General features: G+C 69.7%; 52 protein-coding genes, 1 tRNA gene and 1 pseudogene (2 of these 54 running past the window's edge). 23 read left to right on the top strand and 31 right to left on the bottom strand.

Annotated features, from left to right (window positions below):
• From glf to WJM96_RS14175, 3 genes are all read right to left on the bottom strand, one after another.
• Positions 1-813 carry the start of a UDP-galactopyranose mutase gene (gene glf, locus WJM96_RS14165; RefSeq protein ID WP_424813165.1) on the bottom strand. 1,455 nt of this gene lie to the left of the window's left edge, so the window shows 813 of its 2,268 coding nt (coding positions 1-813); its start codon is at positions 811-813; its stop codon lies beyond the left edge, outside the window.
• Between the two features lie 52 nt (positions 814-865).
• Positions 866-1,372: a DUF4142 domain-containing protein gene (locus WJM96_RS14170; RefSeq protein WP_424813166.1), complete on the bottom strand. Its 507-nt coding sequence runs from the start codon at positions 1,370-1,372 to the stop codon at positions 866-868.
• 186 nt (positions 1,373-1,558) lie between these two features.
• On the bottom strand, positions 1,559-2,152 hold the full coding sequence (locus WJM96_RS14175) for a hypothetical protein (protein ID WP_424813167.1): 594 nt from the start codon (positions 2,150-2,152) through the stop codon (positions 1,559-1,561).
• Between the two features lie 249 nt (positions 2,153-2,401).
• Here WJM96_RS14175 and WJM96_RS14180 point away from each other — a divergent pair, with 249 nt between their 5' ends.
• Genes WJM96_RS14180 through WJM96_RS14190 form a run of 3 tightly spaced genes read left to right on the top strand, consistent with a single transcriptional unit; the run spans position 2,402 to position 4,442 of the window.
• A complete protein-coding gene (locus WJM96_RS14180; protein WP_424813168.1) occupies positions 2,402-3,139 on the top strand; it encodes a hypothetical protein in 738 nt (245 codons plus the stop codon).
• Complete coding sequence (locus WJM96_RS14185; protein ID WP_424813169.1) at positions 3,136-3,531, top strand: phage holin family protein; 396 nt, start codon at positions 3,136-3,138, stop codon at positions 3,529-3,531. The genes WJM96_RS14180 and WJM96_RS14185 overlap by 4 nt, the downstream gene beginning before the upstream one ends.
• On the top strand, positions 3,528-4,442 hold the full coding sequence (locus WJM96_RS14190) for a DUF3618 domain-containing protein (protein WP_424813170.1): 915 nt from the start codon (positions 3,528-3,530) through the stop codon (positions 4,440-4,442). Before WJM96_RS14185 ends, WJM96_RS14190 begins: the two co-directional genes overlap by 4 nt.
• A 13-nt stretch (positions 4,443-4,455) precedes the next feature.
• Here WJM96_RS14190 and WJM96_RS14195 read toward each other — a convergent pair whose 3' ends face one another.
• Complete coding sequence (locus WJM96_RS14195) at positions 4,456-5,112, bottom strand: Crp/Fnr family transcriptional regulator (protein WP_424813171.1); 657 nt, start codon at positions 5,110-5,112, stop codon at positions 4,456-4,458.
• Positions 5,113-5,251: 139 nt separating this feature from the next.
• Between WJM96_RS14195 and WJM96_RS14200 the strand changes: the two genes are divergently transcribed.
• Positions 5,252-6,193: an NAD(P)/FAD-dependent oxidoreductase gene (locus WJM96_RS14200; protein WP_424813172.1), complete on the top strand. Its 942-nt coding sequence runs from the start codon at positions 5,252-5,254 to the stop codon at positions 6,191-6,193.
• Positions 6,194-6,218: 25 nt separating this feature from the next.
• On the opposite strand, the gene WJM96_RS14205 is transcribed toward WJM96_RS14200, so the two are convergent.
• Complete coding sequence (locus WJM96_RS14205; protein ID WP_424813173.1) at positions 6,219-7,187, bottom strand: HWE histidine kinase domain-containing protein; 969 nt, start codon at positions 7,185-7,187, stop codon at positions 6,219-6,221.
• Positions 7,174-7,917 (bottom strand): Crp/Fnr family transcriptional regulator, encoded by a 744-nt coding sequence (locus WJM96_RS14210; RefSeq protein ID WP_424813174.1) that lies wholly within the window; start codon positions 7,915-7,917, stop codon positions 7,174-7,176. Before WJM96_RS14210 ends, WJM96_RS14205 begins: the two co-directional genes overlap by 14 nt.
• An 89-nt stretch (positions 7,918-8,006) precedes the next feature.
• Here WJM96_RS14210 and WJM96_RS14215 point away from each other — a divergent pair, with 89 nt between their 5' ends.
• Positions 8,007-8,459 carry a response regulator gene (locus WJM96_RS14215; RefSeq protein ID WP_424813175.1) on the top strand — a complete coding sequence of 151 codons (453 nt, stop codon included), beginning with the start codon at positions 8,007-8,009 and terminating at the stop codon, positions 8,457-8,459.
• Here WJM96_RS14215 and WJM96_RS14220 read toward each other — a convergent pair.
• The 3 genes from WJM96_RS14220 to WJM96_RS14230 are packed head-to-tail and all read right to left on the bottom strand — an operon-like array spanning position 8,444 to position 13,434.
• Positions 8,444-8,836, bottom strand: coding sequence for a response regulator (locus tag WJM96_RS14220; RefSeq protein WP_424813176.1), 393 nt, complete (start codon positions 8,834-8,836; stop codon positions 8,444-8,446). The two genes, WJM96_RS14215 and WJM96_RS14220, sit on opposite strands and share 16 nt — an antisense overlap.
• The gene (locus WJM96_RS14225; RefSeq protein ID WP_424813177.1) at positions 8,833-12,369 is read right to left on the bottom strand and encodes a CheR family methyltransferase; all 3,537 of its coding nucleotides are present in this window, start codon (positions 12,367-12,369) and stop codon (positions 8,833-8,835) included. Before WJM96_RS14225 ends, WJM96_RS14220 begins: the two co-directional genes overlap by 4 nt.
• A gap of 51 nt (positions 12,370-12,420) precedes the next feature.
• Positions 12,421-13,434, bottom strand: a complete 1,014-nt coding sequence (locus WJM96_RS14230; protein WP_424813178.1) for a chemotaxis protein CheB — start codon at positions 13,432-13,434, stop codon at positions 12,421-12,423.
• A 152-nt stretch (positions 13,435-13,586) separates the two neighbouring features.
• On the opposite strand from WJM96_RS14230, the gene WJM96_RS14235 reads away from it, so the two are divergent.
• The gene (locus WJM96_RS14235; RefSeq protein WP_424813179.1) at positions 13,587-16,541 is read left to right on the top strand and encodes a response regulator; all 2,955 of its coding nucleotides are present in this window, start codon (positions 13,587-13,589) and stop codon (positions 16,539-16,541) included.
• 222 nt (positions 16,542-16,763) lie between these two features.
• Here WJM96_RS14235 and WJM96_RS14240 read toward each other — a convergent pair whose 3' ends face one another.
• The gene (locus tag WJM96_RS14240; protein WP_424813180.1) at positions 16,764-17,732 is read right to left on the bottom strand and encodes a Bug family tripartite tricarboxylate transporter substrate binding protein; all 969 of its coding nucleotides are present in this window, start codon (positions 17,730-17,732) and stop codon (positions 16,764-16,766) included.
• Positions 17,733-17,921: 189 nt separating this feature from the next.
• Here WJM96_RS14240 and WJM96_RS14245 point away from each other — a divergent pair, with 189 nt between their 5' ends.
• Positions 17,922-18,746, top strand: coding sequence for a sulfurtransferase (locus tag WJM96_RS14245; RefSeq protein WP_424813181.1), 825 nt, complete (start codon positions 17,922-17,924; stop codon positions 18,744-18,746).
• Between the two features lie 34 nt (positions 18,747-18,780).
• Here the strand turns inward: WJM96_RS14245 and WJM96_RS14250 are convergent, their stop codons facing one another.
• The 12 genes from WJM96_RS14250 to WJM96_RS14305 all read right to left on the bottom strand — a co-directional run bounded on the left by WJM96_RS14250 (position 18,781) and on the right by WJM96_RS14305 (position 30,693).
• Positions 18,781-19,704 carry a TauD/TfdA dioxygenase family protein gene (locus tag WJM96_RS14250; RefSeq protein ID WP_424813182.1) on the bottom strand — a complete coding sequence of 308 codons (924 nt, stop codon included), beginning with the start codon at positions 19,702-19,704 and terminating at the stop codon, positions 18,781-18,783.
• 34 nt (positions 19,705-19,738) lie between these two features.
• Positions 19,739-21,145, bottom strand: a complete 1,407-nt coding sequence (locus WJM96_RS14255; protein ID WP_424813183.1) for an MFS transporter — start codon at positions 21,143-21,145, stop codon at positions 19,739-19,741.
• Complete coding sequence (locus WJM96_RS14260) at positions 21,142-22,482, bottom strand: LLM class flavin-dependent oxidoreductase (protein ID WP_424813184.1); 1,341 nt, start codon at positions 22,480-22,482, stop codon at positions 21,142-21,144. The genes WJM96_RS14255 and WJM96_RS14260 overlap by 4 nt, the downstream gene beginning before the upstream one ends.
• Positions 22,479-23,462: a Bug family tripartite tricarboxylate transporter substrate binding protein gene (locus tag WJM96_RS14265; RefSeq protein WP_424813185.1), complete on the bottom strand. Its 984-nt coding sequence runs from the start codon at positions 23,460-23,462 to the stop codon at positions 22,479-22,481. The genes WJM96_RS14260 and WJM96_RS14265 overlap by 4 nt, the downstream gene beginning before the upstream one ends.
• 8 nt (positions 23,463-23,470) lie before the next feature.
• Positions 23,471-24,457 carry an ABC transporter substrate-binding protein gene (locus tag WJM96_RS14270; protein WP_424813186.1) on the bottom strand — a complete coding sequence of 329 codons (987 nt, stop codon included), beginning with the start codon at positions 24,455-24,457 and terminating at the stop codon, positions 23,471-23,473.
• A gap of 20 nt (positions 24,458-24,477) precedes the next feature.
• Positions 24,478-25,200 (bottom strand): ABC transporter ATP-binding protein, encoded by a 723-nt coding sequence (locus WJM96_RS14275; RefSeq protein ID WP_424813187.1) that lies wholly within the window; start codon positions 25,198-25,200, stop codon positions 24,478-24,480.
• Entirely contained in the window at positions 25,197-26,033 is an 837-nt protein-coding gene (locus tag WJM96_RS14280; protein WP_424813188.1) for an ABC transporter permease, read from the bottom strand. Before WJM96_RS14280 ends, WJM96_RS14275 begins: the two co-directional genes overlap by 4 nt.
• Positions 26,034-26,064: 31 nt before the next feature.
• On the bottom strand, positions 26,065-27,072 hold the full coding sequence (locus tag WJM96_RS14285) for an ABC transporter substrate-binding protein (RefSeq protein ID WP_424813189.1): 1,008 nt from the start codon (positions 27,070-27,072) through the stop codon (positions 26,065-26,067).
• The gene (locus WJM96_RS14290) at positions 27,050-27,922 is read right to left on the bottom strand and encodes an ABC transporter substrate-binding protein (RefSeq protein ID WP_424813190.1); all 873 of its coding nucleotides are present in this window, start codon (positions 27,920-27,922) and stop codon (positions 27,050-27,052) included. The genes WJM96_RS14285 and WJM96_RS14290 overlap by 23 nt, the downstream gene beginning before the upstream one ends.
• Positions 27,923-28,086: 164 nt before the next feature.
• The gene (locus WJM96_RS14295; RefSeq protein WP_424813191.1) at positions 28,087-28,236 is read right to left on the bottom strand and encodes a hypothetical protein; all 150 of its coding nucleotides are present in this window, start codon (positions 28,234-28,236) and stop codon (positions 28,087-28,089) included.
• Between the two features lie 10 nt (positions 28,237-28,246).
• The gene (locus WJM96_RS14300) at positions 28,247-29,032 is read right to left on the bottom strand and encodes a crotonase/enoyl-CoA hydratase family protein (protein WP_424813192.1); all 786 of its coding nucleotides are present in this window, start codon (positions 29,030-29,032) and stop codon (positions 28,247-28,249) included.
• Complete coding sequence (locus WJM96_RS14305; protein ID WP_424813193.1) at positions 29,029-30,693, bottom strand: long-chain-fatty-acid--CoA ligase; 1,665 nt, start codon at positions 30,691-30,693, stop codon at positions 29,029-29,031. Before WJM96_RS14305 ends, WJM96_RS14300 begins: the two co-directional genes overlap by 4 nt.
• Positions 30,694-30,926: 233 nt before the next feature.
• On the opposite strand from WJM96_RS14305, the gene WJM96_RS14310 reads away from it, so the two are divergent.
• Positions 30,927-31,874, top strand: a complete 948-nt coding sequence (locus tag WJM96_RS14310; protein WP_424813194.1) for a Bug family tripartite tricarboxylate transporter substrate binding protein — start codon at positions 30,927-30,929, stop codon at positions 31,872-31,874.
• A gap of 83 nt (positions 31,875-31,957) precedes the next feature.
• Here the strand turns inward: WJM96_RS14310 and WJM96_RS14315 are convergent, their stop codons facing one another.
• Entirely contained in the window at positions 31,958-32,554 is a 597-nt protein-coding gene (locus WJM96_RS14315; protein WP_424813195.1) for a peroxidase-related enzyme, read from the bottom strand.
• Between the two features lie 370 nt (positions 32,555-32,924).
• Between WJM96_RS14315 and WJM96_RS14320 the strand changes: the two are divergent.
• The 9 genes and pseudogenes from WJM96_RS14320 to WJM96_RS14360 all read left to right on the top strand — a co-directional run.
• Positions 32,925-33,563, top strand: a pseudogene (locus WJM96_RS14320) (phosphoadenylyl-sulfate reductase); the annotation flags it as partial.
• Positions 33,564-33,638: 75 nt separating this feature from the next.
• Positions 33,639-34,433 (top strand): sulfate adenylyltransferase subunit CysD, encoded by a 795-nt coding sequence (cysD, locus tag WJM96_RS14325; RefSeq protein WP_424813599.1) that lies wholly within the window; start codon positions 33,639-33,641, stop codon positions 34,431-34,433.
• Complete coding sequence (gene cysC, locus WJM96_RS14330) at positions 34,430-36,325, top strand: adenylyl-sulfate kinase (protein WP_424813196.1); 1,896 nt, start codon at positions 34,430-34,432, stop codon at positions 36,323-36,325. Before cysD ends, cysC begins: the two co-directional genes overlap by 4 nt.
• A 272-nt stretch (positions 36,326-36,597) precedes the next feature.
• Positions 36,598-36,828, top strand: coding sequence for a hypothetical protein (locus WJM96_RS14335; protein ID WP_424813197.1), 231 nt, complete (start codon positions 36,598-36,600; stop codon positions 36,826-36,828).
• On the top strand, positions 36,818-38,131 hold the full coding sequence (locus WJM96_RS14340) for an O-acetylhomoserine aminocarboxypropyltransferase/cysteine synthase family protein (RefSeq protein WP_424813198.1): 1,314 nt from the start codon (positions 36,818-36,820) through the stop codon (positions 38,129-38,131). The genes WJM96_RS14335 and WJM96_RS14340 overlap by 11 nt, the downstream gene beginning before the upstream one ends.
• Positions 38,131-38,259, top strand: a complete 129-nt coding sequence (locus WJM96_RS14345; protein WP_424813199.1) for a hypothetical protein — start codon at positions 38,131-38,133, stop codon at positions 38,257-38,259. Before WJM96_RS14340 ends, WJM96_RS14345 begins: the two co-directional genes overlap by 1 nt.
• Before the next feature lie 59 nt (positions 38,260-38,318).
• Positions 38,319-39,158, top strand: a complete 840-nt coding sequence (locus WJM96_RS14350; protein WP_424813200.1) for a CmcJ/NvfI family oxidoreductase — start codon at positions 38,319-38,321, stop codon at positions 39,156-39,158.
• Positions 39,155-39,481 (top strand): hypothetical protein, encoded by a 327-nt coding sequence (locus tag WJM96_RS14355; RefSeq protein WP_424813201.1) that lies wholly within the window; start codon positions 39,155-39,157, stop codon positions 39,479-39,481. Before WJM96_RS14350 ends, WJM96_RS14355 begins: the two co-directional genes overlap by 4 nt.
• Positions 39,482-39,567: 86 nt before the next feature.
• Complete coding sequence (locus WJM96_RS14360) at positions 39,568-40,497, top strand: Bug family tripartite tricarboxylate transporter substrate binding protein (RefSeq protein ID WP_424813202.1); 930 nt, start codon at positions 39,568-39,570, stop codon at positions 40,495-40,497.
• Positions 40,498-40,675: 178 nt separating this feature from the next.
• Here the strand turns inward: WJM96_RS14360 and WJM96_RS14365 are convergent, their stop codons facing one another.
• A complete protein-coding gene (locus WJM96_RS14365; RefSeq protein WP_424813203.1) occupies positions 40,676-41,674 on the bottom strand; it encodes a LysR family transcriptional regulator in 999 nt (332 codons plus the stop codon).
• Positions 41,675-41,886: 212 nt separating this feature from the next.
• Between WJM96_RS14365 and WJM96_RS14370 the strand changes: the two genes are divergently transcribed.
• Together WJM96_RS14370 and WJM96_RS14375 are read left to right on the top strand one after the other, a co-directional pair.
• Positions 41,887-42,777: an aldo/keto reductase gene (locus tag WJM96_RS14370; RefSeq protein WP_424813204.1), complete on the top strand. Its 891-nt coding sequence runs from the start codon at positions 41,887-41,889 to the stop codon at positions 42,775-42,777.
• A gap of 3 nt (positions 42,778-42,780) precedes the next feature.
• Entirely contained in the window at positions 42,781-43,548 is a 768-nt protein-coding gene (locus WJM96_RS14375) for a glucose 1-dehydrogenase (RefSeq protein WP_424813205.1), read from the top strand.
• A 152-nt stretch (positions 43,549-43,700) separates the two neighbouring features.
• On the opposite strand, the gene WJM96_RS14380 is transcribed toward WJM96_RS14375, so the two are convergent.
• The 5 genes from WJM96_RS14380 to WJM96_RS14400 all read right to left on the bottom strand — a co-directional run bounded on the left by WJM96_RS14380 (position 43,701) and on the right by WJM96_RS14400 (position 48,542).
• Positions 43,701-44,495, bottom strand: a complete 795-nt coding sequence (locus WJM96_RS14380; RefSeq protein ID WP_424813206.1) for an SDR family NAD(P)-dependent oxidoreductase — start codon at positions 44,493-44,495, stop codon at positions 43,701-43,703.
• Between the two features lie 4 nt (positions 44,496-44,499).
• Positions 44,500-45,474 carry a Bug family tripartite tricarboxylate transporter substrate binding protein gene (locus tag WJM96_RS14385; protein ID WP_424813207.1) on the bottom strand — a complete coding sequence of 325 codons (975 nt, stop codon included), beginning with the start codon at positions 45,472-45,474 and terminating at the stop codon, positions 44,500-44,502.
• Between the two features lie 442 nt (positions 45,475-45,916).
• A tRNA-Gln gene (locus WJM96_RS14390) sits at positions 45,917-45,991 on the bottom strand.
• On the bottom strand, positions 45,982-46,866 hold the full coding sequence (locus WJM96_RS14395) for a 4-(cytidine 5'-diphospho)-2-C-methyl-D-erythritol kinase (RefSeq protein ID WP_424813208.1): 885 nt from the start codon (positions 46,864-46,866) through the stop codon (positions 45,982-45,984). The genes WJM96_RS14390 and WJM96_RS14395 overlap by 10 nt, the downstream gene beginning before the upstream one ends.
• 11 nt (positions 46,867-46,877) lie before the next feature.
• Entirely contained in the window at positions 46,878-48,542 is a 1,665-nt protein-coding gene (locus tag WJM96_RS14400) for a tetratricopeptide repeat protein (protein WP_424813209.1), read from the bottom strand.
• Between the two features lie 247 nt (positions 48,543-48,789).
• Between WJM96_RS14400 and WJM96_RS14405 the strand changes: the two genes are divergently transcribed.
• Positions 48,790-50,061 carry an NAD(P)/FAD-dependent oxidoreductase gene (locus WJM96_RS14405; protein ID WP_424813210.1) on the top strand — a complete coding sequence of 424 codons (1,272 nt, stop codon included), beginning with the start codon at positions 48,790-48,792 and terminating at the stop codon, positions 50,059-50,061.
• 54 nt (positions 50,062-50,115) lie between these two features.
• Positions 50,116-51,084 (top strand): Bug family tripartite tricarboxylate transporter substrate binding protein, encoded by a 969-nt coding sequence (locus WJM96_RS14410; protein WP_424813211.1) that lies wholly within the window; start codon positions 50,116-50,118, stop codon positions 51,082-51,084.
• Here WJM96_RS14410 and WJM96_RS14415 read toward each other — a convergent pair.
• Positions 51,081-51,932 carry an intradiol ring-cleavage dioxygenase gene (locus tag WJM96_RS14415; RefSeq protein ID WP_424813212.1) on the bottom strand — a complete coding sequence of 284 codons (852 nt, stop codon included), beginning with the start codon at positions 51,930-51,932 and terminating at the stop codon, positions 51,081-51,083. The two genes, WJM96_RS14410 and WJM96_RS14415, sit on opposite strands and share 4 nt — an antisense overlap.
• 84 nt (positions 51,933-52,016) lie before the next feature.
• Here WJM96_RS14415 and cobD point away from each other — a divergent pair, with 84 nt between their 5' ends.
• Both cobD and cbiB read left to right on the top strand, forming a co-directional pair.
• Positions 52,017-52,967: a threonine-phosphate decarboxylase CobD gene (gene cobD, locus WJM96_RS14420; protein ID WP_424813213.1), complete on the top strand. Its 951-nt coding sequence runs from the start codon at positions 52,017-52,019 to the stop codon at positions 52,965-52,967.
• Complete coding sequence (gene cbiB, locus WJM96_RS14425; RefSeq protein ID WP_424813214.1) at positions 52,964-53,896, top strand: adenosylcobinamide-phosphate synthase CbiB; 933 nt, start codon at positions 52,964-52,966, stop codon at positions 53,894-53,896. The genes cobD and cbiB overlap by 4 nt, the downstream gene beginning before the upstream one ends.
• On the opposite strand, the gene WJM96_RS14430 is transcribed toward cbiB, so the two are convergent.
• On the bottom strand, positions 53,880-55,027 hold the 3' portion of the coding sequence (locus WJM96_RS14430; RefSeq protein ID WP_424813215.1) for a cobyric acid synthase. 313 nt of this gene lie beyond the right edge of the window; only the last 1,148 of its 1,461 coding nucleotides appear in the window; its start codon lies off the right edge, out of view — the gene reads right to left on this strand; it ends in the stop codon at positions 53,880-53,882. The genes cbiB and WJM96_RS14430 overlap by 17 nt on opposite strands.

A 55,027-nucleotide genomic window follows, 5' to 3' on the forward strand; every position in this document is an offset into this window, starting at 1 on the left:
TGCCGCGTCCCAATGCGCGAGGTAGCGTGGAAGCTCGGCATAGGGCTTCGCGCCGAGCCAGTGGATGTTCGGCGCTTGCGGCAGCTCCTCCGGCGCGAGCTTCGCGATGGGGCCCAGCATGGCGAAGTGCCAGCCGGGGCGGAGCTCCGCCATTCGTGCGAGCAGGCGCATGTCCAGCCGCTCGTCGATCACGCCGAAATAGCCGAGGAGCGGCCGCGGGAGATGGCGCTGGTCATCCGGCTCGGGCGGACGCTGGCGCGCGGCCGCGAAGTGGTCCAGGTCCACGCCGCTCGGGAAGCAATGGATATTGGCGTGCCGGTCGCGCCGCGCCTCGTAGAGGCTGAGCCCCCCGGTGAAGACCACATCCGCATCGGCCAGAAGCCGCTGCTCGCGCGCCTTCATGTCGGTCGCGGCGAAGCGGAACGCGGCGAGCTCGTCCATGCAGTCGTAGGCGACGGCCCGCCAGGCAACGTGGTCCGAGAAAGCCCGGGCGAGCGGCGTGTAGTACCAGGCGGAGGCGGTCCCCAGCCGCGCCATCAGCTGGTCGACCATCCCGCGCAGCGCTTCAGTGTCCGCGGGGTCGCGCAGCAGGGGCGTCAGCACCCTGACACCCGTGGCCGGGCAGGTCTCCATCCGGAGGCGATCCTCGTCGCTGCGGATCGGCTCCTCGAAAACAAGGACCTCCCGCTCCAGCGCGAAGCGGGACAGCAGCTGCTGAGGCCGCTGGAAGACGGAGTTCCAGCGGAGGTGGGAGAAGCAGACCAGCGGCGGGCGTGCGATCCTGTCCACGCCCGCGCCACGCGTTCCGTCCATTGCCATCGAGGTCTTCCGTCCTGTTGCGTTGTCGTGAAAGCCGCGCGGTGCGCTAGCCGCGGCTGGCCTGCATGCCCTGCAGCATGGCGATGTGCTGCTCGATCCCCGCGACCGCGATGGTCGAGATGATCTTCTCCTCGCGCGTGCCCGAGCTCGCGCTGCGCTGGTGCAGCATGAGGAGCTCGCGATGGCCGGCGAGCTGGCCCTGCAGGTACATCCTGTCGAACTCCGTGCCGCTGAGCGCTTCCAGCTGGCGCAACTGCTGGGCGTGTTCGGCGTCTGGCTGCGGCTGGCCGGTCGCGAGCGAGGCGAGCTCCATCGCGCGGCGGATGGCGGTCTGCTCCGCGATCTCGAAGTTCGCGAAGGCCTTGACGCCGGCCGTGCTGCCGCGGCTGGCGGCGAGCCGGCTGGTGAGGATGGCGAAGGCGCTCGCCGCCGCGATGCGCTGGCGCCCTTCGGCGTCCCCGCCCTGCGCGGCGGCCCGGCCGGATTGCGCGGCGGCCTGATCGGCCAGGGGCATGGCGAGCGCGGAGCCGGCCAGGATGCTGCGGCGTATCATGATGCTAGGTCCTTCCCTGTGTTGAGAGCCGTCCATGGTCCGGCGATGCCGCGCAGGTTCTCGCGGTAGAGGTCGCGCGCGCTCGCCGGCGCGTCGGGGCGTGGCGCCAGCCAGGGGGCACGCAGCACGTTCCGCCAGTCCGGAGCGAGGCGGAGGCCGTCCGGGACCGCGAGCCGCGACAGCATGTCAGAAGCGGCGCCGGCCGGAGGGCGAGGGCTCGACCAGCGTCTGCTGTGCCGCTAGTGCGGCAGCAGCCGTGCGGGGCAGCGGCGGCAGCGAGGAGAGCTGCGCCAGCGTGGCCGGCCCGCCGCGCTGGAAGGGTGGCGCGGACAGCGCGGCCGCCGCGGCGGCGTTCTGGCCGGCGTCGAGGGCCCGTCCGGCGGCATAGAGCCCATCGATCACGGGCTGCGCCGGCGCGTCGGGCGCTATACCCAAAGCCCCGCGCCATTCCGCCCGGGCGATATCGAGTTGCGGCTGGAGAGTGGGCGGCGAGGAACGCAGGGTGGGGCTCCCCGGCAGGTTGGCGGCCAGGAACTCCATCCGGGCGATCGACCGTGCCGCGGCCGCCGGCGGCAAACTCCCCGGCGAGGCGAAGGCGGAGGCCGCGGCGATGACGGAGGACCGGAGAGGATCCCCGGCGCCGGTCACCGCGTCGGACGGCAGGCTCGCGGGGCCGAACTGCTCCGGCGCGGGGGTGCAGGCCGTGCCGAGGCAAACCAGGGTCCACGCCACCGCCGCGCCGCGAATGCCCGTCCATCCTGCATCGAGTCCCTTGGGCACCGCCGTCTCCGCTGTGAATCCTCACGGAATGAACCGGGCAGAGGCGGAGGTAGTTGCAGTAAATATGCCAATTTACTCTGTAATAACAAATGTAAATCATCAAATGATGTTAAGAAACAAATGTTAGTACACGATTTGTAATGTCAAAATTCCCCGCTTAAAAAATAAAAGCGAAATTCTATTGAGAAAATCGGAACCGGTGATTGATTGCCGGGTTTCTGGGGGACTGCATTTCACCGGAGGCTCGCCATGAGCGACAGAACGCAACCATCGGCATCGCGCGACGAGGATGTCAGGGAAGAGGCGGGCGTCATCGCTGGCCGCCTTCGCGAAGGCGCCGCCGAGGCGGCGGATGCGGTCAAGGACGGGACCGGCAAACTCGCGGAGAAGGCGAAGGCGGAGGGTTCGGAACTGCTCGGCCAGGCCCAGGCGAGGGCGGAGGATCTGGCGGAGGAGGGCAAGGCGGCAGGAGCGGAACAGGCATCCGGCTTGGCCCGGGCCATTCGTCATGCGGCGGAGGATCTCGAGGATTCCTCGCCGGATATCGCACGTCACGTGCGCGCGGCGGCGGATTCCCTGAACGGCATTTCCGACGCGCTGCGGCAACGGAGCGTTGGCGAGCTCTTCGACGAGGTCACCGATTTCGCGCGCCGCCAGCCCGCCTTGTTCTTCGGAGCGGCCGCCATCGCGGGATTTGCGCTGGCGCGCTTCGCCCGCAGTTCCGCGGGCGGCGGCAAGCGGGCGGCATCCTCCGATCGCCCGGCCGGATCCGCGCCGGGCTGGATCAGGAGCGACGGTGATGCGGCTCCGCGCCCCGCCACGATGGCCGCGGCGAGCCTGGGCGGTGCCGCCGCGCATCGGGACGGCGATGCCGAGCCGGGCCAGATGCCGGCCGCGCCCGGCGGAGCGGCCAGGGTGCCGGCTCCGACCGGCGCGGAAGGCCGTCCTGGCGCGATCCCGAACGAGAAATCGGAATCGCCGCTATGAGCCAGGACAGCCCGCGCTCCGTCCCCGACCTGCTTGGCGATCTTGTCGACCAGGCGACGACGCTCATGCGCCAGGAGGTGCAGCTCGCTCGCGCCGAGATCAACGAGAAGGTCTCCGCGACGGGCGCCGCCATCGGCGCCATGGCCGGCGGCGGCATCCTGTTGCTGGCGGCCCTCGTGATCCTGCTGCAGGCCGCCGTGGCCGCGCTCGTCGAATATGCCGAGCTGCCGGCGACCTTCGCCGCGCTCATCGTCGGCGTGGTCGTCGCGGTCGTTGGCTACGTCGCGTTGCATGGCGCGATGAGCAAGTTGAAATCGGCCACCCTCGTGCCGCAGCGGACGGCCGCGCAGTTCACGCGCGATGCCGAGGTCGTGAAGGAACAGATCCCATGAGCAACACGTCCACGGACCCCGGAAACAGGTCCCCCGCCGATATCGAGGATGACGTCGAACGCAGCCGGGCCGAGGTCTCCGGCACGCTCGGCGCGCTGCGCGAGAAGCTGGCGCCGGGACAGATCATGGACGAGGTGATCGACCGGGTGGCCGAATACGCGCGCGGCACGGGCGGCATGACCTTTGCCCGCAATCTGGGCGGCGCCGTTCGCGACAATCCGCTGCCCGTCCTGCTGATCGGCGCGGGCATCGGGTGGCTGATGCTGTCCCAGGCTTCCCCGGGCCCGGCCCAGCAGGAGCGCGATCCTCTTCGCCTGCCGCCGCCGCGGCGGCCTTACCCGGACGAGGGAGAAGGGTTCGTGGCGGAGGCGGCTTCGAGCCTGGCCAGCAGCGCCGTGGCGGGCGCCGCCGGCGCCGCGTGGGCCGTGAAGAGCGTGGGCGAGAACGTCGGCTCGGCCACGGCGCGGGTGGGTTCCGCCGTGAAGGGCGGTTGGTCCTCGGCCTCGGGCGCGCTGGGGACGCAACCGCTGCTGCTCGGCCTGCTCGGAGTCGCCGCCGGCGCGGCACTCGGTGCCGCCCTGCCGCGCACGGAGGTGGAGGATGATCTCCTCGGCGACGCCGCGGACGCCGCGATGGAGCGCGTGAGCGAGACGGCGGAGCAGGTTCGCGCGGCGGCGGGCGAGCATCTGCGGGGCGCGGCGGACGCCGTCGCGGAGGGCTATGAGAAGGTGAAGGACCGCCTGGAGGAGGGCAGTCTCTCAGGCGCCACCGAAGCGCTGGGGGATGCTCTCAGCGCCACCGCGAAGGCCACGCAGGATGCCGCCACCGGCCTGGCGGGCGAGGTGAGGGACCAGTTGGAACCGCAGCGCGAGGAGCGCCGGGACGCCCCCCGGGACCGGCCTTCCGGCTGATGGCCGGGCCGGCTCACCGGCTCACGGCCGCGAGGCTGAGATAGGTCGGATCGAAGGCCGCCAGCCGGGTCAATGCGTGGAAGTTCAGGATATGAACCGTTCCATCCATCCAGGTGATCAGGCCCGTGCGGCGCAGCTCCTGCACCGTGCGGTTCGTATGGACCGTGGAGAGTCCCAGCACATCGGCGAGCTGTTGCTGGGTGATCGGAAAATCGAGCCGGTGGCCGCTGGCGCAGCCTGCCGCCTCCAGGCGCAGATATAGCTCGCAGACCAGATGCGCGACATGCGCGACCGGCGATCGCCGTCCCAGATTGGCGATCCAGGTGCGCTGGATGGCCCCGTCGATCACGGTCGCCAGCCAGAGCATGCGGCCGAGGTGAGGGGCCTGCTCGGTGACGCGGATGAGATCCTTGTGCGGGGTGAAGCCCGTGGTGCAGGCGGAAAGGGCCACGACGCTGTGATCGATCTGGCGCAGCAGCAGGGCGTCGAGGTCCACGAAATCGCCGGGCACCTGAACGCCGGTGACCTGGCGCGTGCCATCTTCGAGATCGACGGCGCGAGCCGTGAACCCCTCGACGATCAGGCAGCTCTCCTGCGGCCAGGAATGCGCGGTGATGATCTCCTCTCCGCGCTGGTACTCGCGCAGGCGGAACGGCAAGCTTTTCAGCAACTCGCAGTCCTGCGGGCTCAGCCTGTCCCGTCGCGACAGGCTTTGTGCGAGCGGGGAGACGGGTGATGAATTCGAAGCTTCGGACATGCCGGCTCTCTATGGTGTCGTCTCTCCAACGCCGGGTCGGGGCAAGCGTTCCATGACCGGAGGCGGCCTCGACGCGCTCGTGATCGGCGGAGGTCCGGCCGGCCTCACGGCGGCGCTCTATCTGGCGCGATTCAGGCGCCGCTTCGCCGTGATCGATGCCGGCGAGTCCCGCGCGGCCTATATCCCGGAGAGCCATAACATCCCGTTCTTCGGCGAAGGCATTCCGGGCGGCGCGATCCTGGCGCGGATCCGCGCGAATGCCTGCCGCTACGGCGTGAGCCCCCTCGCGGCCACCGTGACGTCGCTGACATGCGACGGCGAGGGATGGGCGGCCGAACTGCGCATGCCGGATGGCGGGCAGCGCCGGATGGCCGCGCGGCGCGTTCTGCTAGCGACAGGATCGCGAGACATCGAGCCCTGCCTGCCCGACCTGCCAGATGCCGTCCGGCGCGGGCTGGTCCGCTATTGTCCCATCTGCGACGGCTTCGAATCCCGCGAGCAGCGGATCGCGGTCATCGGCCTGGGGGCGCGGGGCTTGGCGGAAGCGGCCTTCATCGCCCGGACCTATTCGGACGACGTCTCGCTGCTGAGCCTCGGGCAGAGGCTGCGGCTCACCGCCGATGAGCTCGCTCTCGCGCGGCGCCATCGGATCCGCCTCGTGGAGGAGGCGGTGACGGGGCTCGACGTCAGGGGAGGCCGCATCGCGGCCCTGCGCACGGGTGGCGGCGCGGAATTACGCTTCGACCTGCTCTACTCGGCGCTCGGCCTGCACTACCGCACCGCGCTGGCTGCGGGCCTGGGCGCGCGTTGCGACGATGCCGGCGCCCTGATCGTGAACGAGCACGGCATGACGAGCGTCCCGGGGCTCTATGCGGCAGGCGACATCGTGCGGGGCCTGGACCAGATCGTGGTGGGGATGGGCCATGCGGCGATCGCCGCCACGCATATCCACAACCACTGCGAACTGCCGCTGGACGGCATGGCACGCTCCTGATCCGGCGTCCCCGCGTCGCGGCGGTTCAGGCGACGAGCCAGACATTCTCGCGCGGCAGGGCCACCACGCAACGCAGGCCGTCAGGCTCGAACGCCACTTCGGTCACCGCCTTGAGCTCGTAGGCCATGGTGTTCTGCAGGATTTCCAGGCCGAAGCCCCGCTGTGCAGGGAGCCCGTCCAGCCGCAATCCGCCTTCCTTCCAGGTGATGCCGAGCGTCCTGGCGTCCTCCTCCAGTTCCCAGCCGATGGCGAGATGGGCTTCGGGTTCCGAGAGAGCGCCGAACTTCACGGCATTGGTCGCGAGCTCGTGAATGGCAAGCCCGACGAGCTCCGCCGCCCTCGGCTTGATCCGGACGGCAGGGCCCCGGATGGACAGCCTGTTCCCCTCCCGCGCCGCGTGCGCCAGAAGCTCGTCGGCGATCAGCTCGGCCAGGTCGAGGCCGGAGGTGGCATCCCGCATCAGGGCGGACTGGATCCGCGCCAGGGCGTCCAGGCGCCCCTCCAGATGCATGCTGTAGTCCTCGAGCGTGCGGCTGGTCCGCGCCGTTCGGCGGGCGATGGAACGGATCACGCTGAGCGTGTTGCGCATCCGGTGGCGCAACTCCAGAAGGGCAGGCCGCTCCAGCTGCTCCGTGGGCCGGAGATCCTCGATCTCGACCGAGCTGCCCAGCCATTCGAGGATCCGGTTTTCCGGATCGCGCAGGGGCGTCGCATGGGCCTGAAAGCGGCGATAGCACATGGTTTCCGCCTCGAAGAGGCGGTGGCTGAAATTCAGCGCCCCGTCCTCTTGCGCGCGCCGCCACTCGCCCAGCGCGGCCTGCCGGTCCTCGGGATGCAGGGCGGCCAGCCAGCCCTCGCCAAGGCTCTCCTGTGGCGAGAGGCCGGTGTAGTCGCTCCATTGCGGGCTGGTCCAGATCCAGGCACCGGCCGCATCGGTCCGCCAGACGAGCTGAGGAATTCCTTCGACGGGCGGGCCCGGCTCACGCGTTGGCATCGAGATGCTGGCCCTCCCGGCCTGCATGAAGATAGCCCGGATCGAACATGGCCGTCTCGCGAAGCGCTGCCAGATTCGGGATCAGGAGGGAGCGGCCCCGCAGCACGATGAGGCCGGCATTGCGCAGCTCCTGCAGCACGCGGTTCACGTGCACCGCGGACAATCCCATGGTCTCCGCCAGGTCGGCCTGGGTGAGGGGCATCTCGCAGCCGCTCTCCTCGGCCAGATCCACCAGCTGGAGGCGCAGGTGGATCTCGCAGAGCAGGTGGGCCACCCGCTCGGAAGCGCCGCGCTGGCCCAGATTCACCACCCATTCGCGCTGGATGGACGCCTGAACCTCCGACTGCCAGGCCAGCGCCTGCGAAATGCGGGGATAGGTCGCCGACAGGCTCTCGAGCGCGGCCGGGTTCAACTGGCCCAGCGTCACGGCTGAGAGGCTTCCCACGGAATGACTCATCCGCCGCAGCACCGAAACCCGGTCGAGGCAGAGATCGCCCGGCAGGCAGATCGCCGTGATCTGCCGCCGTCCATTGGGAAGGTCCTTGTAGTGGCAAGCCCAGCCCTGGAGCACGACATAGAGCCGGTCCGGCGCCTTTCCCTGCGAAACCAGCTCTTCGCGGGGGCCCCGGGCGATCTGCCGCTCAGCGACCAGCCGCAGAAGCTCTTCTTCCTCAGCATCCGTGAACCGGGTGAAGTTCTGCAGCTTACGCGTCAATGGATTGCGGGCCATTTGCATGCCACCTTATGGACCATGGAGGCGTTATCCAGAGCTAACGGATGTTATCAGGTCCCACTTTAAGCCCGACCTAGGTTGCCCGAATGATCGCAGACCTGGCCCCGAAATTGAAGCGTCCGCGCCGCCTGGAGGGTTGCAGGGTGCTGGTCGTCGAGGATGATTTCTTCCAGGCCGACGACCTGTCCTGCGCCCTGCGGGACTACGGTGCCGAGGTTGTGGGTCCGGCCGCGACCTACGAGGATGGGTTGCTGATGCTGGTGGCCGGCGGGCGCATCGACGTCGCCTTGCTGGACATCAACCTGGGCGGGGAGATGGCCTATCCCCTGGCGGATATCCTGCTGGACAGCGGCGTCGACGTCGTCCTGGCCACAGGTTACGACCTCTCGGCCGTGCCGGGCCGTTTCCTGAACCTTGCCCGCGTCGAAAAGCCGTTCGACGCCGGCACGCTCGCGCTCAACCTTCCCGAACTGATAAGATACGGCCGCCGCCGACGGCCATTCCGGGGCGGGACCCCGGGAGGTCAGCGCGCCGGCTGATCGAGGATCCGCCGGATCGCCTCCGTCAGCTGCCCTTGCCCGACCGGCTTGGCCAGATGCGGCACCGTCTCGAAACGCGGATCGATCACGGCCGCGTCATATCCGCTCGTGAACACGAAGGGGACGCCGATGTCCTGGAGGGCGGCGGCCACCGGATAGACCATTTCGCCCTCGAGATTTACATCCAGCAAGGCGAAGTCCAGCGGCTGGGTGCGGAGCGCGGCCATGGCGTCCTCGACGCGCGAGACAGGTCCCAGGATCTCGCCGCCCAGCCGTTTCACGACGGAACAGATGTCGTCGGCGAGCAGGTATTGGTCCTCGACGACCAGCACCTTCCGGCCCACCAGGGGCGTCGGCGGTTCCTGGCCCCAGCTCATGGGGGCGGCTTCTCGGACATGTTCCGCTCCTGAGGTGTTTCCACAGGTATAACGCGGGGGCCGATCGGCAGTTCCACGACGCAGCGCACGCCGTCCGGACGGAACTCGAACTGGGTGGAGGCGCCGAGATCGTAGGGAAGCCCGCGCTCGATGAGCCGCCGGCCGAAACCGCTGCGGGGCGACGGCGAGGCGGGCATGACGACGCCCTGCTCGAGCCATTCGAGCGTCAGCCGCGGCGCCTCTTCGGTGTTCAGGATCGACCAGCGCACCGAAAGCCGGCCACGCCGGGCAGATAGGGCGCCGTGCTTCACCGCATTGGTCGTCAGTTCGTGAAGCGCCAGCGCGAAGGTCTCCGCGGCCTTGTCCTTCAGCAGAACCGCCGGGCCATCGATGACCGCCGAAGTCCCGTCGGTCTCGCCGCTGGCGGCGAGCTCGTCCCGCACCAGCTCGTCCAGCCGCACGCCCTCCACTCCGCGATTGGCGAGCACGCCCTGCGTCCGCGCGAGGGCGTCGATCCGCCCCCCGAGCTGCTGGCGCAGATCCTCGAGGTTGTCCGCCCCATCCAGCGACCGGCGCGTGATGGAGCGCACCACGGCCAGGATGTTCTTCACGCGATGCTGCAGTTCCGCCATCAGGAGGTACTGCTGCCCCTGCGCCCGGCGCCGGTCGTCCACGTCCTGGAAGACGCCGAGCAGGTGCTCGCCTGTCTTTCCGCCGCTGAACCGGACCCAGAGCTCCCTGCCGTGGGCCACGATGCGCGCTTCCGCGTCCAGTGTCCCCTCGGATCCCATGGCGCGCTCGAAGGCGGTGGCCAGTCCATCGCGGTCCTCGGGATGGACGAAAGCCAGCAGCGAGGCGAGCGTCGGCGGGGCGGGAAAGCCGAAGATCCTCTCGAAGCCTTCCGAATGGGTGAAGTTGCGTGAAGCCAGCACGAGTTCCCAGGTCACGATGCGGGCGGCCGAGGTGGCGAACCGCGCCCGTTCCTCCGAGGCGCGCAGCGCCGCCTGCGCCCGGGTGGTGGTGGTGATGTCGAGAAAGGTCAGGACGGCGCCGGCGATGAAATTGTCCACGCTGCGGTAAGGCAGCACGCGCACCAGGTAGCGGCTTCCCCCTTCGGCGCCGATCTCGCGTTCGGTGGTCGTGAGCGTGCGGAGCACGCGCCGCAGGTCGTCGGCCATCTCGGGATAGGGAACTCGCGCCGCGATATGCGTGATCGGCCGGCCGACATCGTTGTCGATGAGGTGGAAGACCTCGGCCATGCTGGGCGTGAAGCTCTTCACCCGCAGGTCGTTATCCAGGAAGAGGGTGGCGATCTGCGTGGATTCCAGCAGGTTCTTGAGGTCGCTGTTGGCTTTGGCCAACTCCCCGACGCGATGCGCGAGCTCTCCATTCACCGTCTGCAGCTCCTCGTTGACCGATTGAAGCTCCTCCTTGGAGGTCTCCAGCTCCTCGTTGGCGGACTGCATCTCCTCGTTGATCGACTGGTATTCCTCGTTGGAGGATTTCAGCTCCTCGTTGGTGCTCTCTAGCTCCTCTATGGTCGCCTGCAGCCGGTCCTTGGTGACGCGGAGCTCGCCTTCCAGCCGCACCACATGCTCGTCCCGCAGGATGGCGGGGTCGCGGGCCGTGTCGTCGGCGTCGTTGCCGCTCTCCGGGCCGTAGTCGTGGAACAGCACCACGAAGTTGATCGGCTCCTGCGCGGAATCGGTCAGCGGCTCCACGGTCAGGCCGATGCGGCGCGCCTCCTCCTCCAGCCCCATCCGCAGCGGGGCGACCCGCGCCGGCTTGCGTTCCGCGGCCACGCGCAGCAGCGCCGCGCGCAGGTCGAGCCGCAGGTCGCGGTGGACCAGGTTGAGCAGGTTGAGGTTGGCCACGCCGGTGCTGGGGTCCAGGAAGGGCCCGGTCCGGCCGGAGAAGTTCAGCACCTGGTATTCGGAATCGCAGACGACATAGGCGGGCGCGTAGCGCTCCACCAGCCGCTCGGCCCGCTTGCCGAGCGACCCGTTCGGAAGGGCGGGCGCGGGGGACGGCATGTCATGCGCACGCCTGGCCTCGACGCGGGTGGAAAGCGGAAATTCCGGGAGGATCCGGACCGCCGTCTGCAGCCGCCGGAAGATCCGGTACTTGCGGTCCAGCGGCTGGAACAGCTTGGGGTGCCGCGTGACGTTCTCGGACGGGCCGAGGAAGAGGAAGCCGCCCGGGCGCAGCGAGAAGTGGAAGAGCGGGATCACCCGGTCCTGCAGGTCGCCGTTGAGGTAGATCAGCAGGTTGCGGCAGGAGATGAGGTTGATGCGGGAGAAGGGCGCGTCCTTGATGACGTTGTGCGCGGAGAAGATGCACATCTCCCGCAGATCCTTGTGGATGGCGTAGGTGCCGCCTTCCTTCGTGAACCAGCGGGCCAGCCGCTCCGGCGAGACGTCCTTATCGATCGACTGGGGATAACGGCCGTTGCGCGCGACCGCGAGGGCGCGGGCGTCGATATCCGTGGCGAAGATCTGCACATGCGGCGGCGTGTCGATCCGGGCCATGGCCTCGCGCAGCAGCATGGCGAGGGAATAGGCCTCCTCGCCGGTCGCGCAGCCCAGCACCCAGACGCGGAGGGTATCGGCCGTCGTCTTGCCGGCGAGGAGCTCGGGGATCACCTCGCGCTCCAGGATCCCGAACTCGGCCGGGTCGCGGAAGAACTGGGTGACGCCGATCAACAGATCCTGGAAGAGTTCCTGGGCCTCCTCCGGGTCGCTGCGGAGGCGCGCGACATAGGTATCCAGCTCGTCTACCCGCAGCACATGCATGCGCCGCTGGATGCGCCGCAGGAAGGTGTTCGGCTTGTAGCCGTGGAAGTCGTGCCCCGTCCGGTTCCGCAGGATGGTGGAGACGGCCGGCAGCCGGCTCTCGCCGTCCTTGATGACCCGCGCCGTCTCGCGCGCGATGTCGAGCTCGCGCAAGTGGCCGATATGGGCCGCCACATGGCGGGGAATGTCGCCCAGCTCGGCGTGGATATCGGCCATCCCCGCCGGACCCGCCGGTTCGGCCGTCTCGGCGTATTCCTGCCCGGGTTCCGCCTCCGCCAGGATCAGGCCGCCGCAGGCCTTCATGCGCGCCACGCCGATGGCGCCCGCCTCCGGCGTGGCCTTCAGGATCACGGCGACGGCGCATTCGCGCTGCTGCTCGGCCAGCGAGATCAGGAAGGTGTCGATGGTGCCGCGATGGCCTGGCTTCTGCTGCGGCTCGGCCAGGCGCAAATAGCCGTCCTCGAAGGTGACGGCCGGGCCGATGGGGGCGACGTAGATCATGTCGGCCTCGAGCTTCCGGCCGTCCTTCGCGATCTGTGCGGGCGGGCCAGGGCCCATGTTCAGGTTCTGGACGAGCGCCTCGACGTCCACGGCCTCGCGGGACTCGGAGACGATGACGAAGGCCGCGCCGGTGTCGCGCGGCATGACGGCGAAGAGCGCGATCAGAGACTGGAAGGTGGCGGCAAAGGCCCCGAGTCCCGCCACCGCGATCGGCTTTACGGCGTTCGCCTCATCGTCCACGGAAGCACTCCTCGACAGCGGCTTGCACCATAAGGCCTCCGGAGCCACCGGTTAAATCTCCCTGGCATCGTCCCCCCGGGTGGCGATCAGATCGACGGTCGCCGCCCGGCGCAAAGTGGCGGCATAGCTGGAGTATTCGGCGAAGCGGGCCTCGTAGAGTTCCGCCACGGCAGGCCGGCCCGATTCACGGGCGTCGCGCGCCATGCGGGAGACGAGCTCGGCCCGCTCCTCCATCAGCCGCATCGCGATCCGCAGTGCCTCGCCGACGCCGGATTCGGCCGAGGCCATCACGGCCTCCGCTGTGAAGGCATGGCCGATCTGGCACCGGAACCGAAGCGGCTTGCTGTCCTTGATCTGGGAGAGCACCCCCTGGCAATGCGGGCAGACCAGCGGGACCGGATCGGCCAGGCGGCGGAGCTCGACAGAGCCCAGCCGGCGGCCCGCGGCGATCGACACCTCCAGCTCCAGCTCGGGCGTGGGGGATGGGGCGGGGCCCGCCTCCTGTCCGGCCGACTGGCGCAGCAGTCCGGACAACTCCGCGATGCGGCCGACATGGTCGGCATCGACCACCTGCAGCGCCGCGGCCGGCATCTCGCTGGCCTCGGAATCCAGCGGATGCTGGACGATGGTGGTTCCGCCCATCGCCTTGATCGCATGCAGGCCGGAGGCGCCGTCGTTCAGCAGGCCGCTCAGCACCAGCCCGACCACGCGCGGGCCGAAGTTCAGCGCGGCGGAGCGGAAGAGCGCGTCGATGGCGGGACGCGCCATGTTCTCCCGCGGGCCGGTGCCGAGCAGGATCGTTCCCCCGGCGAGGAGGAGATGGCGATCTGGCGCGGCGACGTAGACGTGCCCGTGCTCGATCGGCTGTCCGTCCACGGCCTCGCAGACGGGGAGGGCGCTGTGGCCGGCCAAGGCCTCTGCGAGGTAGCCGGCGCCCGAACCAGGCATGTGGGTCGCGATGAGGACGGCTGCCGGGAAATCCGAGGGCAGCTCGCCCAGGATCCGCTTGATCACGGAACTGCTGCCGAGTGAGCCGCCGATGGCGACAATGTCCTTGAGTGCCATGTCGCGATCCGCCGGCCGGAATGGCCAATGGTCCAACGGACCCCGCGGCCAAAGGGTTGCCGTGCATTGCGCCTGCCCGGTCCGGCCCGGCGATGTTACCCTGGCAGCCCGACCCGGATTACCTTACGGCGCCTGATGGCCAGGGAGGGCCGATGCCTGCTGAAAGGGCCGAGACCGGGGGCGAGCATCTCGATCTGCTGACGGGCGGAGAGATGCGTTCGCGCATCTCGTCCTCCGACTGGTCGGCCACGCCCCTCGGCCCCGCGTCGGAATGGCCGCAGAGCCTCCGATCTGCCGTCGAGATCATGCTGACCTCGCGCTTTCCCATGCTGGTCTGGTGGGGGCGGGAGCTCATCCAGTTCTACAACGATGCCTGCCTGCCGGTGCTTGGCGAGCGGCATCCCTCGGGGCTCGGCCAGCCCGCGTCGATCTGCTGGGCGGAAGCCTGGCCCCTCATGGGCCCGCTGGCCGATGCCGTGATGAACCAAGGGGTCTCCACCTGGAGCGAGCGCCTCGAAATGGTCATGACGCGGAACGGCTTCGCGGAGGAGGTCTACATGACCTTTTCCTGCAGCCCCATCCGCGATGAGAGCGGGGCGACCGCGGGCTTGTTCTGCGCCTGCACCGAAGAGACGCCCCGCGTTCTCGGCGAACGGCGCCTGGCCGCGCTCGGGGCTCTCAACGAGGCGACCGCCGCGCCGCAGACGGCCGGGCAGGCCTGCGCGGCGATCGCGGGGGTGCTCGCCGGCATTCCCCGCGACCTTCCCTTCACGCTGCTCTACCTGCTCGACGAACCGCAGCGCCGCGCCCGCCTCGCGGCCCGCACCGGGCTCGGGGAAGGCTCGCCCCTCGGCCCCGCGCAGATCGACCTCCGCGCCGCGGAGCCATGGCCCTTCAGCGAGGTCCTGGCGCAGGGCGGAATGGTCATCGTCCGCGAGTTGCCGGCGGGAGCGGCCGGGGGGCTTCCGGGCCCGTGGCCCGAACCGGCGCGAGGCGCCGTGATGTTGCCCCTGGCCCCTCCGGGACGAGCCGGACTGGCCGGGTTCCTTGTCGCCGGCCTCAGCCCCAGGCTGGTCTTCGACGGCAGCTACCGGACCTTCCTCGGCCTTCTCGCGCGGCAGGTGGCGACGGCCCTGTCCGCCGCCCATGCCGATGAGGAGGAAAGCCGTCGCGCCGCCGCGCCGGCCGATGCGTTCGTCCAGAAAGCCCGGCGCCGGCTGGCGGACGAGGAGCGGCCGCCGGTCGTGCCGCAGCCGCCCGCCGAGCGGCGCCCCCGCGTGCTGTCGGTCGGGGACAATGCGGACATGCGCGACTACGTGCGCCGGATCCTGGAGCGGCGCTACGAGGTGGTGACGGCGGATGACGGGGAAGCCGCGCTGGAAGCCGTCCAGTCACATCGGCCAGACCTGGTGCTGGCCGATGTCATCTTGCCGCGGATGGACGGGATCGCCTTGCTCAAGGCCATCCGTCGCGGCGGCCCGGAGCTGCTGGATATTCCGGTCGTGCTGCTCTCGACCCGCGCCGGCGAGGAGGCCAAGCTGGAAGGCCTGGAAGCCGGGGCCGACGATTATCTGGTGAAGCCCTTCGCGGCGCAGGAACTGCTGGCGCGCCTGGAGGCCAGCCTGGCGGTGGCCCGGCTGCGCCGCCGGGTCGCGGAGGCGGTCCGGGAGAGCGAGGCGCTGCGGCAAAGCGAGGAGCGGCTGCGCGAGAGCGAGGAGCGCTTCCGCCAGTTCGCGGCATCCTCCTCGGATGCGCTCTGGATCCGCGATGCCGACAGCTTCGACTTCCTCTTCGTGAACCCGGCCGTGGAAACGATCTACGGCATCGGGATCCCCGAGCTGCTCCGGGACCAGCGGCTGCTCGGCGCCATCGTCGTCCCGGAGGATCGCGACGCCGTCGCGCGCAACGTCGTGCGAGTCAGCCAGGGCGAGGTCGTCACGCAGGAGTACCGGATCCAGCGGCGCTCCGACCTGGCCTTCCGATGGATCAGGAGTACCGGCTTCCCGCTCCGCAACAGCGAGGCGCGCCCTCACCGCATCGGTGCGATCGTGCAGGACATCACCGACGCGAAGCTCGCCGCCGCCCATCAAGGCGTCCTGTTGGCCGAGCTGCAGCATCGCGTCCGCAACATCATGGCCATGATCCGGTCCGTCACCACCCGCACGGCTGACTCGGCTTCCGATGTCGAGGAATACGCGAGGCTCATGACGGGCCGCCTGCTGGCGTTGTCGCGCACGCAAACTCTTCTCACCCGGACCTTGAACGTCGGCGTCGATGTGGGCGTGCTGGTCCGCGAGGAGCTGGAGGCTCAGGCGCAGCACGCGGGCCAGTACACGCTGGAGGGGCCGACCGTCCTCGTCTCGCCCAAGGCCGCCGAGGTGCTTTGCCTGGCGGTTCATGAGCTCGCCACCAACGCCCTGAAATACGGGGCGCTCTCGCCGAAGGGCGGCAGCATCTCGGTCGAATGGAAGGTGATCCCGTCCGGGGAGCGGCAGCTGCTCCGGCTGGACTGGTCCGAGGCACGGCCCGCCGAGCCGGGCTGGACGCCTCCGCTCCGGCAAGGGTTCGGCCGGCAGCTCATCGAGCGGCGCGTGCCCTATGAGCTGGGCGGCCGTGGCGACATCGAGATCCGCCGGGATGGAGTCCAGGCGCGTATTGAGTTTCCGCTCAAGGGAGGCGACAGCATCCTGGAAACGGACGCACCGGCACGAAGCCGGGTTTTCGGAGGATCGATCGACATGACTGCGGAGCCCAGCCTCGAGGGCCGGACAGTGCTCGTCCTGGAGGATGATTTCTATTTGGCGGAGGACACCGCAGGCGCTCTGCTGGGTGCCGGCGCGAAGGTGGTGGGACCCTTCCCCAACGAGGCGGCCGCCATGGACGCGATCGGGCAGGAACGGCCGAGCGCGGCGGTGGTCGACATCAACCTCGGCAGCGGTCCCTCCTTCAGGACGGCACGCGCGCTGCAGGCGGCGGGAACCCCCTTCCTCTTCGTCACGGGCTACGAGGCGCGCGACATCCCGGCTGAGTTCGAGGGAGTCGTTCGGCTCCAGAAGCCCGTGGAGCTTCGCGAGGTGGTCAGGGCCATCGCGGCGCTGACCGGCTGACGGGGGCGAGGGGAGGGCGCCGTCAGGCGGGCGAACCCCCTCTCGAAGGGCAGCGTCAGGGTCTCATAACTCATGGGAATATCCCTGGGGATACGGGAGCGCCGGGCGTTCCGGATGCCGTGTGGGAGCGAAGCGGTGGTCTCAGCGATGACCGTGTCCTGACGACATCGAGCCATCAGCGGCGCCATGCGATCCGTCCGACCGGCAGGAAGACGGCGACTCTCAGGCGGGGGGCGCCGGGAGCCGGAGCCGTTCCTCGTAGGAGCGCCGAATACGTTCGCTGGCCGCTTCGCCCGTCTCGAAGATGATCTCGCCGTCATCGGATGCGCGTTCGAAAAGCGGGCTGCGTCTCGCACGGTCCAGCGCTTCGCGCAGCTTCGCCTGAATCGGCTCGGAAACACCGGCGGGCACCAGCAGTGCCTGCCAATTGCCGTAGTCGAAATCGGTGAGCCCGATGTCGCCGAAGCTCGGGATTTCCGGCCAGACCTGCTGGCGGCGGCGGCCGACGCTGAGGAAGGGGCGCATCTGACCGGCGGCCACGTACTCGCGCACCAGCGAGATGTCGAACATCGCGAACTTCACCTCCCCCGAGAGCAGCGCGGTGAGACGCGGGCCGCCGCCCTGATAGACGACTTCCAACAGATCCAGCCCGTATTTCCGCTGGAGCGCATACGACGCCAGCGTGCCGGCCGCGCCGCCGCCGGAAGAGGCGTAGGGCACGGCCTGCCGGCTGGCCCGGACGGCGGCGAGGAATTCCTCGAAGGTCGTGATGCCGAGCGAGGGATGCGCCAGGAAAACGCCGGCGCTCTCGTGGAAGATGCCGATGGGGGCGAAGTCGCGGATCGGATCGAAGCGCAGGGCCGAAGGATTGGCCGCCGCATTGCCGATGAAGCCGATGTTGTTGTTGAGCAGCAGCGTGTAGCCGTCGGCCGGAGCGCGGCTGACATATTCCGTGCCGATGATCCCGCCGGCGCCGCCGCGGTTCTCCACCACGACCGGCTGGCCGAGTGCCTGCGCCAGGGCCTCGGCCAGCGGCCGGCCGTACTTGTCCACCTGCCCGCCCGGAGGCCATGGAATCACCGCCCGTAGCGGTCGGACCGGCCAAGCGGAGGCGCGGGCGGCCGATGGGCAGACGAGGCCCGAAAGCGGCAGGAGTGACAGCTGGCGGCGGGACAGCACGTGGCGGCGCATCAGAGTTCCTCAAATTTGGCGATCAATAACAATAAAGAACTTTTAATGATAGTGATTTATGCCCGGATGATCGGCGCTGCCTGTCTGGAGCCACGCTTTGGTGCCTTGCTCGCTGTGCATGGCTTGATGTCTGTTATAGCGATAAGAAATAGTGAATTATGAATTCCGCATATTAATCAGGAGCCTCACGTGTCTCTCTCGCCTCGAAGCAACTTCATCGCCGTCGCCGAGCTCGCCGCGGCGAAGCAGGCGGCCGTTCCGCTCATCCTGCTCGACCTGCGCTTCGATCCAGGGAAGGGCGCGCAGATCACGCGCTACCTGGATGGCCACATTCCCGGTGCGCTCTTCGTGGACCTGCCTCTGCAACTCGCCGATACCGCGGTGAAGGGGCGCGGCAGCAATCCTCTCCCGGATCTCGCTCAGCTGCAGGAAAGCGTACGCGCCTGGGGCATCGGCCCTCACAGCGACATCATCGTCTATGACGACACCTCGGGCGGCCCCGCCGGCCGCGCCTGGTGGGTGCTCCGCTGGGCAGGCCTCACGAATGTCCGCATCCTTGAGGGTGGGCTGGCGGCCTGGAAGCAAGCGCGCCTGCCGGTGGAGGTCGGTCCCTCTGCGCCGGTCGTGCCCGGGACCGCGACACTCAGCGCCGGCCACCTGCCGAAGATCGAGGCCGACGAGGTGCGGGATACGGCGCAGCGCGGCGTGCTGATCGACGCACGGCCCCGTACCGACTTCTCCGGAGAGGGCAAGGCACATATCCCCGGAGCCCGTAGCCTGCCGACTTCGGCGGTGATAGACGCCGCCGGCACGCCGCTGCCAGCCGAGCAGTTGCGCGCCGTGGCGGCGGAGCAGGGCATCGCGCTGGATGGTCCCGTCGCGGTGTATTGCGGCGGCGGGGTCGCGTCGACGCTGCTCATCGCTGCGCTGGACGAGATCGGCGTCGAGGCCGCGCTCTATCCCGGCGCCTGGTCGGAATGGATTTCCGACAAGTCGCGCCCCGTCGAGGCGTGACGCGAAGGGGGAGCCCTGCGGGCTCCCCACAGGATCAGGCCACAACGGCGCGATGCAGCAGCCGGTGCTGCGTGCCGAAATCGCCGACGCCGCGATGCTGCACCAGCCGGTTGTCCCAGATCAGCGCCGAGCCCTGCTCCCAGCGGAAGCGCGTCTGGATCTCCGGCGACTTGATCACGTCAAAGAGCAGGTTCAACACCGCCTGGCTCGCCACGGGCGTGAGACCGACGATCCGCGTCGCGTAGAGCTCGTTGACGAAGATCTGCTTCCGCCCCGTCTCCGGATGCGTCTTGATCACGGGGGTCTCGATCGGCGGGTTCTCGGCGCGCTTCTTCGCCAGCAGCTCCGGATCATGGCCGTAGGCGTAGGTCAGAAAGCCCTGGGCGTCGAAAGACTGCACGGCGGTCAGCGTCTCCAGCCAGGCGGCGAGAAGCGGGTCCAGGAGGTCATAGGCCGCTGCGGCATTGGCGAAGATAGTGTCGCCGCCATTGTCCGGCACCACCTCGCCGTAGAGCGCGGTGAAGCGCGTGGGCTCCGGCTGGAAGGCCTGGTCGATGTGCCAGATGTAGTTCGCGCGCGTCTTCTTGGTCTTGGAGTCGATGGTGTTCATCGCCTTGTTGACCTGCGACTTCGGCGTGTGCGGCGTGCCCATGTATTGCGGGTTGCCGAAGAGCCGGACGACGTCCACGAAATCCGCGGCGTCGAAGCTGCCGGGCGCGAAGACGAGGAAGCCGCGCGAGAGCAGCTGGTCGTAGAGGAACTGGCGCACGGCCGTGTCGCCCAGATGCGCAGTGCGGAAGCCTTCCACGCGCGCGCCGAGGATGGGGCTGTAGGGGATCAGCCGCACGTCGCCGACCTGCTCGGGCCCGCGCAGCCAGGGCGCGACATCGAGCACGCGCTGCGGATCGGCCAGCGGCGCGGCGGAAGGCTTGTCGGGGAGAATGGTCGAGGCACTCATGTCGGTGGTCCTTTCGTGGGAGGTGGTAGGAGGTTCAGCCCTTTCCGGCCTGCGGCCGCGCCACGAGCTTGGCGCCCGCATCGGGGCGCAGGCCCAGGCAGAAGGGAACGGCGGCGAGCGAGATCAGCCCGACCGCCAGGAAAGCGGTGGAGAAGTCGCCGAGCGTGGGCTCGGCATGGCCATGCAGCCGGATGGATGTGCTCAGGATGAGCGCGCCGACGGAGATGCCGATGGCCATCGATAGTTGCTGGAAGGTGTCGTGGAAGCTCGTCGCCGCGCTCATCTTCGGCGGCGGCACATCCGCATAGGCGAGCGTGCCGTAGACGTTGAACTGCAGCGAGCGGGCGAAGCCGCCGGTGATCAGCACGAGGTAGATCAGCAATTCGGGCCAGCCCGGCCGGAACAGCGCGCACGCCGCGAGGCTGATCGCGCAGAGCGTGCCGTTCCACACCACCACGTCCTTGAAGCCGAAGCGTGTCAGCACCTTCGCGCTCAGAGCCTTCATGGCGAGGCCGGCGGCGGCGGCCGAGAAGGTCATGAGGCCGCTCTTGGCCGGGCTCGCGCCGAGCCCGACCTGCAGCAGCGCGGGCAGGAGGAACGGCATGGCGCCGAAGCCGATGCGGAAGAGTGTGCCGGCGAGGATGGCGACGCCGAAGGTAGGGATGCGGAGCAGGCTCAGCTCCAGCACCGGCCAGCGATGCCCGCCCGCGTGGCGCAGGTAGAGCCAGACGCAGACGGGCACGACCGCAAGTGTCGCCGTCGTGACGAGGACGGGCATCTCGCCTGCGGCAGCGCCCTCCAGCCCCACGACCAGCGCCGAAAGGCCCAGTCCGCAAAGCGCCGTCCCGGCGAGATCCAGCCTGACCCTCTCGGGCGCGACGTGCTGCTCGGCATGGCGCGAGGCGAGGAGCAGCCCGATCACGCCGATGGGCAGGTTCACGTAGAAGATCCAGCGCCAGGAGGCGTAGGTGACGATGAGCCCGCCCAGCAGCGGCCCGAGCATGGGGCCGATCATGCCGGGGATCAGCACCCAGGCCATGGCGCGCACCATCTCGTGGCGCGGCGCGGCCCGCAGCAGCAGCAGGCGGCCCACCGGCAGCATCGCCGCGCCGCCGATCCCTTGGAGGAGGCGGAAGAGGATCAGAAGTTCCAGGTTGGGCGCCAGCGCGCAGAACAGCGAACCCAGCGTGAAGATCAGGATGGCGCCGCGGAAGACGGTGCGGCTGCCGAAGCGGTCGGCCAGCCGGCCGCTCAGGGGGATGAAGGTGCAGAGGCTGACGAGATAGGCGGTCAGCGCCAGGTTCATCCGCACCGGGCTGGTGTCGAATTCCAGCGCCATCTGCGGCAGGGCCGTCGCCAGGATGGTGGTATCCAGTTGCTCCATGAAGAAGGCGGCACCGACCAGCAGGGCCAGCGGGCGCCAGGATGGAGACCTGCTCACGCGGCCGTCTCCGTCGCGCGCGCGGCGAAGCGGTTCGCCGGGCGGGCGAGACCGAGATGCTCGCGCAGGCTTGTGCCTTCATAGTCGCGCCGGAAGAGGCCGCGTCGCTGCAGCTCCGGCACCACCTGGCCTACGAAATCGTCGAGCGCCGCGGGGAAGTGTGAGGGCAGGATATTGAAGCCGTCGGCCGCGCCGCCGGTGAACCATTCCTCCAGCGTGTCGGCGATCGTCTCCGGCGTGCCGCAGACGACCCAGTGGCCGCGCGCGGCGGCGGTGACATTGTAGAGGTCGCGCAGGGTCATTCCCTCGCGCCGCGCCCGCGCCAGCAGATTGCGCGCGAAGCCCTGCGTGCCCTCGGTGAAAGGCAGGTCGGGCACGGGGCCGTCGAGCGGATAGCCGGAGATGTCGTGCCCCAGCCGGATCGAGACGAGGTGCAGTGCGTTGGTAGGCGTCAGGAAGCCCTGCAGCCGGCCCAGCGTCTCGCGTGCCTCGGCGGTGCTGCGGCCGATGACGGGCATGACGCCCGGCAGGATCTTGAGACTGTCCGGGTGGCGGCCATGCGCGGCCATGCGCGCCTTGAGATCGCGATAGGCCTCGCGCGCCGTATCGAAATCCTGCACGGCCGCGAAGACGACCTCGGCCGTGCGCGACGCGAGCTCGCGCCCGGCGGCCGAACCGCCCGCCTGGATGATGACCGGATGACCCTGCGGGCTGCGCGTCATGCTCAGCGGGCCCTTCACCGAGAAGTGCTGCCCCTCGTGGTCGAGCGCATGGACGCGATCCGGATCGACGAAGACCCCCGTGACGGGATCGGCGACGAGCGCGCCATCTTCCCAGCCGTCCCAGAGGCCGCGCACCACATCCACGAATTCCTCCGCCAGCGCGTAGCGGTCGGCGTGCTCCGGGTGGTGGCCACGCGAGAAGTTGGCGGCGGCCGCCGCATTGGCTGTGGTGACGACGTTCCAGGCGGCCCGGCCGCCGCTCAGATGGTCGATCGAGGAGAAGGCGCGGGCAACGTGATAGGGCTCGCCATAGGTCGTGGAGACGGTGGCGCCGAGGCCGATACGGGAGGTGACGCCCGAGAGCGCGGTGATCAGCGTCAGCGGCTCGAAGCGCGCGACGTAGGAGGGATGGTCGCTGAGCGAGAGTGCCAGCCCGTCCGCCACGAAGAGCAGGTCGAACTTCCCGCGCTCCGCCGTGCGGGCGATATCCTGCAGCAGCGCGAGGTCCTGGTTGCTGCGCCCGGCGCCCGGCAGGCGCCAGCCGGCGGGGTGGTTGCCCGTGCCCATGACGAAGAGCCCCAGATGCATCCGGCGCGGCGTGGGGGCGTCTGTCATTCCGGCCGTATCCCGGCCTGCTGCACCCAGCCGCGCCATTCCTCCAGCAGATCGGCCAGGAAGGGATCGTCCGGGCTGCCCGCCCGCGCCTCGATGTTGAGGTTCAGGGATTCGAGAGCGTCGCGGCCGGCGCTTGTCCGAAGCGCCGCCACGACGGCGGTCGAAAGGCGCTCGATGACCGCCGCCGGGGTTCCGCGCGGCGCGACCAGGGCCTGCCAGGTGACCTCGTAGCAGCGGTAGCCGAGCTCGTGCAGCGTGGGCGCCTGCGGGAAGGCCGGCTCGCGCTCGCGCTTGGTGACGGCCAGCACGTTCAGCGGCGTGCTATTGAGGAACTGCAGGGCAGTCGGCACGTCGCAGAAGGCGGCCGAGATGCGGCCGGCGATGAAGTCCGGCATGGCCGGTGCCATGCCCCGGTACGGGACATGGCTGGCTTGGAAACCGGCCTGCCGGCTCAGCAGCTCGAAGGCGATCTGGTGGCCGGTCCCTTGCCCTGCGGAGGCATAGGCGATGCTGCCGGGATGCGCGCGTCCCGTGGCGACGAGTTCCTCGAGTGTCCTTGCCCCCGAGGGCGGCGTGATCAGTGCCATGCCGAAGTTCGACAGCGTCGCGACGAGCGAGAAGTCGCGTGGCGGATCGTAGCCGATCCCGGGATTGAGCAAGGGCCCGACCGCATGGGAGGCGGTGGTGGCGAGGTTCAGCGTGTAGCCGTCCGGTGCTGCCCGCTTCACGGCCAGCGCCGCGATGGCGCCGCCGGCGCCGGAGACGTTCTCGATCAGCACGGGCTGTCCGAGCGCGGGCTCGATGAGCGCGCCGAGGCGGCGCGCCACCAGGTCGATCGCGCCGCCCGGCTGGAAGCCGACGACGAGGCGGAGGGGGCGCTGGGGCCAGGCGGGCTGCGCCAGTGCAGGAGCTGCGAGCCCCAGCGTCGCGCCAAGGCCCAGGAGGCTGCGCCGGCCCAGCAATTCGCGGGAAGAGTGCATGTCTCGGCTCAGACGGCGTCCACGTCGGACGCAACGAGGAAGGAGCGCTCCGGCGCGCGCGGCAGGACGCCGGCCGCCACGGCCGCCGCGGTCTGGCGGTCGATCAGCTCCAGCAGCGGCTGGTCCCATTGCGTCGTGAAGGCGTCCGTGACGCGCTCGGGCAACAGGCGGAGCGCTTCCGTCTCGCGGTCCGGCACGCCGAGGGCGGCGCGATGCTCCGCCAGCAGCGCCGGCCGCTCGTGCACGGCACGGTTCGCGATGGTGAAGAGGCGGGCGATCCGCGTCGCGACCTCGCGGTTCTCCTCGACCCAGCTGCGCCGCGCGCAGAGGCCGACAAGGAAGGTCGGCAGCCGGGTATGGTTGATCTGCTGCCAGAGCTCGCCGAGATGGGCGATCTGCCGGGCGCCGCGCGCGACCAGCCGCGTAGCTGTCGGCTCGGGCACCAGCACCGCCTCCACGTCCCCGCGCTCGAACAGCGCGAGGTTGGCGGTGGCGGGGCCGAAGATGACCTCGACATCCTTCTTCAGCTCGATCCCGTTGGCGGCGGCGGCCACGCGCGCCAGCTTGTACTGCTCGCTGCCCTCGGCCTGGGTGGCGATGCGCTTGCCGATGAGGTCGCGCGGCTCGCGATAGGGGCTGTCGCCGCGCACGATCCAGCGGATGTGCAGGTTGGTCCCGGGCCCGAAGAGCACGAGATCCGCGCCGCGCGCGTTCAGATCCACCGTGCCGATCGCGCCGGAGAAGGCCACCTCCAGCGCGCCGCTGATGAGCTGGACCTGCATCTGCCCCGGATTGCCGCCGACCCATTGCAGGTCGAGCCCCTCGCGCGCGGCGGCGGGCAACGCCTCGATGATCGGGCGCTGGATCGCGCCCGCATTGCCGATCGCCGTATTGGCGATGCGCACGGTCTGCACCGCCGCGCGCGCCGGCCGCAGGCAGGGCGCCGCCAGGGCGAGACCGGCGGCGGCGAAAAGGGGGCGGCGGGCGAGGGACATGGAAAGGCTCCTGGCTGGACTTAGGTGAGGCGGGCCATGATCCGGCGATGGATCTCGAAGACCGCGGGATCCTCGGGGTCGCGCGGACGCGGAATGTCCACGTGGATCTCCTCCACGACCCGTGCGGGGCGGCCGCCCAGCACGATCACGCGGTCGGCCAGGAAGGCCGCCTCCTGCGTGTTGTGGGTGACGAGCAGGCCGGTCGGCGGATTGGCCTGCCACAGCTCCTGCAGCAGCAGGCGGAGGCGGCGCGCGGTGAGCGCGTCGACGGCGCTGAAGGGCTCGTCGAGCAGCACGATCTCGGGGTCGATGGAGAAGGCGCGGGCCAGCGCCACGCGCTGCCGCTGCCCGCCCGAGAGGCCGAGCGGGAAGGCGGCTTCGTAGCCGGAGAGGCCGACCTCCTGCAGCAGCTCGCGGCCGCGCTCGGGCGAAAGGCCGGCAGCCTCGGCGGCAAGCTCGACGTTGCGTGCCACCGTCAGCCAGTTCAGCAGGCGGGGCTGCTGGAACACCATGCCGAGGCGGCGCTTGGCGCCGGCCTCGATGCGGCCGGTATCGGTCTCTTCCAGCCCGGCTGCCATGTGCAGCAGCGTGGTCTTGCCGATGCCGGAAGGGCCGACCAGGGCCAGCAGCTCGCCCGGCTCGATGCGCAGATCGAAGTCGCGCAGGATGGTGGCCGCCGGGCGATCACCGATGCCCGGATAGGTCTTGCCGACGCCCTCGAAGAGGATGGAGGTGGCGCTCATGGCCGCGCCTCCCGCCGCCAGCGCGTGAGCCGGTTCTCCAGCCCCTGCATCACGCCGAACTCTATGGTGGCCATCACCACCCAGAAGATCAGCGTCCAGGCCAGCACGCCGGCCACGTTCTGCGCGCTGAACTCGGAGTTCAGCTGGTAGCCGACGCCGTCCGAGAGGCCGAAGAGCTCGACCAGCACGATCACCTTCCACGCGAGCGAGAAGGCGAGGCGCACGCCGCCCAGCAGGAAGGGCACGATGGAGGGCAGCAGGACGTAGCGGATGCGCGCCCAGCGCGAGAAGCGGAAGACCTGCGCCATCTCCGTCAGCTCCGCATCCACCGCGCGCAGCCCCTGGGAGATGGTCACCAGCAGCGGCGGCGCGATGCCCAGGATGATGGAGACCACTGGCGTCGCCAGCCCCACGCCGAACCAGATGACGCAGAGCAGCGCCCAGACCAGGCCGGGCACGGTCAGGCCGAGTACCACGGCCGGCTGGATGAAGGCGTTGAACAGCCGGCTGCGCGCCGCGGCGAGGCCGAGCAGCACGGCCACCGCGAAGCCCGCCACGCCGCCGAGGGCGATGCGCCAGAGGGTGATGGCCACCTGCTCCAGCGCCATGCCATCGGCCAGCAGGCGCGTGACCTCGCGCCCCACCTCAGCGAGGTCGGGGACGAGCGGGCTTTGCTTGAGGCGGGCCAGCACTTCCCAGGCCAGGGCCACGGCGATGCAGAAGAGGAGGCCGGGCAGCACGCGGCGCAGGCGCGCCGGCCATTCCCGGCGCAGGCGCAAGCGCTGTTCCCCCCGCGCGGGCGCGGGGAGGGCGACGGTATCGGTCGCGCTCATGGGGTGTTCCTTTCGATCGCCCTGCGGCGTGTCACGCCGCCGTCAGCGGAGTCTCGACGTAGAGCTTGCGGGACGGCGGCGCGGGCACGAGGCCAAGCCGGTGCGCGACCTCGATCTGCCGGTCGATGGAGGCGAAGACAGCCTCGTTCCAGACCGTGCCGTAGACGTCGGCGAGGCGGGAGGGCAGCAGGTCGATGGCCGCGCGCTCGTTCTCGCGGATGCCGTAGGCGGCGTGCAGCTCGGCCACGCGCTGCGGTTCGCTGCGCGTGAGGCGATTGGCCGCCGCGAAGATGCGCGCCAACTTCGTCGCGAGCTCGCGGTTCTGGTCCACCCAGCTACGCTGCGCGGCGAGGCCGACCAGGAAGGGCAGCTCTGTCTCGCCCGTCCCCTGCCGCCAGATGTCAGCCACGCGGCCGATCTCTCGCGCGCCCTGGCCGATCAACCGCGTGGCGGTCGGCTCCAGGGTGAGGATGCCCTCCACGTCGCCGCGCTCGAACAGCGCCTGGTTGGCGGCGGGCGGACCGAAGACGATGCTCATCTCCCGCCGGATATCGAGGCCGCCGACGGCCGAGGCGATGCGAGCGGCCTTGAAGGTCTCGCTCGTCTCGGCGGTGGAGGCGATGCGCTTGCCGATGAGGTCCTCGGGCTTCTGGTAGGGGCTGTCGGCGCGCACCAGCCAGCGGCCGTGGTTGTTCAGCCCAGGGCCGAAGACAACGATATCCGCGCCGCGCGCGGCGATCTCGACCAGGCCGAGCGCGCCATAGACGCTGACGTCGAGCGTGCCGGTGAGGAGCTGCACCTGCATCTGGCCGGGATTGGCGCCGACCCACTGGATGTCGACGCCGGCAAGCGTTTCGGCCGGCAGGGAGGCGATCAGCGGCCGCCAGATGGCGCCCGCGCTGCCCGCGCCGGGGAGGGTGACGCGCACGGCCGCCGGGGCCGCGCCGCGCGCGATGGCGGGCGCGGCAAGCAGGCCGGCGCCGAGCGCGAGCGCCCGGCGGCGTGTCGGGCGGAACTCAGGAAACGACAAGGCTGGCATGGGTATTCTTGCCCTCGGAATATCCCCGGTCGTGCATCCAGTTGTAGGCGGGCGTGAACAGCCCCTCCTCGTAGCGCTGTGCGTGCCGGTAGCGGATGAAATGGCCGTAGTTGGCGGCGAGCTCCCCGGGCGTCAGCGCGCCATCGGTCGCCTTGGTGAGGTGATGGGCATAGGTGCCGAAATCCGCATTGATCAGGTCGACGGCCTGGTCGAGCGCGCGGAAGAAGGCCTCGCGCTGGGCCTCGTTGAGATGCGGCGAGACGACCTCGGCTCCGCGGTAGAAGGAGAGGGCGACGATATGCGCGCCCTGCTTCAGGCCCAGCGAGATCCATGGCTCCATCACCGCGGCGGCGCGCACCTCGCCGTCGCGCAGCTTCCGGAGCCGGGTCTCCGGCGCGCCGATATGCTCGAGCTTCACGGCATCCTTGCCGATGGCGCCCTCGATCGTCTGCACAGTGACGAAATGCGAGCCGGTGAACTCGTTGATGCCAATGGGCACGCCGGCGAGGTCGCGAGGCGTCTGGATCGCGGGATCGAAGGCCAGGATGGCCTGGGCCGCGATGGCGGGGCGCAGCGCGGCGATCCGCCCCTGGCCCTCGCCGCGCTCCAGCCGGTCGATGCCACCCCATTCGCAGACGTTGTAGGCGTCCGCCTTCTGGTCCTCGAAGAGGGATTCCTTCTGGCGCTTCAGCACCTCGCGCTCGCTGGTGTCGTGGTCCGAATAGGCGGCGGCGAAGCGGACATCGAGGCCATTCGCGGCGAAGAGCCCCTTCTCCAGCGCGACCTGGATCGGCAGGTCGAAGACAGGCGGATTGGGCGAGATGCGGATAACGGTCGGCGAGGCGGACATGCGGCTCTCCTTGGAAACAGGCACCGAGGAGGGCGAAGCGCCATCCAACGGTTCATCATAGCTAAATCCAATAAAAGCTATGAACAATAGTGCAATTCGGGATTCACAAAATTATACCGCATATCTGACCCGCGGCGACCGGGATGCAGCGTGTCCCGCCCCGCTCAGTAGGGAAGCCAGAAGATCGCCCAGTCCTCCTCCGTCGTGTTCTCGCGCGGAAAGGTCAGCGTCAGCACGGCAGCGACGGCGCTGGCCCAGAGCAGCGCCAGCAGCGCACCAGCGAGGTCGGGATGGGTCGGGTCGACGAAATCCATGATCGGCTCCTCAGCTGGAATGTTCGGGTGCGACGGGTGCGGCGCGCTTCTCGACGAAGTCGCGCAGGCGGCCGGCAGTGCCGGCATCGGCCGCGGCATAGGCGGCGAGCAGGGACTCGAAGAACAGGCCGTCGTCATGCGAGAGGTCGGGCATGCGGGGCAGGCCGCTGGTGATCGCGTGGTTGGAAAGCGGCGCGTTTGCGGCGATCCCTTCGGCAAGCTGCCGTGCCCGGGCCAGCGCTTCGCCGCGGGGCGTCACGTACTGCACCAGGTTGAAGCGCTCGGCCTCGTCGGCGCGCAGCACGCGGCCGGTCAGCATGAGGTCGGTCATGCGCGCCGTGCCGAGCAGGCGCTGGATGCGAACCGACCCGCCGCCGCCCACGAAGATGCCGCGCTGCGCCTCGGGCAGGGCGAAGTAGGCGGTTTCGTCGGCGACGCGGATATGCGCGGCGGCGGCCAGCTCCAGCCCGCCGCCGATGACGGCGCCGCCCAGCGCGGCGACGAAGGGAATGGGCCCGCGCGCGATCCGGTCGAACGCCGCGTGCCAGCGGCGCGAACGCGGGCGCAGGCGGTCGGCCGTATCGCGCGTCCGCAGGGCTTCCGCGAGGTCCAGCCCGGCGGAGAAATGCTCGCCATGGCTGTGGAGGATCCCGACGCGCGCCTCTTCTCCCGCACGGGTGGCGGCCTCGCCGATCGCCGCGATCATCTCCTCGCTGAGCGCATTGCGCTTGTCGGCGCGGTCGAGGCCGATGAGGGCCACCGGGCCTTCCAGCGCGTAGGTGACATGGGCGCTCATGCGTCGATGGCCGCGCGGGCGCGCTCCGCGTCCTGCAACTCGCGCCAGAGGATCTTGCCGACGGCGGATTTCGGCAGCGCCTCCACGAACTCCACCTGGCGCGGCACCTTGTAGGCGGCCATGCGCGGGCGGGCCCATTCGATGAGCGCCTTCTCGTCGAGCTTTCCGGCGCGGCCAGGCTGCAGGGTGACGATGGCTTTCACCGTCTCCCCGCGCCGCGCGTCGGGCACGCCGATGACGCAGGCCTCGCGGATGTCGGGATGCTCGTAGAGCCGGGTCTCGACCTCGGCTGGCCAGACCTTGAAGCCGGCGGCATTGATCATCCGCTTCAGCCGGTCGGTCATGAAGAAGTAGCCTTCCTCGTCGACCAGGCCGATGTCGCCGCTACGGTACCAGCGCTTCCCGTCGAGCTCGACCAGCGCCTCGGCCGTCGCTTCGGGGCGGCCCCAGTAGCGGCGCAGGAGCTGCGGGCCGCTGATCAGGATCTCTCCCTGCTCGCCGGGCCCGCGCTCCTCGAGCGTGTCCGGGTCCACGATGCGCGCCTCGGTCTCGAAGAAGGGGATGCCGAGGCATTGCGCCTTGGGCCGCTCGATCGGGTTGAGGTGGGTGGTCGCCGCGGCCTCGGTCATCCCATAGGCCTCGATGAAAGGCAGGCCGGTCGCGTCGCGCAGGCGGCGCCACACCTCCTCCGGCATGGCGGCGCCGCCGGCGGTGACGCGGCGCAGCGTGCCGAGATCGCGCTCCGTGAGGTCGGGCTGCGTCAGCAGGTCGATGCAGGCGGTGGGCGCGATGGGCAGGTGCGTGACGCCGTAGCGCTCGATGAGCTGCAGCGCGAGGCGGGGATCCCAACGCGGCATCGGCAGGATGGTGCCGCCGGTGAGCACGGGCAGGTGCAGGCACTGGTTGAGGCCGGCCACCTGGTACATGGGCGGCAGGCCCAGCGTGACGGTCGAGGCCGTCTGCCCATGCCAGAGCGCGCAGCCGGCGGCGGTGTGCAGGAAGGTGCGGTGCGGGTGCTCGCAGCCCTTCGGCAGGCCGGTGGAGCCGGAGGTGTAGGGAAGCAGGGCGAGGTCGTCGGGAGTGGCTTCCGGGGCGGGAGCGCGGTGACCGGCCTCGATGATCCGGCGCCAGGGCGTGGCGCCCTCCACGGCGCGGGCGGGCTCGCGCAGCCAGTCCGGCAGGGCGTAGTCGGGATCCGCCGGCAGATAGTCGGCATAGGCAACACTTGCGACCCGCAGCGCGCCGTCCGGCGCGGATTCCCGCAGCACGGGCAGGAGTTCCTGCGCGACCACGGCTGCCCGGGCGCCGCTGTCGGCGAGGAAGTGACGCAGTTCCGAGGGCCTGGTCATGGGATTGACGGGCACCACGACGCAATCGGCGCGCAGTGCGCCGTAATAGGCGATCACGTTTTGCGGGCAGTTCTGCAGGAAGAGCAGCACGCGGTCGCCGCGCTCTAGCCCCGCATGCCGGCGCAGCCAGCCGGCGAAGGCCTCCACCTCCTCCTCGACCGTCCGCCAGTCGAGGTCGCGGCCGAAGAAGCCGATGGCGCGGTGGCTCGGATGACGGGCCGCGGTGACGTGGAGATTGAAAGCCAGCGTCGTTTCCAGCGGGGGAAGCCGGCGCGGGAGATGGGCGGGCCAATAGTGCTTCGGAAAGGACATCGACGCTCCGTCGGGACGGGCCGCCGGGGGGCGGCTGACGAGGAGGGGTTTAACCGACAGCCTCTGATTCCACAATGTGATGCGACAAAATTAAAAATCACCGTAGAATCGTGGTGTAAATTTTGGGGAATTGACATAAAGAACGTTAATTGATCGTTCAAAGGTGATCCATGGCCCTCTTCCGTCGCCCGCCTCCGTCGCAGGGCAGTGTGTCTCCTTGTGGTCGTCGCGCCGTGCTCGGCGCTGCCTCGCTTCTCGCCACGCCGGCACTGGTTCGTGCGGAAGCGGCCTGGCCGAGCCGCTCCATCCGCCTGGTGAGTGGCTTCCCAGCCGGTGGCGGCATCGACGTGCTGGCGCGCACGCTGGGCCGGCTGCTGCAGGGCCCGCTCGGCCAGCCCGTGGTGGTCGAGAACATCACGGGCGTCGGCGGCTCGCTGGGGGCGCTCGCCGTGAAGCGCGCGCCGGCCGATGGCTACAACTACTTCCTGGCTACCACCGCGACGCATGCCATCGGGCCCGTGCTCAATCCCGCCATCGGCTACGATCCGGTGAAGGATTTCGACCTTGTCGCGACGCTGTGCACCTTCGGCTTCGTTCTGCTGGCGCCGCCAACGGGCGTCACGAGCCTTGCGGGACTGGTCGAGGAGGCGCGGCGCGACCCTGCCAGCGTGACCTATGGGACAAGCGGCGTCGGCACGCCGCACCAGATCGCCTTCGAGCTTCTGCGCCAGCAGGGTGGCTTTCAGGCGACGCATGTCCCTTATCGCGGCATGTCGCATGCGATCCTGGACCTGACGGCCGGACGGCTCACGGCCATGTTCTGCGACATTCCGAGCGCCATCGCCCTCTCGCGGGGCTCGCCCGTCAACTTCCTCGCCGTGACGACCAACGAACGGCATCCGGCGCTGCCGGATACGCCGACCCTGAGGGAGCTGGGCATCTCCTGCTTCGACGTGACCTGGCAGGCCCTGGTGGCGCCCGCCGGGACCCCCGCGCCGATCCGGCGCCGGCTGGGCGACGAACTGCTCGCCGCGATCGGCACGGAGGAGGGCAAGCGGCGTATCGAGGAGCTGGGCCTCTCGGCCTCACCCCGCGTGGCGGCCGAGAACGACACCTTCCTAGCCGATCTCTACGGCGAGTGGGCCAACTGGGTGCGGCAGTCGCGGATCTCGGCGGCATAGCCATCTCCGGCAGGGAACGGCGGTGAATCGGGAGGTGATCCAGGCCGCCGGCATCCGCGTCAGCCGACACGGAGGCCCCGACTTCAGCGATGCGCCGAAGCGGCCTCGGGGTTGGGCGTCACGCCGATCGCGCTGTTGATGCGGTTGCTGAAGTTGAAATAGGCCGCGACAGCCGCGGCATCGAGGATCGCGAGCTCCGTCAGCCCGGCCTGGCGCAGCGCGTCCAGATCCTCCGGCTCGATCTCGCCGGGGCGGCGCGTGATCTTCAGCGCGTAGTCGGCCAGCGCCCGCTCGCGGGCGGGCAGGCCGGCATGGCGGTAGTTCACGATCAGGCGGTCCACCAAGACCGCATCGCCGGTGATCTCGCGCAGCGCGGCGGCATGACCGAAGACGCAGGGCTCGCAGCGGTTCTCGCTGCTGACGACGAGCGCGATCAGCTCGCGCTCGCGGCGCGACAGCGCGCTTTCGGGATCCTGCGTGGCGGCGCGGCTCAGGGCGTCCTGCCCGAGCACGAGGTTGGGACGGTGCAGGACCGCGAGCTGACCGTTGCGGACATAGCCAAGCTTCTCCTGGGTGCGGTCCAGCACAGCCTGGACCTCGGCCGGGGCCTTTGGCGGCGCGCCGAGCGCCAACCAGGAGATGGCGGCGCCGGGCGTTTCGGGATGGGGGCGATTGGACATGGCGGGTTCCTCTGCGGGGTTGGGCACGACCTCATTCCGGGCCTCGTGGAGATATTTTACATCATGAAATGTTAATTTACCAAAATCACGACGGAATCTGATTGGGGTTCCGATCAAGCTCTGAGGGTGTGGATCACTAGGAAAGACAATAAATTGATACAAAACAATATCTTAACTAACTATCTAAAAACACAATCCAAATTCGTGCTAAATTTGATTCTCCGGACAATGCGCCTAGCCTGGGTGCATGACCGACCTCCGTCCACGAACCGCCACCCGAAGGCGCTGTCGAAGCCGCTGAGCCTCGCCGCCCGCCGCCTGGCCTTCCGACGACCGGAGTCATCCCTTGTCCGCACCTGCTGCCCTTCCGTTGGCCGAACTCAACGGCCTGGCGCCCCCCGCGATCCTCGCCGCCCTCGCCGCGCGACATCCGGGACGGATCGCCATCCTGTCCTCCTTCGGCACGGAATCCGCTGTGCTGCTGCACATGGCCTCGCTGGTCGATCGCGACCTGCCCATCCTCTTCCTCGACACCGAGCGCCATTTTCCCGAGACCCTCGCGCATCGCGACACGCTGGCCGCGCGCCTCGGCCTGACGGGTCTGCGCGACCTCCGCCCCGATCCGGCGGAAGTCAGCCTGGAGGATCCGCTGGGCGGCCTCTGGTCATTCGCGCCGGATGATTGCTGCGCGCTGCGCAAGGTTCGACCGCTGGACCGCGCCCTGGCGGAGTTCGACGTGCTGGTCGACGGCCGCAAGCGCCACCACGGCGAGGACCGCAGCGCCCTGGCCATCCTGCGCGAGGAGGGGGGGCGCTGGCGCGCCTCGCCGCTCGCCGCTTGGAATGCGGCGGAGATCGAGGACTACCGCCGGCGCCACGAGCTGCCGGCCCACCCGCTCGCCGCCCACGGTTATGCCTCGGTCGGCTGCGCCACCTGCACCAGTCCCGTCGCCGCCGGGGAAGGGCCGCGCGCCGGACGATGGCGCGGTACCGCCAAGACCGAATGCGGCATCCACCGCCCTACCCCCACCCCACCTCAACCCGCCCCCGCAAAGAAGCTTCCAATGACCCCGCATCTCCGCGCCATGGACGACCTCGACGAGCTGGAGGCCGACAGCCTCTTCATTCTGCGCGAGGCCTATAGCCGGGTCCGACCTCTCGCCCTGCTCTGGTCCCTGGGCAAGGACAGCAACGTGCTGATCTGGCTTGCCCGCAAAGCCTTCCTCGGCCGCGTGCCCTTTCCGGTGATGCACCTCGATACCGGGCTCGAATTCCCCGAGGCCTATGCCTTTCGCGACCGCTATGCCCAGGAATGGGGCCTGGACCTCATCGCCGATCCCTGCCCGCCGCTGGAGGCCACCGATCCGACCCTGCCGCCGGCCAGCCGCGTCGCCGCGCGCAAGACGGAGGGGCTGCGCGCCGCCATACAGCGCTACGGGCTGAGCGGCCTCATCGCCGGCATCCGCCGCGACGAGCAGGCGACCCGCGCCAAGGAGCGCGTGGTTAGCCCGCGCGCCGAGGACGGCAACTGGGAGTTCCGTGACCAGCCGCCAGAATTCTGGGACCTCTACAATCTCGATCGCCCGCCCGGCGCGCATGTGCGCATCCACCCGCTGCTGCGTTGGACCGAGCTGGACGTCTGGCGCTACATCGCGCGCGAGAACATCCCGGTCTGCGAGCTCTATTTCGCGCGCAACGGCCGGCGCTTCCGTTCGCTGGGCGAGATCGGCATCACGCATCCCGTCGTCAGCGACGCCGCCGACATCCCCGCGATCCTGGCGGAGCTGCGCGTCACCACCGAGCCCGAACGCGGCGGCCGCAGCATGGACAACGAGACGGAGGACGCCTTCGAGCGCCTGCGCGTGGGCGGCTACCTGTGAGCGCCGCCGTCGACGCCGCACCCGCCCCAGCGGCACTCAGCGACACGGCGTTTCCGGTCGTGATCGTGGGCCATGTGGATCACGGCAAGTCCACGCTGGTCGGTCGTCTCCTGCACGACACCGGCGCCATCCCCGCCGCGCGCATTGCCGCGCTGCGCGAGCAGTCCTCGCGGCGGGGGTTGGACCTGGAATTCTCCTTCCTGCTGGACAGCCTGCAGATCGAGCGCGACCAGGGCATCACCGTGGATGCCGCGCAGGTCTGGTTCCGCGGCGCGCGGCGGCGCTACGCGGTGCTCGACGCGCCCGGCCATGCGGAATTCCTGCGCAACATGGTGACCGGCGCCGCCCAGGCCGAGGCGGCCGTGCTGGTGGTGGATGCCGAACAGGGCGTGGGCGAGCAGACACGCCGGCATCTCTACCTGCTCTCCATCCTGGGCGTGTCGAACATCGTCGTCGCGCTGAACAAGATGGACCGCGTGGACTGGAGTGAGGTGCGCTACGAGGCGTTGAAGGCCGAGCTGGCGACGTATCTAGATGCGCTAGATCTTGCGGCCAAGGAAGTAGTCCCGCTCTCCGCGCGGCACGGCGACAATGTCGTGGACCGCAGCGAGGCGGCGCCTTGGTATCGCGGCCCCGGCCTGATCGGCGCGCTGGATGCCCTGCCGCCGCGCCCGCGCCCGACCGAGCTGCCACTGCGCCTGCCGGTGCAGGACGTCTATCGCCTCGGGGACAAGCGCGTGCTGGTCGGCCGGATCGAGACGGGCCGGCTCGGCCTCGGCGAGGAGGTGATGCTAGCGCCCGGCGGCCGGACGGCGAAGGTGCTGAGCCTGGAGCATTGGGGCGGGGAGGGCCGCAGCACCGCAGGCGCGGGCGAGAGCGTGGCCGTGCTGCTGGACCGCGACGTCTTCGCCGAGCGTGGCCAGATCCTGGGCCCGGTCGCCGCCGCGCCCGGCGAGGCGCATGCGCTCACCGTCCGCCTCTTCTGGCTGGACGGCGAGCCGCTGCTGCAGGGCGAGCGGCTGACGCTGCGCCACGGCACCACGGAGACGCGCGCCGCGGTCGAGGCCATCGACGCCGTGATCGACGTGGACACGCTCACTTCCGTCCCGGCCGAGCGGCTGGAGCGCAACGGTGTGGCGCGTGCGCGGCTGCGCGCCCGCCGGCCGCTGGCGCTCGACACCTATGGGGCGAGCCCGCGCACAGGGCGGGGCGTGCTGGTGCGCAATCACCGTATCGTCGGCGGCTTCGTCGTCGAGGCGCTGGAGGCGGCGGGCAGCAATCTCACCGCGGTCGAAGCGCCGCTGACCCAGGAGGAGCGGGCGCAGGCGAACGGCCATCGCGGTGGCGTACTCTGGCTGACGGGCCTTTCGGGCTCGGGCAAGAGCACGCTCGCCACGCGCGCTGTGCGGGAGCTCGCGGGGCGCGGTATCCAGGCGACGCTGCTGGATGGCGACAACCTCCGGCGCGGGCTGAACCGCGACCTCGGCTTCCGCCCGGAGGATCGCGCGGAGAATGTCCGCCGCACGGCGGAGGCGGCGGCGCTCATCGCAGATGCGGGCCTGGTGGCGGTCGTGGCGCTCATCTCGCCGATGGCGGCGCACCGGGCCGAGGCTCGGCGCATCGCGGGCGACCGCTTCCGCGAGGTCTATCTCTCGGCCGACCTCGCGACCTGCGAGGCGCGCGATCCCAAGGGCCTTTATCGCCGCGCGCGGGAGGATCGACTGGCCGACTTCACCGGCATCTCCGCCCCCTACGAGGCGCCGCTCGATGCCGATCTCGTGCTCGATACGGCTGTTATCGACGAGGAGAGCTGCACGCGCCGTCTGGTCGCCCTGACCCTGAAGGCGTTCCGGCTGCATGGCGCGATGGCCAATGCGGATCATGCTGTTTGAATTGTAAAAATCATAATCTACATAATTCACTGTGAATCTGCTTGACTTATTGACGATGCAGATGCGTGATTGTCGTGCCGCGCGATCCCCGCGTGGCCACGAGCCCTGAGGGCGAGGACATGTTTGGCCGGGATCGTTTCCGCATCCGCCATCTCCGCATGATCTGCTCCGGCGCCTGTCGGGGCTGTCGCCGCGGCTGATCCGCCGCACCCCTCCTTTCCCGACCAACGACAAGCATCCGAACGCCGCTCCGTGCGGTGCAGGAGGATCACATGCGCCTTTCACACCCCATCACCGACGGGGGCTCGCTGATCGCCGTCGCGGCTCTTGGCGAAATGAGCTGGTTCCTGCTCGCCATCGATGCGCGGCTCGAGGAACTCGATCGAGCCAACTTCCCCAGCGTCGAGGCGGCCGAGCACGCCGCGCGCGGCTATCTCCGCCGCAACCATCCGGTGTCGAAGCCCTGGACGCCCTCCGAGGGAAAAAGCGCTGATGTCTCTTAAGCCGGAAACTCTGGCCCTTCACGCGGGCTGGCGCGCCGACCCCACCACCAAGGCGGTGGCGGTGCCGATCTACCAGACGAGTTCCTACCAGTTCGACGATACGGGCCACGCCTCGCGCCTCTTCGCGCTGGAGGAGCTGGGCAACGTCTATACCCGCATCGGCAATCCCACCACGGACGTGCTGGAGCAGCGCATCGCCGCGCTGGAGGGCGGCGCGGCGGCGCTGGCGGTGGGCTCGGGCCAGGCGGCCTCGGCCTTCGCCCTGCAGAATCTGGCGCGCGCCGGCGACAACATCGTCAGCAGCACCGACCTCTACGGTGGCACCTGGAACCTCTTCGCGCATACGCTGCGGGACCAGGGGATCGAGGTCCGCTTCGTGGATCCCGCCTATCCCGAGGCCTTCGTCCGCGCCTCGGACGAGCGCACCCGCGCCTGGTACGCCGAGACGCTGCCCAACCCCAAGCTGGAGGTCTTCCCCATCGCCGAGGTGGCGGCGCTCGGCCGTCCGCTGGGCATCCCGCTCATCGTGGACAATACGGCGGCGCCGTTGCTGGTCCGACCCTTCGAGCACGGCGCGGCGGTAGTGGTGCATTCGCTGACCAAGTTCATCGGCGGGCACGGCAACAGCATCGGCGGCATCATCGTCGATGGCGGCAACTTCGACTGGGCCGCGCATCCCCAGCGCCAACCCGCCCTGAACCTGCCCGACCCCTCCTATCACGGCGCGGTCTGGGTGGAGGCCGCGAAGCCGCTCGGCCCCGTCGCCTATGTGCTGAAGGCGCGCACCACGCTGCAGCGCGACCTCGGCGCCGCCTATTCGCCCTTCAACGCCTTCCTGACGCTGCAGGGTGTCGAGACGCTGCCGCTGCGCATCCGCGAGCACAGCCGCAATGCCGAGGCCGTGGCCGACTGGCTCGCCGGGCGGCCGGAGGTGGCGCGGGTGATCCATCCCAAGCACCTGAAGGGCGCAGCGGCGGAGCGGACCCGGAAGTATCTCACCAAGGGATTCGGCGGGCTTCTCGGCTTCGAGCTGGCCGGCGGGCGCGAGGCAGGGCAGCGCTTCATCGACGCGCTGAAGCTGCTCTACCACGTCGCCAATATCGGCGATGCGCGTAGTCTCGCCATCCATCCCGCCAGCACGACGCATTCCCAGCTGTCGCCGGAGGACCAGGTGCGGGCCGGAGTCTCGCCGGGCTATGTGCGGCTCTCGATCGGGATCGAGCATATCGACGACATCCTCGCGGATCTCTCGCAGGCGCTCGACGCGGCCTCGAGCACGCCGATGCGCGCGGCGGCCGAGTGATGGAGACCGCTCTTCGCCGCTTTGCCGCCAGCGAGGCGGGGGCCTTGGCCGCGCTGGCGCTGCGGAGCGTCGTGGTCATCGCCGCGACGCTGGGCCTCGCGGCACTGGCCGGACTGTCGCCGGGCTGAGCCGCCTTGCCGCGCTCCCGGCCTGTCGGGAGCGCGGCCCATCCATGGAGGGATCGAACATGACGTTGAATGCAGCGGAACTGAAGGCGCTCCCCGCCGTCATCGCGGAGATGAACTATCTCGCGGCGATTCCGGGCCGACCGCGCAGCTACGCGTACGAACCGCCCGCCGGCGAGCCGCGCACCAACGTGCGTCCCGACCCGCACCGCGTGACGGTCCGCAATGCGCGTGCGGCGAACGGCATCTCCCTGGACGTCACCGGCTTCGGCCTTGTCGAGCACGAGACCGCTGTCACGGATTTCAGCGACGAGCAGCAGATCCGCGAGATCTACTATCCTGAGAGCGAGGCGCTGATCCGCAAGGCGACCGGCGCGGACCGTGTCTTCATCTTCGACCATACGCTGCGCCGCCGCGTTCCCGGCCAGGAAGACTATCGCGACGGGCCGCGCCAGCCGGCCACGCGCGTGCATGTCGACCACACGGACCGTTCCGGCCCCCAGCGCGTTCGCGACCTGCTGCCGGACGAGGCGGAGGAGCTTCTGAAAGGCCGGGTTCAGGTCATCAACCTGTGGCGGCCGATCCGCGGCCCGGTGCTCGATTCACCACTGGCCTTTGCCGATGCGCGAACGGTTCCCTTTCGCGACTACGTGCCATCCGATCTCGTTTATCCCAACCGCGTCGGCGAGACCTACAACGTCCGTTTCAATCCCGCGCATAAATGGTTCTACGTCCCGCAGTTGCGGACGGACGAGGCGCTGCTGATCAAGTGCTACGACAGCAAGGATGACGGCCGCGCGCGCTTCGTGCCCCATACCGCTTTCACCGATCCCACGGCGCCGGCGGACGCTCCGCCGCGCGAGAGCATCGAGCTGCGAACCTTCGTCTTTCACCGCGAATGATGGCGGAGGCCGTGAAACGCTCCCCTCCCGTATCGGGCGAGATCGCCGGGATGAAGCCTCGCCCTGATCGGCGTGCCGAGCTTCTCATCCTCGATTTGGGACGGCGTGGTGGCGCCGATCGGACGCCGCCGGCGCTGCAGGCTCGCATCGCTGAACAGATCCGCCTGGCCTTCGCCGAGGAGGAGCTGCAGCGCCGCTACAATGAAATGGGCGCCGAATGGGGCACGCCGTTCGAAGCGGCGTTCGGCGATTTCCTGCAGGCCGAGCGGCGGAAGTGGTCCGCCGTGGTGTCGCATTTGGGCGGCGGGCAATTGACTCAGTGACCGGCCGCCATCCCCTCCGACACGCCACGCTGATCGGAACAGCCATGACCTTGCAACGGCGCACTGCCGCACTGGCCGCACTTTCCGTGCTCGCCAGCCCTTCCATCCTCAGGGCGCAGGGCGCGCGATCTATCCGCGTGGTCGTGCCTTTCCCACCGGGCGGGGGCGTCGACGTCTTCGCCCGGCCGTTCTCCGCTGCGCTCTCCACGGTGCTGGGCCAGCCGGTGGTGGTGGAGAATATCGGCGGCGCCTCATCGCGCCTCGGGAACGCGGCGGTGGCGCGCGCGCCGGGCGACGGGCTGACGCTGCTGGTAACCAACGACACGCTGGCGGCCGTCGAGGCGCTTCCCATCGCGGGCTCGCCGCCCGCGCTGCCGCAGCTGGTGCCGGTGCTGCGTGCCGCGGCCTCCCCGCACATCATCGTCACCGGCGCGCGGTCCGACATCGCCGACATCGCGGGCTATGTGGCCAGGCTACGGGACCCGGCGCGGTGGCCGAACCATGCGGTGCCGGGCCTGAGCACGGCGCACCACTTCGCCAGCGCGCTGCTCTGGCAGGCCGTGGGCGGCCAGGCGGAGGTGGTGCCCTACCGCGGTGGCGGGCCGATCATCGCGGAGCTGATCTCGGGCACGGTGGATGCCGCGCTGCTGACGCTCAGCACCGCCATCGCCCAGGTTCAGGCGGGGCAGCTGCGCGGCCTGGCGGTCACCTCCGCCACCAGGGCCGCCGCCGTACCGGATGTGCCGACGATCGCCGAGACCGTCTCCCCTGGCTTCGAGGTGACGACCTGGATGGGCGTGCTGGCCCCGGGCGCAACCCCGCCCGAGACGGTGGCGCGGCTGCACCAGGCCGGGCAGGTGGCACTGCGCGACCCCGCGCTGCGCGACCGCCTCGCCGCGGTAGGATTCGACCCGCTGGCCGAGAGCCAGGAGGCCTTCGCCGCGCTGCTGCGCGCCACGGTGGAGCGCTTCGCGGTGGTGGCACATGAGGCCGGCATCCGGGGAGATGCGAGCTGAGCTGGCGGCCCCTAGCGCATGCAGGCTGAGGTTCTGTCAGACCGGGTGCGGCTTTGGCGAGCACGGCGGCGCGGTGCGACTGACCCGAGTGCTCGTTGGTGACCGACCAGAACTGGCGAATGTCAGTTTAGCTGGAGCTGTCGCGGAAGCGGCCTTCCCGCCGCGATCTGCACCTTGGCTACGGGTGAGGCCGCGAGATCGGATCAGCCGTATGCCCCGTGTCGGGTACGGTGGCTTTCGCTGAGTTCGGTTGTTCCCAGTTGGGGTGAGAGTTGCCGATGGGATCGATCTTGCGGATCAGCTCAATGAGCAACCGGAGTGCTGTGGGAACTTGACGACGACCGGAATAGTAGGCGTGAAACCCGCCCCCCATGGACGCCCAGTCGCGTAGGACCACCCGTAAGGCGCCACGTTCCAAATGAGGACGGAGGATCGGTTCGGCCGCGTAGATGATGCCGACGCCGCTGAGCCCGAGGCCCAATGAGGCATGGCTCTCATCGACGGTCAGCGGCCCAGGCGCTGCAATCGCAACCGCTTCCCCGCCGCGTTCGAACTCCCACTGGTACAGCTGGTCGTTGCCTAGCCGGATGCGGATGCAGCGATGCTGTTCCAATTCCTGGGGGGCGGTGGGCGTCCCGAAGCGCTCAAGGTAGGCCGGCGATGCCGCGGCGACCCAACGGATATCTGGCGAAAGCCTCTGCGCGATCATGTCGGCCGGCACGGTTCCTCCGTACCGGATACCGGCGTCAAAGCCGCCGGCGATGACGTCGACCAAGCGGTTACTGACGCTGATGTCCACCTCGACCTCCGGATAGCGCTCCACGAAGATCGGCATGACAGGTTCCAGTAGGAGCGGGACCGCATCCCCAAGAACATTGATCCGCACACGTCCGGCGGGCGCATCGCGGAAGCGGTTGAGGTTGTCTGCAGCCTGGCTCACCGCCTCCAGCGGCCCTTCTATCGACGCCCGAAGTTCTTCCCCGGCTGCCGTGAGGGTCACGCTGCGCGTGGTCCTGTTCAACAGTCGCACGCCGAGCCGAGCCTCCAGCGCCGAGATGGCGTGGCTCAAGGCCGAGGCCGTCACTCCCATTTCCAGCGCTGCGCGCCGGAAGCTGCCATGCTTCGCAATAGCGAGGAAATAGGCGAAATCGGCAAGGTCCGCCCGGCTTACCTGCATGTCTCCATCTACCACACTGTTGAGCGAGACTTATTAGTTTGTTGAGTGCGAGGGCGCTAATTCAGGGCAGTTCGACGGACTAGGTTGGAGCCATGTCGCTCGCTGATGAGGCGACCGGCTTCAAAGTCGGCCGCCTTGGGGTTTCGAAGATCTTGCGCCGTGTCGGGGCTCGGTTCGAAACCGGCGGTGAGCCGAACTGAAAGGGCCGTCGAATGATTCTCCAAGAGGCATTCACCCTCGCCAACGGGGTGAGCATTCCAAAATTGGGGCTTGGCACCTGGCGCGTTCCCGACGCCGACGCCGCACGAACCGTGCGCGATGCAATCAAGATCGGCTATCGGCACATCGACACTGCCCAGGCTTACGAGAACGAGCGCGGCGTGGGCGAAGGCCTTCGCGCCAGCGGCGTGCCACGCGACCAGCTCTTCGTGACCACGAAGCTCGCTGCCGAATGCAAGACCTATGCAGAGGCCACGCAGCTGATCGACCGGTCGCTGCGGACGCTCGGGTTAGCCCATATCGATCTGATGTTGGTCCACAGTCCGCAGCCGTGGGCGGAATTCAGGGAGGGCGAGCATTTCTTCGAGGGCAACCTCGAGGCCTGGCGCGCGCTCGAACACGCCTACGAGGCGGGCAAGCTCCGCGCGATCGGGGTCTCCAATTTCGAGCGAGAGGACCTCGACAACCTGATCGACAACGGCAGCGTCGCGCCGATGGTCAATCAGATCCTCGCGCACGTGGGCAATACGCCCTTCGATCTGATCGACTATGCGCGGTCGAAAGGCATTCTGGTCGAGGCCTACTCGCCTGTGGCCCATGGTGCGCTGCTGAACAACGAAGACGTGGTCGGCCTCGCCGAAAAGTATGGCGTCGGCGTTGCGCAGCTCGGCATCCGGTACTGCCTCCAGCTCGGGCTGCTTCCCCTGCCGAAGACCTCCAACGCCGAGCACATGAAGACCAATGCAGCCTTGGACTTCCTAATCTCGGACGCGGACATGGAAGCCCTCAGAAAGACGAGCGGCGCGACGGATTACGGCGCGGCGAGCGCCTTTCCGGTCTTCGCCAAGAAGCGGCAGATCGACAACGCAGGACAGGAAGACTGAGCCATGAACCCGACCTACGATTTCAGCGACCAAGTCGCGCTGGTAACCGGCGCGGCCAAGGGCATGGGTCTCGCGACAGCACGGGCATTCGCCGAAAACGGAGCGTCTGTGGTGCTCGCCGACCTCGATGGCGATTTGGCCGAGCGCGAAGCACAGCGGATCGTCGGCGAGGGCGGGAGTGCGATCGCCGTTGCTTGCGACGTCGCGGAAGAGGCCCAGGTCGCGCGGGCGATTGAGCTTGTGGTGGATCGCTTCGGCCGGCTCGACATGGCCTTCAACAACGCCGGCATTCAGGTCCCTCCATCCGATGCTGCGGACGAGCCGCTCAGCAATTTCGAGCGCGTCACCGCCGTGAACCAGCGCGGAGTGTGGGCCTGCATGAAGCACGAATTGCGCGTAATGCGGGAGCAAGGCTCGGGTGCGATCGTCAACTGCTCATCACTGGGCGGGCTCGTGGGGCTCCCCGGACGCGCCGCCTATCACGGCACCAAGCACGCGGTGCTCGGGATGACCAAGAGCGCCGGGGTCGAATATGCGCCGCGAGGGATCCGCATCAACGCGGTCTGCCCCGGTGTGATCGACACGCCGATGGTACAGGACATGCTGGAAGGTCAGTCGGACGCGATGGCCGAGATCATGAAGGCGCAGCCGATCGGACGCCTCGGTCGTGCGGAAGAAGTCGCCGCGGCCGTGCTCTGGTTGTGCAGCCCGGCAGCGAGCTTCGTGATTGGGGTCGCGCTGCCGGTCGATGGCGGCTTCACGACCCATTGATGCGAAACGAGGCGACTGTCTGCCGCCCATCAAAGGAGATCGAACCAAATGACCGACAACGGCCGGGAGGGGAACGTCCGGCCGAGGACCGGCAAGGTCCAAAGCGGGCAGGCCGCTCTCGGCCAATCGGGACATAAGCCGGCGCGCCGTAATCAACCGGTGGAAGCCGTCAACCCGCCATCGACAACGAGTTCCGTTGCGGTCACGTATTTCGCCTCGTCAGAAGCAAGGAACAGCGCGGCATGAGCCACGTCCCATCCTTCGCCCATCTGGCCGACGGGAACGGCGGCGTTGCGCTTCGCCACGAACCCCTCCAGGTCGCCGCTCGCAAATTGCTCGGCGAGCTTGGCCACCAGCGGCGTGTACATGAGACCTGGCAGCACGCAGTTCATGCGGATGCCGCGTGGAGCATAGGTGATGGCGGTGGTCTTGCTGAAATGGATCAGCCCCGCCTTGGCCGCCGAATAGGCCGCCTGGGGCTTGCCCGTGTAGCGAATGCCCGCCGTGGAGGCGATGCTGACCACGGCTCCCTTTCCCTGCTTCTGCATGATCGGCAGCACCGCGTGGCAGCAGAGGAATGCGCTTTTGAGGTTGATGGAGAGCTGGCTGTCCCACAGCGCCTCGTCCATCTCACCGGGGATGGCGGGTTCGGACTTGCCGACATTGTTCACCAGCACGTCGATGCGGCCGAAGCGTGCCATGCAGGCGCCGACCAGCCGCGCCACTTCGGCGGAATCCGTGACGTCGCCGGTCGCGATCTCGCAGGTGCCGCCCTCGTCCTGGATGATCGCCTGCGTCTCGCGCGCCGCCGCCTCGTTGATGTCCACGCCGAAGATGCCCGCCCCTTGGCGCGCAAAGAGCACCGCGATCGATTTGCCATTGCCCCAGCCGGGGCCGACCGAGCCGTAGCCGGTCAGGAAGACCACCTTGTCCGTCAGCTTGAACATGCGCTCACTCGATCTCGATGTTGGCGGCGCGGATGACGGGGGCCCAAAGCGCCACCTCCTCCGCGATGAAGCGGGTCGCGCGCTCGGGCGTGGAATCCGTCACGGGCACAAAGGCGATGTCCTCCAGCGCCCGGGCAATCTCGGGCTTGGACATCGCAGTGCGCGCGGCAGCGGCCAGGCGCTCCAGCCGGTCCGGCGGCGTGCCGGGGGGGGCGGCCAGGTAGTTGGAGATGCGGGTCACGACGTCCAGGCCACTCTCGCGCGCCGTCGGCACCTCGGGCACCACCGCTGCGCGCTGCTCGCCGAGGACGGAGATGATCCGCAGCCTCCCCTCGCGGTGCTGCGGCAGCAGCGTCGTGAAGGCGTCCACGGCGAAGGCGATCGTGCCGGAGACAAGATCCTGAGTCAGAGGCCCCGAGCCTCGGTAGGGCACGTGCACCACATCAAGGTTGCCTGCCCGCATTCGCAGCAACTCCGTCGAGAGGTGCGGGGCGCCGCCGATGCCTGAGCTGCCATAGCTGAGCCGGCCTGGCTGGGCGCGGATCAGCGCAATGAACTCGGCCAAGTTGTTCACGCCAAGCCGTGGGTGGACCGCCAGGGCGAGCGGCGTGATGCCGAGGATGGCGATGTGTGAAAACCCCGTCACGGGATCGAAGGGCGGCACGCGACGTGTGAGGGGGCCGGTGATCCCGGCTGTCGGGCTCTGAAAGATCAACGTGTACCCGTCTGGCCGGGCGCGATGCACCTCGCCCGAGCCGATGAGACCGCCCGCCCCGCCGCGGTTGTCGATGACCACGGATTGGCCGAGCGCCTGCCCAAAGGGCTCGGCAAACATGCGCCCAAAAATGTCCGTGTTTCCACCTGGCGGGAAAGGCACCACCAGGCGAATGCTAGAACTGGGGAAGGGCGCTTGCGCATAGGCGGGGGCGGCCAGCAGTCCAAGGCCGGCGGCAGCGCGCAGGATCTGGCGCTTCTTCATGGCTTTTTCCTCTTCACCCTCTCACTGGGGCAAAAACAGCCAACGTCGCGCGGCCGGGGCTGTCAATGCGACGGCGCGGCGGCCCAAATGCGATCGCGCGCAAGAGCGGGTTCGTCACCGGTGCGGCCGCCATGACCGGCACCACTCCGTCGAGCCGCATGCCGGCATCGGCGCGACATCGACTTAGGCACCAGGGGCTTCACCAACCAGGCCCGGGCAGGGCGCGGCCGGCCATACGTCACGGTCCGGACCGACACCTGACTCCATCCGTAGATGCCGGAATGGCCATGAGAGAGCGAATCGGCATTCCGCCGGCTGAGCCCGCCGAGCCAGCGTCTCCCGGGTACGAGTGGCCCGAGACCTTCGCGTGCCTGGCCCTAAAGGCGGGCTTTCACGGGGGAGGGGCCGAAACCTCGGAAACGTCTGTTACAGGCTGACTGGGTGGTTGGGGTGCTAGGATTCGAACCTAGGAATGACGGTACCAAAAACCGTTGCCTTACCGCTTGGCTACACCCCACCGGCCGGCGGATGTAGCGACGGCGCGCCGCCTTCGTAAAGCCCCCCGCCGAAGCTCCACCATTCCGCCGGCAACAGGGCCGCGGCCTGCCGGGCGGTCTCCGCCGTGGGGAAGAGCGCGAAACATGTGGCGCCGGACCCGCTCATGCGCGCCAGGAGGCAGCCGGGCAGGGCGGCGAGGGTGGAAATCACGTCCGAAATCAGGGGGCAGAGGGCGCGCGCGGGCGCCTCCAAGTCATTGCGGAGCCCGCGCAGATGGGCCGCCATCGCCTCCGCATCCGGCCAGGCTTCGGGCAGGCGAGCGGCGGGTGTGAAATCCCCCTGCCGCGCGCGGAAGACGGCGGGCGTCGCAAGCGGTACGCGCGGATTGACCAGCAGCAGCCCCACATCCGGCAGATGAGGCGCCGGGCGCATGATCTCGCCCACGCCCTGCATCAGGCGTGGCCGCGACTCCACGCAGACCGGAATGTCCGCCCCGAGAGGCTGCGCCAGCAGGGCCAGCCGCGCGGCGTCCAGCCGGCAATTCCATAGGCGGTTGAGGGCCCGCAGGGCCGCCGCCGCATCGGCCGAGCCCCCGCCGATGCCGGAGGCGACCGGAAGGTTCTTGGTCAGGCGAAGGGCGGCGCCGGGCCGGCGCGCCGCCGCATCGGCCAGGGCGCGCGCGGCGCGGAGCACGAGGTTGTCGGGCTCCGCCGCCAGGGACTCGCCGAAGGGGCCATCGAGGGTCAGGGAGAGATCGTCGGCCGGCGCGGCCTCCAGCACATCGGCGGCGGGGCCGAAGGCGGCGAGGCTGTCCAGCAGGTGATAGCCGTCCGGCCGGCGGCCGGTGACGTGCAGATACAGGTTCACCTTGGCCGGCGCGTATTCGCGGATCATCGAAGAAAGGCTCAGCGGCTCACGGGCATGGGAAGGCCGCCGGCGAGCTTGGCCTGCAGGCGGGCTGCCTCGGCGGGCTCGGGATCCATCGTCAGCGCGCGCCGCCATTGGAAGCGCGCCTCGCTCTGGCGTCCGGCCGCCCAGTAGACGTCGCCCAGATGATCGTTGACGGTGGAATTGCGCGGCTCGAGCTCCACCGCGCGCTCCAGCTGGCGGATCGCGCCCGGGATGTCGCCCATGCGGAACAGCACCCATCCCAGGCTGTCCGCGATGTTGCCGTCCTGCGGCCGCTGCTGGCTCGCTTCCTCCAGCATGCGGCGGGCACGGTCGAGATTCACGCCCTGATCGGCCCAGGTATAGGCGAGGTAGTTCATCACATAGGGCTGGTCGGGCGAGAGCTGCAGTGCGCGCAGGAAGTCCGCCTCCGCGCCTGGCCAATTGCCGGAACGCTCGCGGGCGATGCCGCGGGCGTAGAAGAGCGGCCAGTCGAACTCACGGGGCTGCTCGATCCGCGCGATGGAGGAGTCGTAGGCCGCCGCCGCCTCCACGAAGCGCCCCCGCCGGCGCAGGATGTCGCCGAGCCGCGTCGTCGGCTGGGGCAGCTGGGGGAGGGCCGCCGTCATCTCGGCGAGGATGCGTTCGGCCTCGGTCAAGCGGTCCAGCCGGTCCAGCAGGCCGGCACGGCGCAATTGGGCAGGGCCGTAGAGCGGATCGTCCGGCCTGACATTGCCCAGCATGGCAATCGCGGCTTCGAGCTGCTCGCCTTCGGTCATCGTATCGGCCAGCAGCAGGATCGCCGGGCCGAAATTCGGGCGCAACCGCAGCGCCAGCCGCGCGAGGAGCCCGGCCAGTTCCTCCAGCCCCTGTCCTCGCAGCGCGCTGCCGAGCGCCACATAGGCTTCCGCCACGCCGTCGGCCGGCCCCTGGATGGCGCGCTGGCTCAGCACGACGCTGCGCGCAGGCTCCAGGGCCGCGAGCGCGAGCTCGTCGTGCGTTTCCGCCAGCTGGTCCAGCAGGCGCACGGCTTCCTGCGTCCGTCCCGCGCGGTTGAGGATCCCGGCCGCGAGCTGCGACAGGCGGAGCGTGGGCTCCGGCTGCCCGGCGAGGGCGAGCCGCACGAAACGCTCCGCCTCGCGGGGGCGGTTGGCGACATCGGCGATCAGCGCGGCATGCAGCGCGTTCAGGGCGCGGAACCGGCCTTGCTCGGCGAGGGGGCGGAGAAGACCGATGGCCTGGTCCACCTGGCCCCGTCCGGACAGCGCCCAGGCCATCATGACGGGCTGCAGGGTCTGCACCGGGCCCTGCCGTCCGATGCTGCGGGCCCTGGTCTCGGCGCGTTCCCACCGCGCGCCGGTGATGTCGGCGCCGAACAGCACCAGCTGGGCGGCATAGTTCTCGGGCAGGCGGCGGGCGAGGCGCAGCGCCTCGGGCCGGCCGTCCATCACGGCGGCCAGGAAGGCGCGCTGCACCAGGTCGAGCTGGTTGGGTTCCACCCGCAGGGCGGAGAGCATGTTGTCGGCCGCGACGCGCGTATCCTGCTCGTCGGCGGCAAAGCGGCCGACGAGGAAATTGCCGAAAACGGTTCCTGTCGCCGTCGCTTCGCCTGACATCGGCACGATGCGGCCGCTGCGGTCGGCAACATCCGAGGCGCCCGCGGCGCAAGCCGTGAGCAGCACAGTGGCCAGGACAAGGAACCCGGGGGGGCGGTGGGGTGAACCCATGCGCCAATTCTAACAGCACTTGAATGCACTGCACTATGGGGCGTGACCTGTTCTCCACAGGGGGCGTTCAAAATGTGACATTTCGGCACCGATGGGCCCTCGTCACCGCGCCTCCGGAACCCGGGCTTCGCGCGGGATGCGGCGGATCATATGGTTTTGACGACGGGCGCGGTGTCGCGCAGCGCCACCCCAGGAGTAGGCCATGCTTCCGCCCAGCCTTTATGCCGAGACCGCGACGCCGGCGGCCGATACCCCCGTGCTGGAAGGTACGACCCGGGCCTCGGTCTGCGTCATCGGCGCCGGGTTCACCGGCCTCTCCGCCGCGCTGCACCTGGCCGAGGCCGGCACGGATGTCCTGGTGCTGGAGGCGGAGGAGCCCGGCTGGGGAGCCTCCGGCCGCAATGGCGGGCAGGTGAACCCCGGCCTCAAGCCGAACCCGGACGAGGTGGAGGCCGATTTCGGCCAGGATCTCGGTGGCCGCATGCTGGCGCTGTCCTATGGCGCGCCGGATGCGGTGTTCGAGCTCATCCGCCGGCACCAGATCCTATGCGAGGCACGGCAGGAAGGCACGATCCGCGCGGCCATCGGGGATGCCAATGCCGTCGCCGTGGGCGCGACCGCGGAGCAATGCATCCGGCGCGGCTGGCCGGTGGAGATGCTCGATGCCGCAGGTGCCGCCCGTCTGACGGGCACCGGCCGCTATGCCGGCGCCATGCTCGACCGCCGTGGCGGCGACTTGCAGCCGCTCTCCTATGCGCGCGGCCTGGCGCGCGCGGCCATGCAACTCGGCGCGCGCGTGCATGGCGCGACGCCGGTCACGGCTCTCGCGCAGGTGCCGGGCGGCTGGCGCGTCACCACGCCCAAAGGCGAGGTGCTCGCCGAGAAGATCGTGCTCGCCACCAACGGCTATACGGGCGATCTCTGGCCCGGCCTGCGGCGCAGCGTCGTGCCGGTCTTCAGCTCCATCGCCTGCACGGCACCGCTTCCGGCCGAGGTGGCGGCGCGCGTCATGCCGCACCGCGCGTCGCTCTACGAGGCGGGGCACATCACGGTCTACTACCGGATGGACCAGGCGAACCGGTTGCTCATGGGTGGGCGCGGCCCCCAATCGCCGCTCACCAGCATCGAGCCTGTGCGCTACCTCATGGAATATGCCGCGCGCCTCTGGCCGGACCTGACGGGCGTGGAATGGACGCATGGCTGGAACGGCCAGCTCGGCATGACGCCGGATCACTACCCGCATCTGCATGAGCCCGCGCCGGGCGTGCTGGCCGGCCTGGGCTACAACGGCCGCGGCGTGGCGATGGCGACCGCGATGGGCCGGCAGATCGCGCTGCGCCTTCAGGGCAAGCCGGTCGCGGAGCTCGACATGCCGGTGCTGCCCATCAAGCCCATTCCCTTCCACGGCTTCTGGAAGCTCGGCGTGGCCTGGACCATCCTGCAGGGAAGGCTGCGCGACCGCTTCGGGCTTTAGCTCGCCGGAGGGCTGTGCGACCCTGTGCCGAAAGGCGCGGGGAGGCGCCGTCCGATGATGCTACGCCGTTCCGTTCTCGCCGCTGGTCTCGCGGCCCCCTTGGTTGCCCGCGCCCAGGCGGGCTGGCAGCCCACGCGCCCCCTGCGGATGATCGTGCCCTTCGTCGCGGGCGGCAGCACGGATGTCGCGGCGCGCCTCGTCTCCGACCAGATGGGCGAGAAGCTGGGCCAGCCGGTGATCGTGGAGAACCGCGGCGGCTCCGGCGGCAATATCGGCGGGGAGATGGTGGCCCGCGCGGCGCCGGATGGGCACACGCTGCTGATGGGCGTCACGGGCCTGCTCAGTACCAACGCGCATATCTACCGCAGCATGAGCTTCTCCCCCGCGCGCGACTTCGCGCCCGTGGGCATGTGCTACACGAGCGACATGGTGATCGTGTTGCCGCTCTCCCTGCCCGTGCGGAACCTCGGGGAATTCATCGCCCTGGCGAAGTCGCAGCCGGGGGTGATCTCCTTCGGCTCCTCCGGTCACGGGGCCTCCACCCACACGGCGGCGGAGCTGTTCCGCATCGCGGCGGGCATCGACATCCAGCACGTGCCCTATCGCGGATCGGGCGGGGCGATGAACGACCTGATTGCCGGCAATATCCAGATGATGCTGGTGCAGATCGCGGCGGCGGTGGGGGCGGTGAACGACCGGCGGCTCCGCGCGCTCGCCGTCACGGGGCCGCGGCGCCACGCCCTGATGCCCGATGTCCCGACGCTTGCCGAACTCGGCCTGCCGCAGGCGACCGCGACGTCCTGGGGCGCGGTGATGACCACCGCCGGCACGCCGGCGCCCGCCGTCGCGCGGCTCAACGACGTGCTGCGCGAGGCGCTGGCCAATCCGACCGTCGCGCAACGCATGACCGCGGCCGGCGTGGACCCGCAATCCAGCACGCCGGAGGAACTGGCGACCTTCATTCGCAGCGAGTCGGAAAAATGGGGCCGCGTGGTGCGCGAGGCCCATATCACGGTCGACTAGTGGTCCCGCTTGAGTGCGAAGTCGTAGCGCAGCGAGCGCCACGGGCCGGCCGAGCCGTCCGGTGCCGTGCCGGGCGGCTCGGCCGCAAAGGGGCGTATCAGCGCCTCCTTCACGCCGAAGACGGAATCGCTGTCGAGATACGGGTCGCCCTCGGCGAAGATGTGCGTGACCAGCGTCTCGTGGCCGGGTGCCGCGATCATGAAGTGCAGATGCGCGGGGCGCATGGAATGCCGCCCCGTGGATTTCAGCATGTCGCCGACCGGCCCGTCATCGGGCACCGGATAAGCCGTGGGCATGCTGGTCCAGAAATGGAAGCGGCCTTTCGCATCGCTGCGGAAGCGCGCGCGGATCGGTGCGCTTTCCGGCCGCTGCACGTCGTAGAAGCCGTCCTCGTCGGAATGCCAGATGTCGATGACGGCGCCCGGAAGCGGCTCGCCGCCCGCCGAGCGCACCTCGCCGGCGACATGCATCCTCTCGCCCGAATGTGCCGGCGCGACCGTGGCGCCGAGCGGAAGCTCCGGCGCGCCCTCCAGGAAGAAGGGGCCGAGCACGGTCGTGGGCGTGGCGCCTTCCGGCATGCGGTGGTTGATGGCGTCCACCAGCATCGAGACGCCCAGGGTGTCGGACAGCAGGATGAACTCCTGCCGCTTGCCGTCGCACATATGGCCCGTCGCCGTGAGGAAGGCGATGGCCTTCTCCCATTCGGCGAAGCTGGGCTCCACCTCGCGCACGAAGCCGTGCAGGTGGCGCACCAGGCTTTCGATCACCGCGCGCAGGCGCGGGTTAGGCGTTTCGGCGAAGCGGTCGAGCACCGCCTGGGTGATGCTGTCTTCGTTCAGGTCTCGCATGAGGGGCCTCCCGGTCGCGCATTCTGGCATGGCGGCGGCTGCGGTCACCTTGCCAAAACCTGTCCGGCCTCTAAGCCTCCGCGCATGGAGCAGGGCATCGCGCATGGCGGCAATCTGGGCGAGGCGCGGCGACGCTTTCCCACGGCGCCCGAGCCCTGGCTCGATCTCTCCACGGGCATCAACCCCTTTGCCTATCCGCTGCCTGGGTTCCCGCCGGAGGCCCTGACCCGCCTGCCGGAACCCGACGCGGTGGCCCGGCTGGAGGCGTTGCTGGCCCGGCGCACCGGCGCCCTGCCGGAGGAAGTCGTGGCCGCGCCCGGCACGCAGATCCTGCTGCCCTGGATCGCGCGTCTCCTTCCGCCCGGCCGGGCCCGCATCCCCGGCCCGACCTATGCCGAGCATGCCCGCGCCGCGACCCTGGCGGGCCACGCGCTGACCGATGGGCCGGCCGAGATGCTGACCCTGGTCAACCCCAACAATCCGGACGGCCGCCTCCTGGCCCGCGCCGAGGTGCTGTCCCTCGCCCGGGATCACGCGCTGACCGTCGTGGACGAAGCCTTCATGGAGGCCGCGCCCGCCGATGAGAGCGTGGCGGGCCAGGTCGGGTCGGGCGGCCTCGTCGTCCTGCGCTCCTTCGGGAAGTTCCACGGCCTGGCCGGGGTGCGGCTGGGCTTTGCCATCGCGCCCGCGCCGCTCGCGGCACGGCTGCGCGCCTCGCTTGGGCCCTGGGCCGTGTCGGGGCCGGCGCTTTTCGCTGGGCTCGCTGCGCTGGGTGACGAGGATTGGCCGGCCGCCATGCGCCGGCGCCTGCGCGAGGAGGCCGCGGCTCTGGATGCGGTGCTGGCGGCGGGCGGCTGCGAGGTCCTGGGCGGAACCTCGCTTTTCCGCCTCGCGCGCGTACCGGACGGCACGCATGACCGGCTGGCGCGGGCGGGGATCCTGACGCGACGCTTCGCCTTCTGGCCCGACCGCCTGCGCTTCGGCCTGCCGCCGGATGCGGCGGCGCGCGCGCGCCTGGCCGCCGCGCTCGCATGATCCTGCTGCTCGCCCTGCTGGTGGAGGCCGTGTTCGGCTATCCGGACAGGCTGGTTCGCACGCTGGGCCATCCCGTGATCACCATCGGCGCGGTGATCTCCGCGCTGGACCGTGGGCTGAACGATGCGAGGCTGGGCTTCGGCGCGCGACGCGCGCGGGGCGTGCTGACGGTCGTGATCCTGGTCCTGGGTGCCGCGATCCTGGGGCTCGTGGTGGATGAACTCGGAACGGTCCTGGCGGCTGTCGGGGCCAGCACGCTGCTCGCCCAGCGCAGCCTGCACGATCATGTCGCGCGCGTGGCCACGGCCCTGGAGACCGGCGGGCTGGAAGCCGGCCGGGAGGCCGTGTCGCACATCGTCGGGCGCGATCCGCAGAGCCTCGACGAGGCCGGCGTCGCCCGTGCAGCCATCGAGAGCCTGGCGGAGAACTTCTCGGACGGCGTCGTCGCGCCGGCCTTCTGGATCGGCCTGGGCGGTGTGGCGGGCGGCGCGGTCTACAAGGCCGTGAACACGGCCGACAGCATGATCGGCCATCGGTCGGAGAAGTACCTGGCCTTCGGCTGGGCGGCGGCGCGGCTGGATGACGTGCTGAACCTGCCCGCCTCCCGGCTATCGGCCTTGCTGATCTGGCTGTCCGCGCTGGTGCTGCGGGAGGATGCTCGGGGTGCCTGGCGCGCGATCTGGCGCGACGCTCGCCGTCACCGCTCGCCCAATGCCGGCTGGCCGGAGGCGGCCATGGCGGGCGCGCTCGGCCTCGCGCTGGCCGGGCCGCGCTCCTATGGCGGCGTGATGGTCGAGGATGGCTTCATGGGGGACGGCCGCCGTGACGCCACGGCGGCGGACATCCGGCGGGCCTTGCGCGTCTTCCTCGTGGCGGACGGCATCGGCATCGCGTTCGTCGCGACGCTCGTCGTCATCGCGATAGCCTGAGCAAACTCTCCAGATCGAGATGCGCCTCCAGATGCGCCGCCAGCGCATCCAGCGCCGCCTCCACGCGCGCCTCGTAGCCGATGGCGGGCGCGCCGGCGGCGAAGCGCGCCAGCCACGCCGCCCGCTGCGCATCATGCGCGAAAAGCCCGTGCACATAGGTGCCGAAGACGCGCCCATCGGCCGAGATCGCGCCCTCCGCTTCGCCGTTCGACAGTCGCGCGAAGGGACGGGCGCGATCAGGGCCTTCGGTGGCTCCGATATGCATCTCGTAGCCCTGGAAGGCCGCGCCATCGGCACTGCGGCCCTGCACGGCTTCGAGGCGCTTGTCGCCGGTCAGGACCGTCGAGACATCCAGCAGGCCAAGGCCGCGCGTGCTGGCTGGCGGGCCCTCGATGCCGTCGGGATCGTGGATCTCTCGCCCCAGCATCTGGTAGCCGCCGCAAAGGCCGAGCACCGCGCCGCCGCGCCGCAGATGGGCCGCGATATCCACGTCGAAGCCCGCTTCCCGCAGCGCGATGCAATCCGCGATCGTGGCCTTGGAGCCCGGCAGAATCACGAGTTCCGCGTTGCCGGGCAGCGGCTCGCCGGGCCGCACGCGAATCACCTCCACGGCGGGCTCCGCGATCAGCGGGTCCAGATCGTCGAAATTGGCGATGCGCGGCAGCACGGGCACGGCGACGCGCATGGCCGCGCCGGGCCGGCGGGGCAGCGCATCGTCCAGCGCCAGCGCGTCCTCGGCGGGAAGCTGCGCGGCCTCGGGCAGGAAGGGCACGAGGCCGAGGGGCGCCCAGCCGGTGCGCTGGGCGACCAGCGCCATCCCATCGGCGAAGAGCGCGGGATCGCCCCGGAAGCGGTTCACCACGAAGCCGCGGATCATGGCCGCGTCGGCCGCATCCAGCACGGCCTGCGTGCCGACGAGGCTCGCGATCACGCCGCCGCGGTCGATGTCGCCGATCAGCACCACCGGCACCCCGGCGGCCCGCGCAAATCCCATATTGGCGATGTCGTTGGCGCGGAGGTTCACCTCCGAAGCGCTGCCGGCGCCTTCGACCAGGACGAGGTCGGCCTCCGCCCGCAGGCGCTCGAAGCTGTCCAGCACATCGGGCATCAGCCCGGCCTTGATCTGCTGGT

Origin of the sequence: Roseococcus sp. YIM B11640 (assembly GCF_049727625.1) — a bacterium.
Lineage (GTDB): Bacteria > Pseudomonadota > Alphaproteobacteria > Acetobacterales > Acetobacteraceae > Roseococcus.

Bases quoted from the DNA above. Each gene is read 5' to 3' on its own strand.
- WJM96_RS14170 (WP_424813166.1), bottom strand. From the start codon at position 1,372: ATGATACGCCGCAGCATCCTGGCCGGCTCCGCGCTCGCCATGCCCCTG.
- WJM96_RS14180 (WP_424813168.1), top strand. From the start codon at position 2,402: ATGAGCGACAGAACGCAACCATCGGCATCGCGCGACGAGGATGTCAGG.
- WJM96_RS14185 (WP_424813169.1), top strand. From the start codon at position 3,136: ATGAGCCAGGACAGCCCGCGCTCCGTCCCCGACCTGCTTGGCGATCTT.
- WJM96_RS14190 (WP_424813170.1), top strand. From the start codon at position 3,528: ATGAGCAACACGTCCACGGACCCCGGAAACAGGTCCCCCGCCGATATC.
- WJM96_RS14200 (WP_424813172.1), top strand. From the start codon at position 5,252: ATGACCGGAGGCGGCCTCGACGCGCTCGTGATCGGCGGAGGTCCGGCC.
- WJM96_RS14205 (WP_424813173.1), bottom strand. From the start codon at position 7,187: ATGCCAACGCGTGAGCCGGGCCCGCCCGTCGAAGGAATTCCTCAGCTC.
- WJM96_RS14210 (WP_424813174.1), bottom strand. From the start codon at position 7,917: ATGGCCCGCAATCCATTGACGCGTAAGCTGCAGAACTTCACCCGGTTC.
- WJM96_RS14215 (WP_424813175.1), top strand. From the start codon at position 8,007: ATGATCGCAGACCTGGCCCCGAAATTGAAGCGTCCGCGCCGCCTGGAG.
- WJM96_RS14220 (WP_424813176.1), bottom strand. From the start codon at position 8,836: ATGAGCTGGGGCCAGGAACCGCCGACGCCCCTGGTGGGCCGGAAGGTG.
- WJM96_RS14230 (WP_424813178.1), bottom strand. From the start codon at position 13,434: ATGGCACTCAAGGACATTGTCGCCATCGGCGGCTCACTCGGCAGCAGT.
- WJM96_RS14235 (WP_424813179.1), top strand. From the start codon at position 13,587: ATGCCTGCTGAAAGGGCCGAGACCGGGGGCGAGCATCTCGATCTGCTG.
- WJM96_RS14240 (WP_424813180.1), bottom strand. From the start codon at position 17,732: ATGCGCCGCCACGTGCTGTCCCGCCGCCAGCTGTCACTCCTGCCGCTT.
- WJM96_RS14250 (WP_424813182.1), bottom strand. From the start codon at position 19,704: ATGAGTGCCTCGACCATTCTCCCCGACAAGCCTTCCGCCGCGCCGCTG.
- WJM96_RS14260 (WP_424813184.1), bottom strand. From the start codon at position 22,482: ATGACAGACGCCCCCACGCCGCGCCGGATGCATCTGGGGCTCTTCGTC.
- WJM96_RS14265 (WP_424813185.1), bottom strand. From the start codon at position 23,462: ATGCACTCTTCCCGCGAATTGCTGGGCCGGCGCAGCCTCCTGGGCCTT.
- WJM96_RS14270 (WP_424813186.1), bottom strand. From the start codon at position 24,457: ATGTCCCTCGCCCGCCGCCCCCTTTTCGCCGCCGCCGGTCTCGCCCTG.
- WJM96_RS14275 (WP_424813187.1), bottom strand. From the start codon at position 25,200: ATGAGCGCCACCTCCATCCTCTTCGAGGGCGTCGGCAAGACCTATCCG.
- WJM96_RS14280 (WP_424813188.1), bottom strand. From the start codon at position 26,033: ATGAGCGCGACCGATACCGTCGCCCTCCCCGCGCCCGCGCGGGGGGAA.
- WJM96_RS14285 (WP_424813189.1), bottom strand. From the start codon at position 27,072: ATGCCAGCCTTGTCGTTTCCTGAGTTCCGCCCGACACGCCGCCGGGCG.
- WJM96_RS14290 (WP_424813190.1), bottom strand. From the start codon at position 27,922: ATGTCCGCCTCGCCGACCGTTATCCGCATCTCGCCCAATCCGCCTGTC.
- WJM96_RS14295 (WP_424813191.1), bottom strand. From the start codon at position 28,236: ATGGATTTCGTCGACCCGACCCATCCCGACCTCGCTGGTGCGCTGCTG.
- WJM96_RS14300 (WP_424813192.1), bottom strand. From the start codon at position 29,032: ATGAGCGCCCATGTCACCTACGCGCTGGAAGGCCCGGTGGCCCTCATC.
- WJM96_RS14305 (WP_424813193.1), bottom strand. From the start codon at position 30,693: ATGTCCTTTCCGAAGCACTATTGGCCCGCCCATCTCCCGCGCCGGCTT.
- WJM96_RS14315 (WP_424813195.1), bottom strand. From the start codon at position 32,554: ATGTCCAATCGCCCCCATCCCGAAACGCCCGGCGCCGCCATCTCCTGG.
- cysD (WP_424813599.1), top strand. From the start codon at position 33,639: ATGGACGACCTCGACGAGCTGGAGGCCGACAGCCTCTTCATTCTGCGC.
- WJM96_RS14335 (WP_424813197.1), top strand. From the start codon at position 36,598: ATGCGCCTTTCACACCCCATCACCGACGGGGGCTCGCTGATCGCCGTC.
- WJM96_RS14340 (WP_424813198.1), top strand. From the start codon at position 36,818: ATGTCTCTTAAGCCGGAAACTCTGGCCCTTCACGCGGGCTGGCGCGCC.
- WJM96_RS14345 (WP_424813199.1), top strand. From the start codon at position 38,131: ATGGAGACCGCTCTTCGCCGCTTTGCCGCCAGCGAGGCGGGGGCCTTG.
- WJM96_RS14350 (WP_424813200.1), top strand. From the start codon at position 38,319: ATGACGTTGAATGCAGCGGAACTGAAGGCGCTCCCCGCCGTCATCGCG.
- WJM96_RS14355 (WP_424813201.1), top strand. From the start codon at position 39,155: ATGATGGCGGAGGCCGTGAAACGCTCCCCTCCCGTATCGGGCGAGATC.
- WJM96_RS14365 (WP_424813203.1), bottom strand. From the start codon at position 41,674: ATGCAGGTAAGCCGGGCGGACCTTGCCGATTTCGCCTATTTCCTCGCT.
- WJM96_RS14370 (WP_424813204.1), top strand. From the start codon at position 41,887: ATGATTCTCCAAGAGGCATTCACCCTCGCCAACGGGGTGAGCATTCCA.
- WJM96_RS14375 (WP_424813205.1), top strand. From the start codon at position 42,781: ATGAACCCGACCTACGATTTCAGCGACCAAGTCGCGCTGGTAACCGGC.
- WJM96_RS14380 (WP_424813206.1), bottom strand. From the start codon at position 44,495: ATGTTCAAGCTGACGGACAAGGTGGTCTTCCTGACCGGCTACGGCTCG.
- WJM96_RS14385 (WP_424813207.1), bottom strand. From the start codon at position 45,474: ATGAAGAAGCGCCAGATCCTGCGCGCTGCCGCCGGCCTTGGACTGCTG.
- WJM96_RS14395 (WP_424813208.1), bottom strand. From the start codon at position 46,866: ATGATCCGCGAATACGCGCCGGCCAAGGTGAACCTGTATCTGCACGTC.
- WJM96_RS14405 (WP_424813210.1), top strand. From the start codon at position 48,790: ATGCTTCCGCCCAGCCTTTATGCCGAGACCGCGACGCCGGCGGCCGAT.
- WJM96_RS14410 (WP_424813211.1), top strand. From the start codon at position 50,116: ATGATGCTACGCCGTTCCGTTCTCGCCGCTGGTCTCGCGGCCCCCTTG.
- WJM96_RS14415 (WP_424813212.1), bottom strand. From the start codon at position 51,932: ATGCGAGACCTGAACGAAGACAGCATCACCCAGGCGGTGCTCGACCGC.
- cobD (WP_424813213.1), top strand. From the start codon at position 52,017: ATGGAGCAGGGCATCGCGCATGGCGGCAATCTGGGCGAGGCGCGGCGA.
- cbiB (WP_424813214.1), top strand. From the start codon at position 52,964: ATGATCCTGCTGCTCGCCCTGCTGGTGGAGGCCGTGTTCGGCTATCCG.